56 protein-coding genes, 2 tRNA genes and 1 riboswitch (1 of these 59 cut by a window edge) are annotated in these 57,671 nt (G+C 41.6%); of the genes, 30 read left to right on the top strand and 28 right to left on the bottom strand.

Going from position 1 to position 57,671, the window contains the following annotated elements; genetic code table 11:
* Positions 1-122: 122 nt before the first annotated feature.
* Complete coding sequence (locus tag MKS91_RS00810) at positions 123-1,649, top strand: hypothetical protein (RefSeq protein WP_258568946.1); 1,527 nt, start codon at positions 123-125, stop codon at positions 1,647-1,649.
* Between the two features lie 69 nt (positions 1,650-1,718).
* Here the strand turns inward: MKS91_RS00810 and MKS91_RS00815 are convergent, their stop codons facing one another.
* Positions 1,719-2,921 (bottom strand): GTP-binding protein, encoded by a 1,203-nt coding sequence (locus tag MKS91_RS00815; RefSeq protein WP_258568947.1) that lies wholly within the window; start codon positions 2,919-2,921, stop codon positions 1,719-1,721.
* Between the two features lie 161 nt (positions 2,922-3,082).
* On the opposite strand from MKS91_RS00815, the gene MKS91_RS00820 reads away from it, so the two are divergent.
* The 3 genes from MKS91_RS00820 to MKS91_RS00830 all read left to right on the top strand — a co-directional run bounded on the left by MKS91_RS00820 (position 3,083) and on the right by MKS91_RS00830 (position 6,418).
* Positions 3,083-4,447: a glycine--tRNA ligase gene (locus MKS91_RS00820; protein ID WP_258568948.1), complete on the top strand. Its 1,365-nt coding sequence runs from the start codon at positions 3,083-3,085 to the stop codon at positions 4,445-4,447.
* 12 nt (positions 4,448-4,459) lie between these two features.
* Positions 4,460-5,335, top strand: a complete 876-nt coding sequence (locus MKS91_RS00825) for a hypothetical protein (protein ID WP_258568949.1) — start codon at positions 4,460-4,462, stop codon at positions 5,333-5,335.
* Between the two features lie 81 nt (positions 5,336-5,416).
* The gene (locus tag MKS91_RS00830) at positions 5,417-6,418 is read left to right on the top strand and encodes a hypothetical protein (RefSeq protein ID WP_258568950.1); all 1,002 of its coding nucleotides are present in this window, start codon (positions 5,417-5,419) and stop codon (positions 6,416-6,418) included.
* Here the strand turns inward: MKS91_RS00830 and MKS91_RS00835 are convergent.
* The gene (locus MKS91_RS00835; RefSeq protein ID WP_258568951.1) at positions 6,408-7,127 is read right to left on the bottom strand and encodes an SDR family NAD(P)-dependent oxidoreductase; all 720 of its coding nucleotides are present in this window, start codon (positions 7,125-7,127) and stop codon (positions 6,408-6,410) included. The two genes, MKS91_RS00830 and MKS91_RS00835, sit on opposite strands and share 11 nt — an antisense overlap.
* Before the next feature lie 103 nt (positions 7,128-7,230).
* The gene (locus tag MKS91_RS00840; RefSeq protein WP_258568952.1) at positions 7,231-8,274 is read right to left on the bottom strand and encodes a hypothetical protein; all 1,044 of its coding nucleotides are present in this window, start codon (positions 8,272-8,274) and stop codon (positions 7,231-7,233) included.
* A 215-nt stretch (positions 8,275-8,489) separates the two neighbouring features.
* On the opposite strand from MKS91_RS00840, the gene MKS91_RS00845 reads away from it, so the two are divergent.
* The 3 genes from MKS91_RS00845 (at position 8,490) to MKS91_RS00855 (ending at position 12,169) form a co-directional block, all read left to right on the top strand.
* Entirely contained in the window at positions 8,490-9,875 is a 1,386-nt protein-coding gene (locus tag MKS91_RS00845) for a cryptochrome/photolyase family protein (RefSeq protein ID WP_258568953.1), read from the top strand.
* Complete coding sequence (locus MKS91_RS00850) at positions 9,872-10,759, top strand: TIGR01777 family oxidoreductase (protein WP_258568954.1); 888 nt, start codon at positions 9,872-9,874, stop codon at positions 10,757-10,759. The genes MKS91_RS00845 and MKS91_RS00850 overlap by 4 nt, the downstream gene beginning before the upstream one ends.
* Before the next feature lie 165 nt (positions 10,760-10,924).
* Entirely contained in the window at positions 10,925-12,169 is a 1,245-nt protein-coding gene (locus MKS91_RS00855) for a dicarboxylate/amino acid:cation symporter (protein WP_258568955.1), read from the top strand.
* Here the strand turns inward: MKS91_RS00855 and MKS91_RS00860 are convergent.
* Together MKS91_RS00860 and MKS91_RS00865 are read right to left on the bottom strand one after the other, a co-directional pair.
* Positions 12,166-13,464 carry an amino acid carrier protein gene (locus MKS91_RS00860; RefSeq protein ID WP_258568956.1) on the bottom strand — a complete coding sequence of 433 codons (1,299 nt, stop codon included), beginning with the start codon at positions 13,462-13,464 and terminating at the stop codon, positions 12,166-12,168. The two genes, MKS91_RS00855 and MKS91_RS00860, sit on opposite strands and share 4 nt — an antisense overlap.
* 24 nt (positions 13,465-13,488) lie before the next feature.
* Positions 13,489-13,654, bottom strand: a riboswitch (Lysine riboswitch).
* A gap of 43 nt (positions 13,655-13,697) precedes the next feature.
* A complete protein-coding gene (locus tag MKS91_RS00865) occupies positions 13,698-14,048 on the bottom strand; it encodes a hypothetical protein (RefSeq protein ID WP_258568957.1) in 351 nt (116 codons plus the stop codon).
* A gap of 162 nt (positions 14,049-14,210) precedes the next feature.
* On the opposite strand from MKS91_RS00865, the gene MKS91_RS00870 reads away from it, so the two are divergent.
* The 3 genes from MKS91_RS00870 to MKS91_RS00880 all read left to right on the top strand — a co-directional run bounded on the left by MKS91_RS00870 (position 14,211) and on the right by MKS91_RS00880 (position 16,332).
* Complete coding sequence (locus MKS91_RS00870) at positions 14,211-14,375, top strand: hypothetical protein (RefSeq protein ID WP_258568958.1); 165 nt, start codon at positions 14,211-14,213, stop codon at positions 14,373-14,375.
* A 122-nt stretch (positions 14,376-14,497) separates the two neighbouring features.
* Positions 14,498-16,063, top strand: coding sequence for a DEAD/DEAH box helicase (locus MKS91_RS00875; protein WP_258568959.1), 1,566 nt, complete (start codon positions 14,498-14,500; stop codon positions 16,061-16,063).
* A 56-nt stretch (positions 16,064-16,119) separates the two neighbouring features.
* Complete coding sequence (locus MKS91_RS00880) at positions 16,120-16,332, top strand: hypothetical protein (protein ID WP_258568960.1); 213 nt, start codon at positions 16,120-16,122, stop codon at positions 16,330-16,332.
* On the opposite strand, the gene trmB is transcribed toward MKS91_RS00880, so the two are convergent.
* Positions 16,304-16,933, bottom strand: a complete 630-nt coding sequence (trmB, locus tag MKS91_RS00885; protein WP_258568961.1) for a tRNA (guanosine(46)-N7)-methyltransferase TrmB — start codon at positions 16,931-16,933, stop codon at positions 16,304-16,306. The two genes, MKS91_RS00880 and trmB, sit on opposite strands and share 29 nt — an antisense overlap.
* 123 nt (positions 16,934-17,056) lie before the next feature.
* Here trmB and MKS91_RS00890 point away from each other — a divergent pair, with 123 nt between their 5' ends.
* The 12 genes from MKS91_RS00890 (at position 17,057) to MKS91_RS00945 (ending at position 25,874) form a co-directional block, all read left to right on the top strand.
* A complete protein-coding gene (locus tag MKS91_RS00890; RefSeq protein ID WP_258568962.1) occupies positions 17,057-17,500 on the top strand; it encodes a hypothetical protein in 444 nt (147 codons plus the stop codon).
* A 130-nt stretch (positions 17,501-17,630) separates the two neighbouring features.
* Complete coding sequence (locus tag MKS91_RS00895; RefSeq protein WP_258568963.1) at positions 17,631-17,921, top strand: HU family DNA-binding protein; 291 nt, start codon at positions 17,631-17,633, stop codon at positions 17,919-17,921.
* A gap of 61 nt (positions 17,922-17,982) precedes the next feature.
* Positions 17,983-18,055: transfer RNA gene (locus tag MKS91_RS00900), tRNA-Val, on the top strand.
* Between the two features lie 12 nt (positions 18,056-18,067).
* Positions 18,068-18,144, top strand: a tRNA-Asp gene (locus tag MKS91_RS00905).
* 27 nt (positions 18,145-18,171) lie between these two features.
* Positions 18,172-19,839 (top strand): hypothetical protein, encoded by a 1,668-nt coding sequence (locus MKS91_RS00910; RefSeq protein WP_258568964.1) that lies wholly within the window; start codon positions 18,172-18,174, stop codon positions 19,837-19,839.
* The gene (locus MKS91_RS00915; protein WP_258569131.1) at positions 19,826-20,287 is read left to right on the top strand and encodes a L,D-transpeptidase; all 462 of its coding nucleotides are present in this window, start codon (positions 19,826-19,828) and stop codon (positions 20,285-20,287) included. The genes MKS91_RS00910 and MKS91_RS00915 overlap by 14 nt, the downstream gene beginning before the upstream one ends.
* A gap of 72 nt (positions 20,288-20,359) precedes the next feature.
* Entirely contained in the window at positions 20,360-21,052 is a 693-nt protein-coding gene (locus MKS91_RS00920; protein ID WP_258568965.1) for a hypothetical protein, read from the top strand.
* Between the two features lie 86 nt (positions 21,053-21,138).
* On the top strand, positions 21,139-21,567 hold the full coding sequence (locus MKS91_RS00925) for a helix-turn-helix domain-containing protein (RefSeq protein WP_258568966.1): 429 nt from the start codon (positions 21,139-21,141) through the stop codon (positions 21,565-21,567).
* Complete coding sequence (gene hisS, locus MKS91_RS00930) at positions 21,560-22,810, top strand: histidine--tRNA ligase (RefSeq protein WP_258568967.1); 1,251 nt, start codon at positions 21,560-21,562, stop codon at positions 22,808-22,810. The genes MKS91_RS00925 and hisS overlap by 8 nt, the downstream gene beginning before the upstream one ends.
* Positions 22,800-23,390, top strand: a complete 591-nt coding sequence (locus tag MKS91_RS00935; protein ID WP_258568968.1) for a tetratricopeptide repeat protein — start codon at positions 22,800-22,802, stop codon at positions 23,388-23,390. Before hisS ends, MKS91_RS00935 begins: the two co-directional genes overlap by 11 nt.
* Positions 23,387-24,703, top strand: a complete 1,317-nt coding sequence (gene der, locus MKS91_RS00940; protein ID WP_258568969.1) for a ribosome biogenesis GTPase Der — start codon at positions 23,387-23,389, stop codon at positions 24,701-24,703. The genes MKS91_RS00935 and der overlap by 4 nt, the downstream gene beginning before the upstream one ends.
* A 61-nt stretch (positions 24,704-24,764) precedes the next feature.
* Positions 24,765-25,874 (top strand): hypothetical protein, encoded by a 1,110-nt coding sequence (locus MKS91_RS00945; RefSeq protein ID WP_258568970.1) that lies wholly within the window; start codon positions 24,765-24,767, stop codon positions 25,872-25,874.
* Here the strand turns inward: MKS91_RS00945 and MKS91_RS00950 are convergent.
* The 19 genes from MKS91_RS00950 to ndk form a co-directional block, all read right to left on the bottom strand.
* On the bottom strand, positions 25,860-27,050 hold the full coding sequence (locus MKS91_RS00950) for a hypothetical protein (protein WP_258568971.1): 1,191 nt from the start codon (positions 27,048-27,050) through the stop codon (positions 25,860-25,862). The two genes, MKS91_RS00945 and MKS91_RS00950, sit on opposite strands and share 15 nt — an antisense overlap.
* A complete protein-coding gene (gene sucD / locus MKS91_RS00955) occupies positions 27,047-27,913 on the bottom strand; it encodes a succinate--CoA ligase subunit alpha (RefSeq protein ID WP_258568972.1) in 867 nt (288 codons plus the stop codon). The genes MKS91_RS00950 and sucD overlap by 4 nt, the downstream gene beginning before the upstream one ends.
* Position 27,914: 1 nt before the next feature.
* Positions 27,915-29,078, bottom strand: coding sequence for an ADP-forming succinate--CoA ligase subunit beta (sucC, locus tag MKS91_RS00960; RefSeq protein ID WP_258568973.1), 1,164 nt, complete (start codon positions 29,076-29,078; stop codon positions 27,915-27,917).
* A gap of 9 nt (positions 29,079-29,087) precedes the next feature.
* Entirely contained in the window at positions 29,088-30,227 is a 1,140-nt protein-coding gene (gene sucB, locus MKS91_RS00965; RefSeq protein WP_258568974.1) for a dihydrolipoyllysine-residue succinyltransferase, read from the bottom strand.
* Positions 30,227-32,908 carry a 2-oxoglutarate dehydrogenase E1 component gene (locus tag MKS91_RS00970; protein WP_258568975.1) on the bottom strand — a complete coding sequence of 894 codons (2,682 nt, stop codon included), beginning with the start codon at positions 32,906-32,908 and terminating at the stop codon, positions 30,227-30,229. Before MKS91_RS00970 ends, sucB begins: the two co-directional genes overlap by 1 nt.
* The gene (locus MKS91_RS00975) at positions 32,898-33,605 is read right to left on the bottom strand and encodes a succinate dehydrogenase iron-sulfur subunit (protein WP_258568976.1); all 708 of its coding nucleotides are present in this window, start codon (positions 33,603-33,605) and stop codon (positions 32,898-32,900) included. The genes MKS91_RS00970 and MKS91_RS00975 overlap by 11 nt, the downstream gene beginning before the upstream one ends.
* Positions 33,605-35,356: a succinate dehydrogenase flavoprotein subunit gene (sdhA, locus tag MKS91_RS00980; protein WP_258568977.1), complete on the bottom strand. Its 1,752-nt coding sequence runs from the start codon at positions 35,354-35,356 to the stop codon at positions 33,605-33,607. Before sdhA ends, MKS91_RS00975 begins: the two co-directional genes overlap by 1 nt.
* Complete coding sequence (gene sdhD / locus MKS91_RS00985) at positions 35,357-35,686, bottom strand: succinate dehydrogenase, hydrophobic membrane anchor protein (RefSeq protein WP_258568978.1); 330 nt, start codon at positions 35,684-35,686, stop codon at positions 35,357-35,359. It abuts the gene before it with no gap.
* On the bottom strand, positions 35,680-36,039 hold the full coding sequence (gene sdhC / locus MKS91_RS00990) for a succinate dehydrogenase, cytochrome b556 subunit (protein WP_258568979.1): 360 nt from the start codon (positions 36,037-36,039) through the stop codon (positions 35,680-35,682). Before sdhC ends, sdhD begins: the two co-directional genes overlap by 7 nt.
* A gap of 71 nt (positions 36,040-36,110) precedes the next feature.
* Positions 36,111-36,524 carry a fused MFS/spermidine synthase gene (locus MKS91_RS00995; RefSeq protein WP_258568980.1) on the bottom strand — a complete coding sequence of 138 codons (414 nt, stop codon included), beginning with the start codon at positions 36,522-36,524 and terminating at the stop codon, positions 36,111-36,113.
* A 5-nt stretch (positions 36,525-36,529) separates the two neighbouring features.
* Positions 36,530-36,940, bottom strand: a complete 411-nt coding sequence (locus MKS91_RS01000; RefSeq protein WP_258568981.1) for a hypothetical protein — start codon at positions 36,938-36,940, stop codon at positions 36,530-36,532.
* A gap of 54 nt (positions 36,941-36,994) precedes the next feature.
* Complete coding sequence (locus tag MKS91_RS01005) at positions 36,995-37,456, bottom strand: hypothetical protein (RefSeq protein WP_258568982.1); 462 nt, start codon at positions 37,454-37,456, stop codon at positions 36,995-36,997.
* Between the two features lie 25 nt (positions 37,457-37,481).
* Positions 37,482-38,387: an oxygen-dependent tRNA uridine(34) hydroxylase TrhO gene (gene trhO / locus MKS91_RS01010; protein WP_272880530.1), complete on the bottom strand. Its 906-nt coding sequence runs from the start codon at positions 38,385-38,387 to the stop codon at positions 37,482-37,484.
* A 68-nt stretch (positions 38,388-38,455) separates the two neighbouring features.
* Complete coding sequence (locus MKS91_RS01015) at positions 38,456-39,052, bottom strand: glutathione S-transferase N-terminal domain-containing protein (protein ID WP_258568983.1); 597 nt, start codon at positions 39,050-39,052, stop codon at positions 38,456-38,458.
* A gap of 52 nt (positions 39,053-39,104) precedes the next feature.
* Positions 39,105-40,400 (bottom strand): hypothetical protein, encoded by a 1,296-nt coding sequence (locus MKS91_RS01020; protein ID WP_258568984.1) that lies wholly within the window; start codon positions 40,398-40,400, stop codon positions 39,105-39,107.
* A 66-nt stretch (positions 40,401-40,466) separates the two neighbouring features.
* Positions 40,467-40,949, bottom strand: a complete 483-nt coding sequence (locus MKS91_RS01025) for a hypothetical protein (RefSeq protein WP_258568985.1) — start codon at positions 40,947-40,949, stop codon at positions 40,467-40,469.
* Positions 40,950-41,141: 192 nt separating this feature from the next.
* Positions 41,142-43,097 (bottom strand): hypothetical protein, encoded by a 1,956-nt coding sequence (locus MKS91_RS01030; protein ID WP_258568986.1) that lies wholly within the window; start codon positions 43,095-43,097, stop codon positions 41,142-41,144.
* A gap of 176 nt (positions 43,098-43,273) precedes the next feature.
* Positions 43,274-43,849: a hypothetical protein gene (locus MKS91_RS01035; RefSeq protein ID WP_258568987.1), complete on the bottom strand. Its 576-nt coding sequence runs from the start codon at positions 43,847-43,849 to the stop codon at positions 43,274-43,276.
* A gap of 155 nt (positions 43,850-44,004) precedes the next feature.
* Positions 44,005-44,412, bottom strand: coding sequence for a nucleoside-diphosphate kinase (ndk, locus tag MKS91_RS01040; RefSeq protein WP_258568988.1), 408 nt, complete (start codon positions 44,410-44,412; stop codon positions 44,005-44,007).
* 129 nt (positions 44,413-44,541) lie between these two features.
* On the opposite strand from ndk, the gene MKS91_RS01045 reads away from it, so the two are divergent.
* The 5 genes from MKS91_RS01045 (at position 44,542) to MKS91_RS01065 (ending at position 49,522) form a co-directional block, all read left to right on the top strand.
* The gene (locus MKS91_RS01045; RefSeq protein WP_258568989.1) at positions 44,542-45,204 is read left to right on the top strand and encodes an O-methyltransferase; all 663 of its coding nucleotides are present in this window, start codon (positions 44,542-44,544) and stop codon (positions 45,202-45,204) included.
* A 69-nt stretch (positions 45,205-45,273) separates the two neighbouring features.
* Positions 45,274-46,041: a hypothetical protein gene (locus tag MKS91_RS01050; protein ID WP_258568990.1), complete on the top strand. Its 768-nt coding sequence runs from the start codon at positions 45,274-45,276 to the stop codon at positions 46,039-46,041.
* A 33-nt stretch (positions 46,042-46,074) separates the two neighbouring features.
* On the top strand, positions 46,075-47,454 hold the full coding sequence (locus MKS91_RS01055; protein ID WP_258568991.1) for a hypothetical protein: 1,380 nt from the start codon (positions 46,075-46,077) through the stop codon (positions 47,452-47,454).
* Positions 47,454-48,257, top strand: coding sequence for a thymidylate synthase (locus MKS91_RS01060; RefSeq protein ID WP_258568992.1), 804 nt, complete (start codon positions 47,454-47,456; stop codon positions 48,255-48,257). The genes MKS91_RS01055 and MKS91_RS01060 overlap by 1 nt, the downstream gene beginning before the upstream one ends.
* An 80-nt stretch (positions 48,258-48,337) precedes the next feature.
* On the top strand, positions 48,338-49,522 hold the full coding sequence (locus MKS91_RS01065) for a hypothetical protein (protein WP_258568993.1): 1,185 nt from the start codon (positions 48,338-48,340) through the stop codon (positions 49,520-49,522).
* A gap of 1 nt (position 49,523) precedes the next feature.
* Here the strand turns inward: MKS91_RS01065 and MKS91_RS01070 are convergent, their stop codons facing one another.
* On the bottom strand, positions 49,524-50,387 hold the full coding sequence (locus tag MKS91_RS01070) for a DMT family transporter (protein WP_258568994.1): 864 nt from the start codon (positions 50,385-50,387) through the stop codon (positions 49,524-49,526).
* A gap of 55 nt (positions 50,388-50,442) precedes the next feature.
* Positions 50,443-52,356, bottom strand: coding sequence for a DNA internalization-related competence protein ComEC/Rec2 (locus MKS91_RS01075; protein WP_258568995.1), 1,914 nt, complete (start codon positions 52,354-52,356; stop codon positions 50,443-50,445).
* A gap of 173 nt (positions 52,357-52,529) precedes the next feature.
* Between MKS91_RS01075 and MKS91_RS01080 the strand changes: the two genes are divergently transcribed.
* On the top strand, positions 52,530-53,411 hold the full coding sequence (locus tag MKS91_RS01080) for a hypothetical protein (RefSeq protein WP_258568996.1): 882 nt from the start codon (positions 52,530-52,532) through the stop codon (positions 53,409-53,411).
* A gap of 346 nt (positions 53,412-53,757) precedes the next feature.
* Here the strand turns inward: MKS91_RS01080 and tgt are convergent, their stop codons facing one another.
* The gene (gene tgt / locus MKS91_RS01085; protein ID WP_258568997.1) at positions 53,758-54,882 is read right to left on the bottom strand and encodes a tRNA guanosine(34) transglycosylase Tgt; all 1,125 of its coding nucleotides are present in this window, start codon (positions 54,880-54,882) and stop codon (positions 53,758-53,760) included.
* 191 nt (positions 54,883-55,073) lie between these two features.
* Here tgt and MKS91_RS01090 point away from each other — a divergent pair, with 191 nt between their 5' ends.
* Positions 55,074-56,378, top strand: a complete 1,305-nt coding sequence (locus tag MKS91_RS01090; RefSeq protein ID WP_258568998.1) for a hypothetical protein — start codon at positions 55,074-55,076, stop codon at positions 56,376-56,378.
* A gap of 167 nt (positions 56,379-56,545) precedes the next feature.
* On the top strand, positions 56,546-57,671 hold the 5' portion of the coding sequence (locus MKS91_RS01095; protein WP_258568999.1) for a hypothetical protein. The gene runs 575 nt beyond the window's last position; 1,126 of the gene's 1,701 nt are visible here — the first part of the coding sequence; the start codon lies at positions 56,546-56,548; the stop codon falls past the right edge of the window.

A 57,671-nucleotide genomic window follows, 5' to 3' on the forward strand; every position in this document is an offset into this window, starting at 1 on the left:
GATCATAATGCCAAAATTCCAACGATCACACTATTGATTAGCGTCCCTAGTAATGATACAATACATGGTATTAATAAATAATAAAAAAACACGAATATTAATATAACAATAAGAGAAAAAGTATGCGCAGGAATTCAATCATTAGAAAGATCATCGAACAGCCGACCCATAATGAAGATGAGCTAAAAATTTTAACCATTGCGCTTAATGCCAGTGACGCAGAGGATCTTCAGCTTAAAATAACCTCCTATCGTCAAGAAGACCAGTCTCCCTTAAGCCGATTTAGAGACATTGCGTATGATGCTTTATATACCTCTTGTAAGCTTGAACTATCCTTTTCAAGCTGCCTACAGCAATGGGGTTTAACATCAACTGAATTTAAACGTCTGCAAGAATATATTCGCGGTCACGATATCGCATTAACCCCCAAAGAGCAGGACATTTATGCCAAATACTGTTCTTTAAAAGATGATTTTACAGCCAAAACTGGTTCTCAGTTATTTGTTAGTTGTGATCCTACCGTACAACGAATACATGAATTTGATTTATTTCATCATCTAGAACTGGAAAGAAAGAAGTCGACTCATTTTTTACACTTGTTCCAGCCCGTTTCTTACAATAAACGTGGGTATGTTGTTAATATTGCCTCACGAATCAAAGATCATAATGTTGGCGAGGATCTGCTTACCAATAGAATGAGTATTGATAGCATGGAAGCTTTTCCTTACCAAGGAAAGCTTTATCGGCTAGCGCCAGACAACAGCCAGATGATACCACTCAGCACCCTTGATTACCAATTTAAGCATATGAGCAATGAAGCTGGACTGGTCATCACCAAATCCAATCAATTTTATGTTTTTAACCATATCGATGAAAACATAGCGCCAAGTTTTGGTAAAATTCTGCTTCACAGCATCTTTCAGCCCGGACGGGTTATTTTTGCCGGTAGTATTGTCGTTGAAAAGGGTGTCATGACACAATTAACCAATTATTCTGGGCATTATGAGCCTAAAATCAGTTTCCACACATTAGAAACTCTAGACAAATGTGGCGTATTACACCCAGGTATTGAATTCCATGACTTTGATGGAAAAGATATTCTAGAGTCCATCTGTGTTCAAGTTGCTGAAGATGAATGCCTACGTACGGCACTTGCAAAGAATCCAAGTTTTAAAGCACATATTAACCAACTTTTGGTAAAAGTAACGGGGCATGGTCTTGAACGAAGTAGTCATCTTATGCAAAAGTTCTTTGAGCTTGTAGCAATGGATCTCCCATTTCCAACGCTATACGCTTTTGCGCAATGGGTGGATGAATGGTATCCTTCTCCAGATCTCTGCACTACGTATTGCGATTATCTCAATAAAGCCTTTTCCACAGTACTTCAAAAACTGCAAAGTCAATATGAACATTTAACATTTCATATTCCAACACTGCGCTTATTCAATTCAGAATCCATTTATAAGACCGATGACTTCAAACTCGGCATTCCTCAATTAATAGACACCCTATCTCATGACCCGTCTGTTGATATGGCACTTGTGAAATCATTAGGTCAATTTGCTAAAGAAGCGTTTTCTTTACCTGTTGCCAACGACAGCGATCTTGTTAGAAACCGTGCCATAGAACTACAAAATATCAAACCATAAGACCATCAGCAAGTAGCACAACTAATAGCATATTGGGGGAAAAGCCACTCCCCCAAATGACAAAATTCGTTATTCTTCCATCTCAAACCAAGCCGGGAAAGGATCCTCAAGTGTGACTGGTGATGTTAATGAATAACCTATCAGCAAACATTCATCTAATTGCTGACGAATATCGGCTTCATCCATCTCTGCTTTTAAACCGATAAACACAATCTCTTGCCTACGATCACCATAGTTTTCATCCCAAAATTGTCCCAAGGTTTCATCACTGGCTTCTTCTGGCCATTCGTCTTTAGGCACTGCTGCAAGCCAACGCCCCATACCTTGATAACGCACAAAAGCACCTGCTTGAGAGAGCTCACCCACAAAATCTGGTCGACTGGCAACCCAGAAAAAACCTTTAGAACGAACAACCCCTTGCCACTCTCGATAAAAGAATGCATGTATCTTTGCCGGATCAAAAGGGGCTCTGGCACGGTAGACAAAACTTGTAATACCATATTCTTCTGTTTCAGGGACATGGTCTTGGAAATTGTTGAGTTCTTGAGCCCATAATGGATGCTGCTGTGCTTCTTCAAGATTAAACAATCCGGTATTCATCACGTCACTTAAATCAACCTGTGACTCAGTCGTCTCTATCACCTTTGCCTTAGCATTTAGCCCTCGAATGACCGCCCTTACTGTCTCTAAATCTTCTGGTGACACCAAATCCAGTTTATTTAGAATAATCACATTAGCGCATTCTATTTGTTCTACCAATAGATCCACCAATGCACGATCATCTTCTTCACCCAAACTTTCACCTTGATCTTTTAAAAAGTCAGTAGAACAATAATTTTGAATAAGATTGGCACTGTCCACCACCGTGACCAACGTATCAAGTCTGGCAACATCTGATAGACTGTGCCCATCTTCATCTCTAAAATCAAACGTGGTCGCAACTGGTAATGGTTCAGAGATCCCGGTACTTTCAATCAGCAAATAATCAAAACGTCCTTCTGCGGCCAGTTCTTGTACCTGTAACAAGAGATCCTCTCTTAATGTACAACAAATACACCCGTTACTCATTTCAACCAACTTTTCTTCCGAACGTGACAAGTTAGCCCCACCTTGTGCTACCAAGCCTGCATCAATATTGACTTCACTCATATCATTCACAATCACTGCCACCTTATGGCCTTCCCGATTGTGTAAAATATGGTTCAATAGCGTTGTTTTCCCTGCGCCTAAAAAGCCTGATAGTACCGTCACTGGCAATCTATTGTCTGTCATCTCTATTCACCAAAAATTACTTAAGTGGCTGATTATAATATATCAATTCACAAATGTACAGGCCTTGATTTGCGCCCTACTGGATCTCAGAAAGCGCAATATACTTGCAATGTCAGTGCGTTAAGTCTACACTGAGGCATTAACAGTTATAAGGGGCACCAATGTCTAATCAGTCCATCACGATGGAAGAAATCGTTAGCTTATGTAAAAGAAGAGGATTTATCTTCCAAAGCTATGACTTGTATGGTGGATTACAAGGTCTATATGATTATGGGCCATTAGGATGTGAACTGAAAAAAAACCTAAAAGAGGCCTGGTGGCAGGACATGGTCTATTCTAGGCATGATGTCGAAGGTATTGATGGGAGTATCCTTACCCATAAACAAGCCCTCAAGTATTCCGGACATGAAGATACCTTTACCGATCCGATGGTTGATTGTAAAGATTGTAAATTTAGAATGCGTGCAGATCACATTGATGGCAAATGCACCAACTGCGGCTCAACCAACTTAACAGAAGCCCGTGATTTCAATCTTATGTTCAAAACCCATTATGGACCTGTGGAATCTACTGACAGTACGGCTTATTTAAGACCTGAAACAGCACAAAGCATCTTTACCAACTTTAAAAACGTCCTGGATGCAACCTCTAGAAAGATCCCCTTTGGTATTGCCCAAATCGGTAAAGCCTTCAGAAATGAAATCACGCCTAGAAACTTCATCTTTAGAGTCCGTGAGTTTGAACAGATGGAACTTGAGTTCTTTGTCAAACCTGGTGAAGATGACACTTGGCATGAATACTGGATAAAAGAGCGCCTTAACTGGTGGCAACAACAAGGTATTAATCCTGAGAACCTGGTATTAGAACCTCAGAAAAAAGACGATCTCTCACATTATGCTAAAGCCACAACCGATATCCTCTACCGCTTCCCACATGGATTGGAAGAGCTTGAAGGCGTTGCCAACCGAACGGACTATGATCTAGGCTCCCATACCAAAAATCAAGCTGAGTTAAATATCCAAGCATCTGTTAAGGACAACCCTGACAGTATTAGCAAACTACAAATCCAAACCCCTGGAGAAAAACCTTATATCCCCTTCGTGATTGAGCCCTCAGCTGGTTTGGATCGTGGTGTCCTAGCCCTATTGGTTGATGCTTACTGTAAAGAAACATTGGCCGATGGCAAACAGAGGACTGTCCTTAAACTGAAGCCTTCCTTAGCCCCCATCAAAGTGGCGGTGATCCCCCTTGCCAAAAATAATCCTGAGATTGTGGCCATTGCCAAAGAGATCACAGAATCCCTACAAGCTTTAAAAATAGGCCGTATTCGTTATGAAGATACAGGCAATATTGGTAAAGCCTATCGCCGAAATGATGAAGTCGGTACGCCTTTATGTATCACCGTTGATTTCGAAACCCTTGAGCAAGAACCCAAGACCGTCACTATCCGCCACAGAGATAGCACTGAACAAATCAGAATCGACTACCTAGAGATCACAAGCTACATCCAATCACAGCTAAATTAACCAAGGATCACTATGCCAACTCACCCCACATACGTCCTAAAAGAAGACTATCAGTATAACCCTATTCCACTTGGGGCAATATACTATATTAACATAAACGTTCCAGGGCAAGACAATCAGATTTGTCACCGGATTATCGCCACGCAATCCTCACCAACAGCCATGCTTCACAAGCTTACCGAAGCAGTAGAGGATCAAAACACACAACCGATTTACACCACATCAAGCTACTGGAGGTTGCATTTACAGTATCTCTGGATTTGTATTACATCAGCGCTTGCCTGCATCGTCTCTCGATCATCATATAGCGAACTTCGAGATAATGCCCTTGATGCCAATATCGAATTGGGTCTTGTAATGAAACACAAAGGTCCTCACCATGCACTGTTTCGTGGCTTAACCAGTTTTGCGCACTATGTCTTTAAAAACATCTCTTATGATACGTTAGACTCCTACCGCCATCTTCTCTTGCTCCCAAGCATCATCCTTGCCCCCTTTGTCTATCTGATGAGCACCCTATTTTTAAAAACGCCTGAAGCATATACCCTCAGCCAAGAAGGTTACAAAGGTTTGGTCGAAGCCTCCATCACACGCAGAGCAGTAACCCAAGATCAACATAGAGAACATCTAAGCAACTTAGAAAAACTTCACAATAGACGAAATCACTCCCCTTATCAGATTATGCCAAAGCAACAAATCATTGCTGAAAAAATTGCCTCAACAACCCAGGGCAGTATATTCCTTGTACCTACTGACTATCTTGATGATGGCTATAAAAATGGCCTACTTCGTAGCATCATAAAAGAATCACAAAACAAAGTACAAATTACATACCAAGATAAAAGTAAATATAACCTGTTAACCGAAGTACAATTCGGTAGCTTGTAGCATACAGAAATCCTAACAATATTTCTGTCAAATAAAAAAAGCGCGCTAGAATACCGTCACTTTAAACAAAAAGGTGATGATATGCCATCAAAAAACAATAACAATATATATGACCTCGCTTCGTCTAAAATGACTAAGGAAGAGCAATTGAACAACGAATTCAAAGAATTTCTTTTTGATAATCATAATGACTTTAATAGCTTTGAACTAGATCAGATTACTGAAAGTTATTCGGATATTGATTTTGAGCTGACCTCATTTTCGAAGGGAAGTAACGAGCTAACACTTAAAGTAGACGGCTTAGCGCCCCAAACCTTTGCTCTTGACAAAATTGATGGTAATCACAATGCCGTGCTAGAAAGACTAAAACAAGATTGCATCAAGCATAGTAGGGTATATGATATTGCTGATGCTCCTGCAAATAGTCCACCCCCACTCCCCACGACCCCAAAACCCATAACCACCCTCGATCTGTTAGAATCGAATTATCGACAGAATATGAATTTGAGCACTTTAAACACTAAGCAGAAGGTATTCTGCATAAAGATGAACCAACTGGTTTCAACGATGAGTGTTGATCAGGTAAAAGGAATTCTCTCACAAATTTCCAATGGGGGTGATGAAGTTAGGTATCAAGACAAGATTAAAAAAGCTTTGACGGGGCATTCTCACAACAAACCTCCTCTCCCTGCCAAGGTGCACGGGAAAGCCCTATCGGAGGTTAATAAGGTGAGAAATTCACATAATAATCCTGTTTATGATCAAGATTCTCCAGCCTTGACCGAAAAGGAAGCCTTTGAAGCCATAACAAAATCTTACGTTGAGTTCAAGCAAAGAAATGATTCCACATACAACTTATCAAAATCAAAGGTAGGCATTAGAGCCTGCAAAGACTTAAGTAGTAAATACAAGGACATAACCAGAACAGACTTAATGACCATACTCAAGAAGACAACAGCAGATTTGAAGGACAACGGACAAATAAACTACCTACCAACCGTGGCAAAGCTTCTGAAAGAAAGGGGGGAAATCCTCCGCCCTCCTAAAGTGGATCGGACAACAAAACCTAACCTTAAAAGGTAATATCTTTTCCTTGGTAGTCCATCAACTTCCCTGAGTGATCTTGAGAAAGGTTCATCATATGTTGCCAGAGCTCTGAGGCTGCAGTCTCTGGTGACTTAATATGCGAAGGGTCAGTATGGGTCTGGTACGGTGCAAAGCCTGGACTTGAGACTGTACCTGGATGGTACAATGAGACGCAGCATTCTGTTGTCCGTTTTAACTCTATGGCCAAACTTCTAAATAACATATTTAAACCAGCTTTACTGGCTCGGTAAGCATACCAACCGCCTAGGTGATTGTCTGAGATACTCCCCACTCTAGCAGAGATCGCCAAACACACACTTGGGGTGTGTTTCGGGAATAAAGGTGCCAGTGCTCTGGCCAGCATAATCGGTCCCATAGCATTCACCTGGTATAACCCGGATAACTCTGGTATTGAAACATCACTGATTCTTTTCTCAGGACCTGATTCTCTATGGGTTAAGGCGCCTGTTGCAATGATTAGGATATCTAACTCTGGGATTGATTTGGCTATATCATCTAAGCGATCTGGATTGTCATAATCCAATGGTAGATGAATCACCTTATCACCTGAAACCACTTGGCGAGACAAAGCATATATTTGTGCGACATCTGAGCGTTGTTGACAATATTTAACCAAGGCACCACCAATACCACCATTGGCACCTGCAATTACAATATGTAAGGGCTTTGATCCATCCTTTAACATAACCATTCCTTTTGATCCTAGCCCCATCTTAACTACTTATGATTCAACCCACAAGCTGCTCGTCAAATATCGGGCATAAAGCATGTTACACCCGATATCCTATTTATAGTCCTAATGTCAAAGTAGCATCAGCCTTGACTGGAGATACCGGCGCTGAAGGCTGTGCTGCCGAAGCCCCGCCTTCGAGACTTGCTGCTGCAACAGGTACTACGACCATCTCACTTGTAACACCTTGGTAAACGAATGGACACAACCATGGATATACAATCGTTACGCTGCCCATCATAGGCAACATTGGCTTCAAATATAAATCCCACATTTTCGTCCACTCAGATTCAGCCTTATTTGGCTTTGCAAAAGTTTTATCCATATCTTTTTCTTGTGTAGGGACAATGGATTCAGGGATCAACACCATTGTGTATCCGTTACCACTTTTTTCTTCACAATAGTGTACTGACGCTACACGCCCTTGATAGGATGATGCACATGCTTTAAAACCCGTAATAAGATCCTTCCTGTCATCTATAAATATCACCATACTATCTGGCTTAGACCAAGCACCATGCATGGCAAATAATGCTGATTTGTCCATTGAGCTAACAGTCTTATAGTCCTGTGGTAGATTGGCAAATAGCGCTACCTTTAGGTCTTTTAACGCCACATTTTCACCACACAGTCTTTTCATTTCATTGCTAAAAATTGAGAGCATCACAGGTGCAGAAAACAGTTGCAGAAACTGCAACTTCATGGCCCAACTTGCAAATCCCTTATGGTGTATTGTTTTATCATGTGACTGGCCTGCTTGAAGCTTTTTGCTATTTAAGAAAGCATTACTTTGGTCTATCTTAGCATCTCTTGCGGAGCCTGAATAAATCTCTACTGCAGCCTCTGGAAGCAATGCTCCCTCTGCTCTAGTAGCAGCAATGATTGTCATCATATGGTCAAACAACGGTTTTGCAGCTTCTACTACTGACTGTGTCCACAAACTGGCTATTTGCGTAAAAACAGCGTCATCATCTAAGTTTAGCTGATCAATAGGACCTTTGAAATGCTCATGTACTTTATGTATCATGATATCTTGAACTTTATTGGTGATTAACACCCCGTCAATATCTACCAACATGCGGATTGTATTTATTATTTTCATGCTTATACTCTTTATAACGACACCTTAAAATAAAGCAAAGATGATGATTATGCAACAAAAAAAACGATTATACGCTCATCACAATGACACAGACACAAAATTTATATACCAGGAACCTCAATACATCTGATGAACGCACCCACCTCATTCCGCTCATTAGCACCTTTATTTCTATATTAGGATAGATTAGAATAGCACCATCTTGGAGTATACCTATGAACCGATCCATTGTTTTATTTCGTTTAGACTTGAGAATACAGGACAACCCTGCATTCAATGCTGCTGTAAATGACCAGATATTACCTATTTATATCCATGATACAAAAAGTCTTGGTGATTGGCCCTTGGGGCATAATAGCCAACAGTGGTTAGACAATGCATTATCGTCTTTGAATGAAACACTCAATAACCAACTGGTTATATTAGAAGGTGATACGCTATCTATTGTGAAAACACTGTGTGAAGAACACCAAATACAAAACGTGTACTGGAACAGGTGTTATGAGCCCAGCCGAATTGCTGCTGACAAAACCCTAAAAGCCTCCTTAAAAGATCTTGGGATTCATGCTGAGTCATTTAATGCTAGCTTATTATGGGAGCCTTGGACCATTCTCAATCAACAGCAAGAACCTTACAAAGTCTATACCCCTTACTACCGCAAAGGGTGCTTAAACAGCACACCACCAAGAGCGGTTGAAGCAATACAAGTTGAGCAGCTTGAGTGGATTGATTTCCCTCAAGAGAAATCCTCTCCCAAACCTATTGCACAATGGGACGTCAGTGAACAAGGTGCCATGAATGTCTTTTTAAACTTTGTTGCTGAAGGGCTCAGTGGCTACAAGAAACAACGTGACTTTCCAGCAAGACCGCATACCTCTCGATTATCACCTTACCTACACTGGGGGATGATCTCGCCCAATCAAATTTGGCATCATGTTAAAGGCCTGACAGGTATGGTTCCAGATGAAGATATTGATCATTTCTTAAGTGAATTGGGTTGGCGAGAATTTTCTTATTACCAACTGTATCACTATCCATCACTACCCACTGACAACTGGCAAAAGACATTTGATCGGTTTGAGTGGGAGGAAAGCCCGGAACAACTAGAAGCCTGGCAGATGGGCAAAACGGGTATCCCGATTATTGATGCCGCGATGCGTGAGCTTTTGAACACTGGGTATATGCATAACCGAATGCGAATGGTGGTTGCCTCTTTTCTAACCAAAAATCTATTGATCCATTGGCATGAAGGCGAGCACTGGTTTTGGGAGCATCTTTATGATGCAGACCTTGCCTCAAATAGTGCCAGCTGGCAATGGGTTGCTGGATCAGGCTTTGATGCAGCTCCTTATTTCAGAATCTTTAACTCTTTGCTACAAAGTCAAAAGTTTGATCCTGAGGGTGACTATATTCGACAGCATGTTCCAGAACTGGCTCAATTACCCACTAAGCACTTACATGCACCGTGGGAAGCGCCTGAGGCCATCTTAAAAGAAGCTGGAATTCATTTGGGATCAACCTACCCCTATCCTATTGTGGATCTTAAAACCTCCAGGAAAGAAGCACTTGAACGTTATAGTCAAATGAAGGATGCGTCATGAACATTCTAATATTTGGTGCCAGTGGCTTTATTGGTCAACACCTGGCCATGGCGCTATCTGAGCATCAGCTCACGTTGGTTTCCAGAAAGTCTGCTCGGATACAAGCATTGGCCAACCAACTGCCTCATGCCACCATTCAAACCTGGGATACCTTAGCAGATATCCCACTAGATCACATAGATATTGTCATTAACCTTTGTGGAAAATCACTATTGGGCATTTGGACCGACGCATTTAAAGATGAATTACTAAACAGTAGAGTCACCCCCTTAAACACCATTGCAACACTGTTTGGTCAGCACAATAAACCGCCACATATCATTTGTGCCAGTGGGGTGGGAATTTATGGACATCAACCTGACAATGACCATCTATTTAAAGAAAGTGACCATGCTGTCCACCCTTCCTTTCTCTCATCACTAGCCAACACCTGTGAATCGACTTTACCAGATAATCATCAAAAGCATACCTGCTACCTCCGTTTGGGTGCGGTATTAGATCTCAGTGGTGGAAGCCTCCCATTAATGTGTTTCCCACATTATTTTGGTTTGGGCGCCATTTTGGGTAAAGGCACCCAACCTTTTTCTTGGGTCTCACTTTCAGATGTGATCCAAGCATTCTTATTTGCCATCGACCAACGACTCACAGGGGCTTATAACATTGTAACACCCATAAAAACCACCCAACAGGACTTTCAAAAAGGCCTTGCCAAAGCCATGCGAAGGCCTTGCTTTATTAAGATTCCAGAGGGTATTGCCAAACACTTTGGGCAAATGTATCAAGAGCTTGTTCTCAGTGGACAACAAGTCTCTTCTGAAAAAATCCAACAACTTGGATTTCAGTTTAAAATGACCGAGATCAAGGGCCTAATCAGAAAAACTTAAATGACCGAATGTGAGCAAGGAACGTCTCTTATTTGTTTAGATGTGGGCATAACAAGCCTCTAGATCCTGAGAATAAATAGCCTTATGGACCCAAAGTCATTCGCTAGACTTATCACAGAAAATACGATAGAATATTGCTCAAATTATTGTTAATAGAGAATATTCATGTGCATATTAAAAAAAGTTAAGCCTTACACCATGGCACTTGCCATTACCGGAGGCCTCATTGCTGGTAGTGGAATATTACCAGGGCACAATATTATTTTAGGAACAGCTGACTTTATTGCAGAGCTCTTTATGAGGCTTTTAAAGCTCGTAAGCTTGCCGATTATTTTCTTATCCATTGCAACGACCATTTCGGGATTAGAGAAATACGATGATTTGAAAAAAACAGGCAGTCAGGTATTGGGTTATACCATCTCAACGACAGTCTGCGCTGCAACGATCGCTTTGCTATTGTTCTTAATCATCGACCCTGCAAATCCAAATTTGGTGAATCTAGCAACGGAAACAGCGCCCTCAGAACAAGGCATGCGTTATATTGATTATCTACTCAATGTTGTCCCATCTAATGTGATTCAAGCATTTGCTGATAATAATGTCATTGGCACCCTACTCATTGCAGTGGGGATTGGGGTCTCATCACTCTCTCTACCAGGCGATAAAAGACAAACACTTCATCAGTTATTTTCCAGTCTTTATGCCGCAGTCTTTCAAGTGACCGAATGGATACTGAAACTGGTTCCTGTGGCTATTTGGGGGTTTACTGCACAGTTTGTGCAAAGTGTTATGTCTCAATCCTTACAATTGGATACGCTTTCTTTATATTTATTCTGTGTTGTTGGGGCCAATATTCTACAAGCCATTGTTGTTTTACCACTGCTACTAAAAAGAAAGGGTCTTGACCCTATGGTTATCTTTAAGAAGATGCTTCCAGCATTACAGGTTGCCTTTTGGTCAAAGTCTTCAAGTGCCGCCCTACCCGTTGCGCTAAAGCATTTAAAGTGCAATACCGATATCGATCATAAAGTTGCTAGTATCTCCATGCCTTTGTGCATTAGTATTAATATGAATGGGTGTGCTGCATTTATTCTAACAACCGTTTTCTTTGTCTCAAAATGTCATGGGATTTTCTTCTCAGCACCAGAGATGCTGATCTGGATCTTAATTTCTACATTAACCGCTGTGGGTAATGCTGGCGTGCCAATGGGCTGTTATTTCTTGTCCTGTGCTCTTTTAAGCTCTATGGGCGTTTCATTGCAGATCATGGGGTTCATCCTACCCTTTTATGTCATGATTGATATGCTTGAAAGTGCCATTAATGTCTGGTCTGATATTTGTGTCACCCTGGCTGTGAATGCTGATAATGAAATGGCACACGATCTAGAAGCTAGCGAGATCACGGCTTAGTCTATCTGTATCTCACCGTGAAGCCGGACGATTGCATATAGATTCAATAGCAACATAATGGCCCCACAAAACTGCATGAGCAGTATTGCATGTGACTGCTCAACAAAAGAAAAGACCACAAAAGCTGCCATGGCATAAACATAATATAATTTACCACCTATATTGGGCAATAAATATACCAGACACTTTCTACCAACATGGAAGTAACTGATGATGGTTGAGTAACCGAGCAAAAAGATAAAGATCGGCATAAAGATATTCATATAAGGGAAGTATAACCCCAATGCCGTTAGTACCCACTCAGATTCTGGCAGCCCTTGGGTCCAGACCCCAGTGACCAACACCAACAACACACTCATGGTGCACACCACAAAAGTATCCAAAAAGACCCCTAGAATGGATAAATCAGCCTGCTTTGTAGGATCGCTATCCTGTGTTTCAGCACAAACCACTCCAGCATAACCAACCCCAATATCAGCGGTATAACAAGCACGTTTCATGCCCTGCGACATGGCAACCATCATGCTACTACCGGCAAAACCACCCACGGCTGCATGTCCTGTAAAAGCTGACTTAACCACCATGAATAACATACTGGGTAACATGGTGATATGATTCCCCAACACCCACAATCCCATAAAGCAATACACACCAATAAATGCCGGCATCATCACCCCACAAATTTTCCCCACTCGGCTACCGCCTCCTGTAACGGCCAAAAGAACCAGCCCTAGAAGTGTCGGTATCACAACATAATTAGGGAGATGCCAATTAATGATAAAACTATCTGAAACCACTTTAAACATATAGACCTCAGTACCATATATCGCAAGCATCATTGCAAACAACACAGAGGGGAATGGTGAGGAAAAGACTTTCTTAAAGTAATAAATAGGACCGCCATCATAACTTCCTTCTTGGTTGGCGATTCTAAATTTGACACCTAAATATATCTCTGCATATTTGACCAACATCCCAAAAAATGCGGCCACCCACATCCAAAACAGAGCGCCAGGCCCTCCCAGACGAACGGCAGTACAAACGGCTACAATGTTGGCAACCCCGATACAACCACCAATGGTCATATAAAATGCGTATAAAGGGCTAATGCCTCTAGTACCCGAATCAGGGCATGTATAGCATTCCATCAATAGAGGTGATATCCGCTTAGACCTGCGCAACTGAGCTGCTTTATAGCGGTAGGTTAATGCAACCCCCAACATAATAATTAGTGGTGATGCCAGATAGGTCCATATCTGATCATCCAGCCAGTCAAATAATGCGATAATTTCCAAAAAAGATTCCCCCTTAAATATGTCGGGGCACGTAGCACCCCACGATGTGTGAGAGCCTTATGGCTATCAACCATAAAGCCAATCAATCATACAGTAAGCCATGATTCACTTCGGCAAAAAACCCGTGACACCCACTATACTGCTTACTCAAACATGTGTGCTATCTGATTTTTGCGCCTCTATTCACTCAAGACTACCTTCAATAAATAATAAAGTCAATGAGATAGGTCCGCTTAAAGGACAATATTGGCATCAGCAATATTGTCATTTAAATCAGGATTTAGTAAATCAACATCTACGTATAATGGCCCAAAAGAAAAACTCAATACCTGTAAACATAGCCCTGCTCTACCAGGCAATATCTCTTTAGACCTACAAACATTCATAAAAGATTGTGGATCAATAGCCACAAATACCATCATCGAAACCATGGTATGCAGACGATATGGAATAACCAATCGTCCCAGTAACACCAGATAACAACAACAACATATATAAGCTGCCAATAAAGTCTCTTGCACAATGGTCTGCCGCTCAGAGGGCGATGCTACCAAGAACATCACGCTCTCTAAAAAACTACTCATTATTATTTTAAAGCGCATATTGTACTCCGGTTTTAAAGAACCATAACCTATTTTTCACCAAACTCCTACTTAAACCATACGCCCCAACCATCAACCACCTAGCAATCACTTGACAAAGACAAAAAAGATGATAAAATCAACACATTAATAATGAGAAACTCCATGGACAATGAAAACTTAAAACCCATAACCTACTTATCAAGCCCTAGGTCTGCAATATACTTTTCTTCTGTACAAACTGCTGCTCAAAAAACTGCTTTGGACACTTTGGTTCAAGTAGCAGCGCAAGAACGTGCAGCCCTCCAAGCTACAAATGGAAATAATTAGAACAATAGGTTGATTAATTTATAAAAATAATATACAATCGATCAAATAAGGGTGTCGTATATCTAAATATTTTACTATCACGATAGCCTTTTATCGGTTATACAACTAGAGTGAGACAAACAATGAGTAATTTTTTAGATTTTAATATGGCACCGTTTCTAACGGACAAACTAAGTCAACAGGACATCACAACACCAACGGAGATTCAACAACAATCTATCCCTCTAGTGTTGTCAGGTAAAGATATCTTAGGAAGTGCTGAAACAGGCAGTGGTAAAACCCTGGCTTTTGCCGCACCTATCATTCATAAACTTTATGAAAATCCTCGTGAAAAAGCTGTAATTATAGCCCCAACACGAGAGCTTGCTGAACAGATTGCACAAAACATTAAACGCCTGCTACCCCAAAAGATGTCTTTGGCACTATTGATTGGTGGCGCGCCAATGTTTAAGCAGCTACAACAATTAAAACGCCTGCCACAAATTATTATTGGGACACCTGGTCGTATGATTGATCATTTAGAGCGTGGAAAATTAGATGTACGTGATACGTCAGTACTGGTTCTTGATGAAACAGATAGAATGCTCGACATGGGCTTCTCCGAACAGATTAATCGTCTGGTTGAAGACACACCAGAAAATAGACAAACACTGCTATTCTCTGCCACCATGCCAAGATCTATTATCAAAGTTGCGAACAACTATTTATCAGAGCCTGTGCGCATTAAAGTTGGCGATACCACAAAGCCCTCTGATAATATCACCCAAAAGTTTATTAATGTTGAAAACAAAGCAAAAGCAAACACACTCTTTAAAGAATGCGAGGAAAGAGAAGGATCCATCATTGTCTTTGTACGGACCAAAATGGGTGCCGACAACTTATGCCATCAATTACAAAAGAAAGGGCTTACTGCTGATACCATTCATGGCGATCTAAGACATGGTAAGCGACAGAAAGTCATTCGTGCTTTCCACCAAAAACGTTTTAGTATATTAGTAGCAACTGATGTTGCCGCTAGAGGACTTGACATTCCTCACGTTGAACACGTCATTAACTATGATCTGCCACAGCAGCCAGAGGATTATGTTCACCGCGTAGGTAGAACTGGTCGAGGCGGAAGAACTGGTGAGTCGCTATGCATTGTCTCTCCAAGTGATCAGCATAAATTACGAGCCGTTAAGCGATTCATTGGTGGCGATGACAATACCGAAGATAGCTACAAGCGCCGTAAGCCAAGCAAATTCAAAAAAGGTAAATTTGAGCATAGAGGCCAATCATCTAGCACAAAACGTTGGGGTAGCTCAGATGAGCGCTCAAGAGACAGTAAGAAACGTTGGGGTAACTCATCAGAAGATAGCTCAAGAGACAGCAACAAACGTTGGGGTAACTCATCAGATGATCGCTCAAGAGACAGCAAGAAACGTTGGGGTAACAACTCATCAGAAGATAGCTCAAGAGACAGCAACAAACGTTGGGGGAACTCATCAGATGATCGCTCAAGAGACAGCAAGAAACGTTGGGGTAACTCATCAGACGATCGCTCAAGAGACAGTAACAAACGCTGGGGCAGATCTGAAGAAAGCCAGGGTGGACGAAAAAGTGGAAAACCTTCTATGAACAAAAAAGGCTTTGGACCATCAAAGCCCAGAAAGGTCATTAAGAAAAAAGAACCCGCTTTTGCAGAATAATTCTGTCAAAATAATTTTTTGCATTAAGACTCTAATAGAGCAATATTGGAGTCTTTATGAACTTACAGCAACTGTTATTGGCAGACATAGGGGTCATTATGGCCATACCAGGTTCTATCCTTGCGTTTAATAGCTTACTTTCTATTGGGCTGGCATGTCTTTTTACAGCGTTCCTGATCTATCTGGAGAACAAAACCTATCAAGCACTCAAGTGCCACCGTATTCAAACGCTTCCAGGCGTTAAGATGTCCGGGCAACAATATCTGTAATCGTTGACCCTGCAGCAATGGCTTTAACTGCAAACTTTGTTAACGGACGGTAAAGCGTTTCTAAACATAACGTAAAACTATCATGTGATGCCAATAATCTATTGACATCTTCTGCATATAACTCATGGTCAGTCGCAACATGCAATAGCCCACCTAAAGTCATATGCTTTGCCAAAAGAGATAAAGTCTCTGCTGATAGCAAACGGCGTTTATGATGACGTTTCTTGGGCCAAGGGTCAGGAAAGAACACCCGCACATGATCGAGACGGAGATCAGAGGTTTTATTTGACAACATCTCAATAGCATCGCCACGAAGTAATAAAATATTGTCCATATTCTCTTCTTTTGCTTGTCGGATCACACTGGCAATACCCACCTCATAGACCTCAATACCGATCCATAGCTGGTTGGGATTTTTACGTGCCACATCCAATAATGAATCCCCCATACCAAAGCCAATTTCTAATCCAATAGACTGAAAATGGGATGGCAATACTTCTGGGAGCTGCTCTCTCAGCATCCCAGAGTGTGCCGATAGATGCGTCTTCTGGCTATTTGTTAAACGGCTGTTTCTACGTACAAAACTTCGCACTTCTTTCATTATAAACCCATAAAAATAAAATATATTATACAAAAAATCATTCTTTAGCAAGCACATAACCGATTTCTACGTGACAAGATAAAATGGCATCGATATAATTGACCTGTATAAAGGAGTATACCCATGTGTTTTTTAAGATGTATGTCATTTTTTTGCTGTTGTTATTCTCGTCCTAAACCCGTATTTACCAGCCTGCCTCTCATTGATGACAGTGATAGCGAAGAGGATGTCCTTAAAGACACACCTCTAGAGTGCCAAAACCGTATCAAACCTATCGTCAAAGGTTTAATTGCTGAGGCTACCCAACAGGGGCGAAGCTCCAAAAGCCATGCAGACCTTACCTTAGGCACTTTGTTCCTCCAGCTCAATCAGAGCAATATCTCTGATTCGGAAACGTCATACCGCATTCAAATTACCTGTTTGAACAAAACGTACACAGGCACATCAAAAGTGAATTTTATCGCCGCTTACAATGCCCTGTTTTCTGCAAAAAATACATACAATATCCTTGAAGTATGGGAGGATAAAGATCCATATTCCCTACACACGACCGCTTCCAGAATGTAAATACAGTCATTTTATTTTATTGAATAAGCACAAGCTGTCTCAATAAATAATTTTATGTTCACATAATGCTTGCAGTAAACAAGCGCTCCTGGTATAAAAACAATCAGTTTAACTTAATAAAGGAAGGAATATGGAACAGTTTATAGGAAAAAGTCAGTTTTTAAAAAAGGTCAGCCAAGATTTGGGATGTTCTTTAAAGGAAGCTGAATCATTTTACGAAGCTTTCAAAAGCAACTTTTTAACTTACATTCAAGCTGGTGAAGACATTCGTCTACCTGGTTTTATCACTGCCCATGTTGGTGAGCGTGCTGCAAGAACAGGTCGTAACCCAAGAACAGGTGAAACCCTTCATATCCCAGCTAAAAAAGTTGTAAAACTTAAAGCGGGTAAAGAGCTTAAAGATTCAGCTGAAGCATCTTAATTTTAATTTAGCGTAGAAAACGCTAGACTTAGCCGTAGTTAGTGCTATAATTGCGGCAACTGGGTGCTTAGCTCAGCTGGTAGAGCGTCGCCCTTACAAGGCGAATGTCGGGGGTTCAAGTCCCTCAGCACCCATTGTTTGTATTAGGAGTGGTAGTTCAGTTGGTTAGAATACCGGCCTGTCACGCCGGGGGTCGCGGGTTCGAGTCCCGTCCACTCCGCCAACGCTAACACCTAACAGGCAGAAAACCGTGGTTACTTTTTTTAGAGAATCCAAAGCTACCAGAAAAGCCATTCTCATCTTTGTTGTGTTTTTATTTTGTGCAGGCGCTGTACTTAACGGCCAATCTACACCTACAAATAATCTTAGTGTCGGAAAAAGACACGTTAACATACAAAAGTTAAAAGCGATGAGCGAGAACATTCTGGCCCAAAACCCAGGAACGCCACCATCTATGGTCTACTCTTACTTGGTCAATATGGAGAAAAAACAGCTGCAGCGTATGGCGCATCTTGACGCTATCGGGTTAAAACCCACCTCATCAGCTATTCGCCAAAACATCAAAGAGCACCTCCCTGAGAACCTATCTATCAATGATTATTCAAAACAACAGCAGATCTCACCGGATGAGCTGGTACAACAAACATCAGACAGTCTTGTTCAACAGCAACTGACTCAAGCAATAGAAAGCTCTCACTTCATCACCCCAGATGATGCAGAAACACATCAGCAAGTTCATAATCAAGTGAGACATTATCTTGAAATTGATTTAACCCAGGCACTGATCCCTGATAATCATGCGGAATTTCAGCGCATCTATGAACAGCATGGGCAAAACCTGACGAGCCCCCCAACATATACTTACAGATATATTGACATCACCCCCGAAACATTGGCTATTGGCCTTACTTCAGAGGAAGACGTTGCAGCCTATTTCGAAACCCACAAACATCTTTATGCAGATCAAGAATTGGCCTATCAAGTCACGGAATTTTCTCCTGGAAAAGGTGACAGCGCAACGCAACAATGGCCAAAGCACATTCATGACGCGCTGCAACGATACACCATGCTATATCCTAACAATCATAGCACCCAGACACAGTATCGTATGCGACTTTCCTCTTTAACCCCGGAGGACACCCAGTTGCTTGAAACGCTTTCTGAGGGCGAAAGCAACTTCACCATAAAAGACAACACGCTCTTTATCTATACCCTCACATCCCGGTCTTTGTTAGACTCAGTATCCCCTAAGCAAAAAGAACAACTGCTACAAGACACCAAAAAATGGCAACAGCAAATAGCATTCAAGCAAACGGTAACGTCTATTGGCGAATTTGCATACACGCATCCTGAATCCATCTCAGCATTGGCAAAAAGCTTTAACCTAACCGTATACCAAACAAGCGCCAATCAGTTACATGAGAATATTGCACCGGTGATGCTAGACCCTGACATTCATCAACACCACTATCTCAGCAGTCCAATCACGCTGAGCCCTCTACACGCACAAGTGATTCAATTGGTTTCAAAAGCGCCCGAAGCGCCATTATCCTATGAAGCAGCTCTATCTGAGATACAGCGCTTATACGCACTGAATATTCTTTACCCTAGCATTATTAGCGAACTCAATGCTGCCCAGACATTAGAAGAACTCACCCAAGTGTGCCAGCAGCACCAGCTGACCATCACCCATCAATCTGCCAGCATTCATGATAGCGGTCGCTTTAGCCAAATTGAGCACTTGGTGCCCACATTGCTATCACCAAGACCCAGTACGGTTACTGAGCTAGACACCCATCCAACATGGGTTCAGCTTCAACGTATTGAATACAACCAAAAGCTTCAGCCTCAAGCTTTAAGCAACGTTGGAAGTATTGATTCAGAAACCTTCTTAACCAGTCTTGATGCACTCACTTAAGAAAAATGAGTCTTGTATTTTTATCTTAGGGCGTATTCAAGAGCTACGGCTTTGCCACCAAGGACAGATATTAAAATACCCCATATCCACAGCAAAGAGAGGCTATGGAGAACAACATAATAGCTTCAAAACCCCAAGAGGATGGCACTATGTTCGTGCAATCATTGGAAAAGAGCAGCCCATAAACACTTTTTTTAAAGCGCGAAGGCCCAGTAATCTCTCACAAGACATTTCAGGCCGCATTCTTTGGCTATGTGGCCTAGAGTCCCATAACCATACCCCCCAGCAGCACTCTATGCTGAGATATATTTACATTCACGGAACACCCAGAAAATTTTTAAAAACGCCCTCTTCCATTGGATGTATCAATATGTACAACCAAGATATTGCTGCCCTTTGCCAAAAGATCCCTCGTTACTGCAAAGTCTTCATTGATGGTGAAGAATAGTGTATCAAGTCCTTGCGTTTTGAAGCGCTTTTGATTACGATATAGTCATGTATGTTATGGAGAGCAAACATCATGTTGACGAGAATTCTATCAGCCCTATTGATTTTTTCAGCAAGCTTATGTGCCGCTGATACTCCTCGGCTCTTTTTTGGTGTGAATGTTGGTGCATCAATGATGTCAGTATCACCACCAAGAGCTTCTGATCACACAACCGTAACAGCACTTTCAGAACTACTGGGCAGTACTGACGATAACCAAGAAGGTGCTTTGCTTGAGTTTAGCTCCACATTTGATAACTTTTTAGTCATTTCGCCATCTCTTGGCATGACCTTTCCGGTTAGCAACATGCTGTTACTAGAAGGCTACGCTCGACTAGACATCAATGAAAAAGACTTTACCGTTCAAAACTCCGGTAACCCCAGCGACAAAATCGTTTCACGTATCAGCAAAGAAATTGGAATTGGTGGGTCATTAATGGTTCGAGTATCTAAACAATATGCAATTGGACCTACCGTTGAAGCCGTGATACTTTCTAATGAATCTCTGATTTTAACCAGCTCTGAGAAAAAAGATTACACCATGGTTGAAATTGGCATTCAATCAACCTATAGAATGCATGACTATCTTACTTTGGGCATATCATGCAACACAGCACTTGATCAGAATTTTACTGTCAAGTCAACCGCCTCTAGCAACGATAAAAACCTAAATCTCTCTTACAAAGTTGCTAAAGCCGCAATTTCTTTACGTATAACGCCTATTTAATCTAGATCACCATGGAATATCGGCGGGGTTCTTGAATAGTCGGCAAAAAAAATATATTATAGAATACCGTTAAAATGTAGTTATTTATGGCTAAGAACAATACCCCAGTGGGGCAAGAGCTCGCACACACACGTGATCTTCTCTCACTATCCGTGCAGGAAGTGATGAGTATTCTAAAAATGAAGGAATCAACCATTCAGATGTTGGAAAAAGATTTGTATCCTAGTCAGAATATAGATGTATTTACCAAAGCACACTTGGTATCCTACTGCAAAGTATTAAATATTAATGCCCAGACCATGATCAATAAGCTTGAAGCCAAGGGGTATAACTTCCCATCTGCCAAAACCGTTAAGGAACAGCCCGAGCTCTCTAAAAGTTATGGCCGTAAAAAGCAGACTATTGCGCTTGGAATCTTCATCATCTACATGGGGATGTACTTGATGTCTAAGCCTGCTGAAACCGTGGAGCATACCATAGCAAGCCCCCTAACCAGTGAGGTTCTTTATGAGTAATAAATATCAATGTTTACGAGGCATGCGAGACTTGTCTTTAGAGCAATCAGGGAGAATATCATATATTGAGCGAACCTTAGAACGTATTGCGCAACAGTACGGCTACGCCAATATCCAGTTCCCTATTCTGGAAGAAGCTACGTTGTTTCAAAAAAGTATTGGTATTGAAACGGATATTGTCGGCCAAGAAATGTATACCTTTCAAGACAAAAATGATCAACTTATTTCACTGAGGCCCGAAGGAACAGCAGGGTGCCTCAGAGCTTGCCTGGCCAATGGCATGATCCAACGTCAAAAGCAAAAGGTCTATTACCAAGGCCCTATGTTTCGTAGAGAAAGGCCGCAGCGTGGACGCTTTCGTCAATTTCAGCACTTTGGCATAGAGGTATATGGTTATCCTTCTGGAGGGATTGATGCTGAGCTGATACTAATGTCACATCAAATGTGGCAGTCCTTGGGACTGAATCATATCCAATTACATGTCAACTACCTGGGCTCCCCTGCATCTAGAGTCGCGTATCGAGATACCCTACAAGCCTACTGGAAAGAACATACTTCTGAGCTAACTGAAGATGAACGCCAACGTGCTGAGAACAACCCTTTAAGACTCCTGGATAGTAAAAACCCCAGTATACAATCATTGATTGACCATGCCCCGTCTATTACCGAAAGTTTGAGTGATGATGAGAAACAATGCTATCAAAAAATATTGGATATGCTCTCACGTCATCACATTTCTTATATTGAATCCAAAAAGCTTGTTAGAGGCTTGGATTATTATAGTGACTTTATCTTTGAATGGATCAGTGATGATCTTGGATCACAAAGTACCATTTGTGGTGGCGGACGTTATGACCCACTGGTTGCCGCTATGGGACATGATATCCCCGCCATAGGCTTTGCTGCTGGTGTTGATCGCATCGAAGAAATCATGCCTAAAATCTTCTCTGACATGCCAAAAATTCTTTTTTGTGCTGCAGATGAATCACTCCTTACCCGTCTTGAAAGACTCCAACAAGCCAGATCAAACAACATCATTTTGGATATCGACTATAGCGCTGGAAAACTCAAAAACAAAATGAAAACAGCTCAGCATAAAGCATTTGACTATATTGCCTATCTTCAAGAAGATGACCAAATCAAGGTTATCCACTTTACCAAAGATGAATCACACCACTTTAATATCAGTGAATTTAATCAGTGGTGTCAATCACTGGCCACAGGAGACCATTATGCAAGTTGACCAAACAGCTGAACTGTATTATCAATCACTACTAAAGCGATATGGTAAATCTATTTTAAGTGTTGCAGCCGCCATTGTTTTATTTGGTTGTATCTGGGAGCTAAAAGCTGGCTATGATGATAGACAGCAAAAAGCCGTTCAAGCTGATTTTGAGCAATATTTGGCTCAAGCTGATACCGCGATAGTATTACGCCAGCAAGAACAAAACCCTCAGCTAATACAAACCCAACTCATGAGCCTTTTGGAAGCCAAAAGATCCTTTGACCAAGAAAACTACTCTACAACAGAGGAACATCTCACTTATGTGATCAATCATGCGACTCAACCAGCAATGATGACAATTGCCGCGCAAAGGCTGTCATCATTATATCGTCATTTAGGGGATCCTAGCAAAGCAACCCAAGTATTAAAAACCCAACCGCATGAATCCGCTTACTCCAAGTTTTTAGAAGCCATGGCTGCAGATAAACACTCTGTTGAACGAATGAATCTTCTCAATGAAGCACTGGCACTAGCGCCCAGCCCTTACACCAAGCAACTGATTTCAGTGGCACACTATAATAATATCGAGACATCATGAACACACCAATTGTGGCACTCATTGGCCAACCCAACGTCGGAAAATCTAGTTTTTTCAACCTTCTCGCAGGAAAACGCTCTGCTATTGTTAGTGCAAAAGCTGGCGTGACTCGAGACCGTCAGTTTTCAAAGATCCAACTGGATAACGTCCCTTTATGGTTGGTTGATACTGCCGGCCTGTCACGCCACCAAGACAAGCTCTCAAGTGCCATGTACGAACAGAGTAGAATGGCTGCAGCACAAGCTGACTTGGTTATATTAATGACTGATGGCTCTACCATGTGCCAAAGTGAAGATATTGAGCTGGCACGTTTTATCCAAAAAAGCAAAACGAAGGTCCTTTTGGCTGTTAACAAACATGACCTTGCAGACCCTAATGACCTGGAAACTTACCGAAAAATTGGCATGAAAGAAATATTTTCTATTTCGTGTATGAACAAACACGGCATTGATGCGCTTAAATCTGCCATATTGGAAAACATTACCCATGTAGAAGAAGAGATTCAAACCGACACCCCCATTGTTTCAATAGTTGGGAAACCCAATGCAGGGAAATCCACGTTAAGCAACCACTACGCAAAAGAAGACCGGTGTATTGTGTCCAAAATTCCTGGAACAACTCGAGATGCGATTGCTATTGACCTTGAGCATAATAAAACACCTTACCGATTGATTGATACTGCAGGAATGCGAAAAAAAGCACGTATTCATGAAGAAATTGAGCAATACGCAACATCAACTACCCTTCGAGCCATTGATGAAGCACATACTGTCATTCACCTCATTGATGCGACAGAACATATTGCTCGACAAGACTTCCGTATTATTCATCTATGTTTAGATATGGGGAAGGCTGTTGTCATTGGCGTTAATAAAATTGATTGTTTAAGTAAAAGTGCGAAAGCATTATTCAAAAAAGACTTATCCATTGCTCTAAAACATTTGAAACAAGTCCCGATTGTAGAGTTATCTGCCACTCAAGGAAAAAACACCTATCAGCTAATGACGCAAGCGATTACCCTTGCCAAAGGCATGAATAGAACCTTTAACACCTCGATGTTAACACGTGTTTTAGAAAAACTTGTGAAAAGAACCCCTCCTCCAACAAGACTAGGACGCCCTATTCAGTTGCGTATGGCGCATACGTCAAAGCAGTACCCTTTGCAAATTACCATTAGAGGAAAACGAACGTCCTATTTACCCAAATCTTATATCCGTTATCTAACCAATGGTTTCTTGCAAGAGCTGCAACTAACTGGCCGCCACATCCATTTGGTTCTTGAATCGGATCATAACCCCTTTGCCCCGGAATAAATTATGGTGCATTGAAAATTTAAATACTGTAATATAAGGCTTGGTGATAAAGGAGTCTATCATGAAAGAATTAAACGATGCATTTATTGAAATTTTAAAGAAATTAGAAACAGTTGACAGCCCTAAAGTGGATAAATTCTTCGAACAGAACAAGGATAAGATGGCTGATTTTTGGCACCTTACTTACCACTGTATCCGAGGAAACAAACAACATGTGGACGATATTATTACAAAACATGGCCCCTGCATGTTGCTAGAAAAGCAACAAAGCTTTTGTCCACTATTTATGTTAATCCAATTTAATACACCCGGATCTGATCATTTTGAAATCTTCGAAAAGTACATTGATGAGATATTCAAGCGTAAACCAGAAGCCATTTATGATCGCTACTTATGGTTATATCGTGCATGCATTTTCTGTAATCAGCTAGAGATCTTTAAAATTTTACTAAATCATGATGAAGAAGGCACACTGTTGGCTATTCACATGCAAGACCTATTCATTAGAACCCGAGAAAGACGTGAGGTTCAAGATACATTTACCGACCGCTCTCCAGAAATATTCTCATTCATGCTTCAGAATGAACTCGTTCAAGAACGAATCCACCGTATACATCGCTTTAAAGCCATGGCCAATGCCACCATACGTGACTATGTCAAGAAATACCTCGCGCAAAACCTTGATGTGGTTTACACAAAATTAAGTAGCATTCGTTATACGGAATGTAATATGGATAGCATATTCCATGAAAAAGACACCCTTATTACAGCATTTGCCAACTGGAATCCTCAGTCTTTAACCCCAAATTATCTTGCAACGGCATTAAAAAAGATCCCTTGCCATATTCATTTATTGGCCAAAATGAAAACCTCAATTTTCCCTTATATCGAATCCCAACTGATCCTATGCTATGTCTCTCGTGCCATGGCAACAACCCAAAAACCTTGCCTCACCGTCAATAAAGAATTTCACCTTGTCACTAAAAAAGTCAGGTCTGGTGATCTCGTCTTTACACCAAAAGTACTCATTTGGTTCCCAAAAACATCAAAAGTACAGATAAAAGAACCCAGTCAAAACCTGACCGACAAATACGTCAATGCCTTGAGAACCACCTGGGGAGGACCTTCTCTTGTCCCTGGCTACTTAAGAGTGCTATTAGAGTGCTATTAAACTAGGTATTCTTTCATGCTCATCCTTAAAACCATCCTGGGCACAATAGAGATATAGTTGATGTGGCAAATACAGTACTGTCGAACATAGCTTCCTTGAGGATAATACAATCTTATGAGTTGGTAATGTTAGCCTATGACACGCCAAATCAAAACCATGTTTTAGCACCCCCAAATCTAAACCATACAAGAATGCTAACAGACCATAAGCCAACAACGGAATCGCTTGATGCGTGAGCTCATAAAGAAAGAAAATAGCCCAAACCCCCAAAAGTATGTTGACATTATAAAATAAGTTAATAAAACCTTCTGCGTCACAAGTCAGAGCATTAGCATGATCCAACAGCCACTGAACGCCTAGAATCCGTACCATATTCCCTAATAAGATAAGTTGGTAAATACCAACTGCGACCAAAAAATAATTGCTCATGAACGGATACAGCAACCTCAATAAATTTAAGGATACCATGCCTATCAATAAAGCCAGTGTATCCTTCCGGTAATGATAGCCGCCATTAAAGAATTGCATATAATCATATAACTTTAAAATCACTTGTGTGATCATAGATGTCAGTGGATAAACACATAGTGGTAACCCGAAACACAGCATAACAAACTGGTAATAAGGCAACGCAAAGCAGGCAAAAATATTTAAAACCGCCATGATCACTAACTTCATTTGCACAACATTAATCTGTCCCCACTTTCGCAAAATACCTTGAGATGACACATGTGCTTGGCTTCTAAAGCGTATATCTAATACAAAACCCAAACTATAACTACATAACATCAATAAATATAATGCCAGATACTGCGTATAATGAAGCAATGGCGCAGGAAAAAGGATCACGGAAAATAAGAAATAAAATTTGAAATTATAGGGTAAATGGCTATCGACCCAGCACTTGACATTTTGGAGAAATTTTTGAAAGGTCACCAACACTTCAAATAAGTATTTGCCAAGCTTTTCTATGGTATCAGATACAGCAGAGACCTTTTCTGGTAGTTTCTTTTTGATCTGAGAAATCACTGTAAAACCCAGAACTTCTTGTAACGACACAAGTGCTATCACACGAAACAGTAAATACTGCCATACCAAAACAGACTGAGGCAACAGCGCATAAAATACTAAAAAAGCACTGGCATTAGTAAGATACTTCAGTGCAAATTTATTCATAAGACCTCTTCTATCCCAAACCCTAATAAATCCGGGGATGGAACCACATTAACCCCCGCTGCTAATAACGCTTTAGACTTACCCTCAGCAGTTCCTTTATTTCCTGAGATAATGGCGCCTGCATGCCCCATCCTCTTACCTTTAGGTGCCGTAATCCCAGCAATATAGGCAACAACAGGTTTGGTGACGTTGGATTGAATATACTCAGCAGCCAACTCTTCTGCATCGCCTCCAATCTCACCAACCAAAATAATCGCTTCTGTTTCAGGATCTGCTTCGAAGCGTCCCAAGATATCAATAAAGCTTGACCCTGGTATCGGATCGCCACCAATCCCGACACAGGTACTTTGTCCAAAGCCCAGTTGTGTTGTTTGATGCACCGCCTCATACGTTAATGTGCCAGAACGGGATACAATACCCACCCGACCACGCTGATGAATCTCACCCGGCATAATCCCCATCTTACACTCATCAGGGGTGATAATCCCTGGGCAATTTGGACCAATAAGACACAACCCCTTATCATCAACCAACTTTTTGACCTTTATCATATCATGAACTGGAAGACCTTCGGTAATGCAAACAATTAATGGAATATTGGCATCCACCGCTTCTAATATTGAGTCCTGACAAAATGGTGCTGGGACATAAATAATGGTTGCATCTGCGCCTGTTTCAGAAACCGCTTCTTTCACCGTATTATAAACAGGTAACCCCAAATGCGTCATACCACCTTTCCCCGGTGTCACACCACCGACCATATTGGTTCCATAAGCAATTGATTGTTCACAGTGTGCTGTTGCCTGCCCTCCGGTAAATCCTTGGCAAATGACCTTTGTCTCCTTATTAACCAATATACTCATGTTATTTTCTCCTCATTAGTTTAACGGCTTTTTCTGCTGCTTGTTTGAAGTCAGAGATGGCAACAATATCAAACTCACTGTTACTAAGTAACGTATTACCCGCTTCCGCTTTATTCCCCACTAGTCGCACCACCAAAGGCTTGTCTAAACCCAATAGATCAATGGCATTGAGTATCCCCTCAGCAATCAGATCACAACGAACAATCCCTCCGAATATATTCACAAAAATCACTTTGACGTTGTCATCACTACCAATCAACTTAAATGCTTCAGTGACACGCTCTTCTGTCGCCGTCCCACCCACATCCAAAAAATTCGCTGGTGAGGCGCCACAGACCTTAATCATATCCATTGTTGCCATGGCAAGACCGGCACCATTGACCATACAACCGATCTCCCCCTCAAGTGCAATATAACTGAGATCAAACTTCGCAGCGGTGACTTCTTTTTCATCCTCTTGACTATAGTCTCTAAGTTCAGCAAGTTCTTTATGACGAAATAATGCATTGTCATCCAAATTTACTTTCGCATCCAAACAAATAAAATGACCCTCTCGATCAATCACCAAAGGATTGATTTCTAACATCGTCATATCAGAGGAGATAAAGGCTTGAAACAATTTGTTCAACAATGTGCAAAACGGCCGTATCATTGCTGGCGCAAATCCCATTGCAAAACCAAGTTCTCTTGCCTGAAAGCCCTCTAATGTGCCATGGGTAATGGTAATATAATGAATTCTCTCTGGGGTTTTCTCTGCAACAGACTCAATATCTACCCCTCCTTCAGTTGATGCCATTAATTTAATTGATTTAGACCCCCTATCAACCAAAAAGGCCAAATACAACTCTTGATCAATATCTGTCAGTGACTCAATCAACAGTTGATTGACAGGCAAACCTTCAGAGGTTGTCTGATAGGTAACCAACCGAGTTCCTAATAACGCTTTGATCGCAGACTCAAAAGAAGCTTGGTTATCAACCAACTTGACACCACCAGCCTTTCCTCGCCCTCCAGTCAATACTTGGGCCTTTACCACTACGCCCTGCCCCCCTAACGCTTTGTAAGCTGGAATGGCTTCATCAATTCTACTGATCGCAATGCCTTCTGGAACCGCAACACCATATTGTTTTAATAACCCCTTTGATTGGTACTCATGTAAATCCATACTTACTTCCTATATATCTAATAATAACTTATTAGGATTCTCTAATAAGTCTTTCACTGTGACTAAAAACTGTACAGACTGTTGCCCATCAATCAATCGATGATCATATGACAGTGCCAAATACATCATCGGACGGATGACCACTGCATCATTTTCTACCACGGCACGCTTTTGAATCGCATGCATCCCCAATATCGCACTTTGAGGCATATTTAAAATAGGGGTTGATAGCATCGACCCAAAAACACCACCATTGGTAATGGTAAAGTTTCCACCACTCATATCATCTAAAGTAATCTTACCTTCCCGAGCTTTACCCGCATAGGCTTTGATCATCCCTTCTATATCCGCATACGACATATGTTGTGCTTGCTTTAATACTGGAACCACCAAACCTCTGTCCGTAGAGACAGCAATACCAATGTTGGCATCCTCTGGATATAAGATATCTTCACCATCGACAAACGCACCCACTTCAGGGAAATCATTCAACGCATGGGTCACTGCTTGCACAAAGAAAGACATGAACCCAAGTTTAACCCCATACTTCTCCATAAACTTTTCTTGGTTTTCAGATCTTAACTGCATAATCGGTGCCATATTAACCTCATTAAAAGTGGTTAACATCGCTGCAGTTTGTTGGGCTTCAACCAAGCGCTCCGCAATTTTTGCCCGCATCCGAGACATCTTAACCCGGCGTAGGCTATCATTTGGCGCATGAAGATCCTCTGCCCTAACACGACCTCCACGACCTGATGCTTTCACCTGATCTAACGTGATATTCTTATCATGAATCTCTCGTCTAACACTGGGGGAAGCATTCACAAAGCCCTCAGGTGATGATGCAACCTGAGTGGGCTCAGCAACTGTTGCTACTGCAGGGGGTTCAGAAGCGGCTTCATCCACGACACCATCGGTATCAATCTCTGCTAAGATATGGTCAGCAGTCACCGCATCACCCTCAGCAGCTAACTGCTGTGTTAAAACCCCTGAGCTGGTTGCCACCACTTCTAACATCACCTTATCGGTTTCTAACTCCGCAATCACATCACCTTCTTGACACATATCTCCTGGTGCCTTATGCCATACGGCAACGACTGCCTCAGCAACCGACTCTGGGAGCATGGGTACCTTAATCTTTACACTCATTATTTATCTCCTTGAAATACTTCCTTCAGCAACTGTTCTTGCTCAACCTTATGTTGACTCAGGTAACCAACGGCAGACGCTGCAGCAGCACGACGTGCCACAACAGTCAGTGTGACCCCCTTCGGCAAGCTTTGCTCCAACCAGTCTCTAATATACGTCCACGCCCCTTGGTTTTTAGGCTCTTCCTGACACCAAATAACCTGCTTTAATGACTTCAGTGGTTTCAACACTGCTGATAATGCTTTTTCAGGAAAAGGATGTAACTGCTCCATTCTTACCAAACTCACATCATTGATGTTTTGATCGTTCTGGTATTGATACAAATCGTAATAGATTTTCCCACTGCATAAGACCATCTTACTGGCTGATGCCAGCCCATCTGCGATCACACTCTCAAAACCTGATGTATCCAACGATGCCATTTCTGATACCGCCAATGGATGCCTGAGTAAGCTTTTAGGTGAACATATAACCAACGGTGTTCGCGAAGATCGGAATATTTGCCGGAGCAGTAAATGATAAATTTGCTTCGGAGTTGTGGGAACACATACTTGCATGTTTTCCTCAGCACATAACTGTAGAAATCGTTCCATTCTTGCTGATGAGTGCTCAGGCCCTTGGCCTTCATAACCATGTGGTAGCAACAGTACCACCCCACAGTGCCGTTGCCACTTTTGATAACCTGAACTGATGAACTGATCAATAATGATTTGGGCCCCATTGATAAAATCACCAAACTGGGCTTCAAACACCACCAAGGTGTTGGGACTGGTTTCTGCATAGCCATACTCAAAACCCAGTGCAGCATACTCAGACAATACCGAGTTATAATTCTCAAACACTCCCTGTTTGGACGGCTTTAATAAGGAATAGCGCTCACCACTGTCTTGATCAAAGACACTGGCTTGTCGGTGTGAAAATGTCCCCCTAATGGCATCTTGTCCAACCAACCGTACTGAATGCCCAGCATTCAATAACACCTGATATGCCATGAGTTCAGCCATACCCCAGTTCAAGGGTTCTTCCGACTGGGCCATCTTTTGCCGTTGGGTCATCAACATCCCAACTTGTCGTTGCAACTGAATGTCTTTTGGGATATCGGTCATTGTCTTGGCTAACGCTGTTAATCCAGCATGATCAATCGGAATCTGATACGCCGCATCCCAAGCAGACTGACTCAATGCTTGCCAATCTTTATGTCGGGTTGAGACGGCCTCACCAGAACAAGGAATCAAGCGCTCTCCCTGCTTAATCAGTGTTTGAACATCATTTTGTATCTCATCCAGTTGGGATTGCTCAATACCCAAGGATCGTAAGAATTCACCATAATCTTTAGATACGACAGATCTTTTTGCAATTGCTTGATACATCAATGGCTGGGTTGCTCTTGGTTCATCTGCTTCATTATGACCATACTTTCGATGGCCGATAATATCAATGAACACATCCTTTTTAAACCGATCTTTATACAAAGCGGCTATCTTTGCGGCACGAATCACCGCAGGAATATCCCCCGCATTCACATGCATCACAGGCGCTGAGATCATTTTTGCAATGTCGGTACAATACTGGGTACTTCTCGCATCACTGGGATTGGTGGTAAAACCAATTTGGTTATTGATCACAAAGTGGACCACACCCCCAATATGATAAGCAGGAACCTGTGACATGGTTAAGCCTTCCATCACCACCCCTTGACCTGCAATTGAGGCATCACCATGGACAATAATCCCCGTTGCTTTGGTGGAACCCCGGTCAATTCTAGCTCTAACATTCCCCATAACCACAGCATTGATTGCTTCAAGGTGTGATGGGTTGTATGCCAATGCAATATGATAATCCCGTCCTTGATCGCTACGATCAATCGAGTGTCCTAAATGATACTTAACGTCGCCTGAGGTATTTCCCATCCGTTGAGACCCTTCAAACTCAGCCATCAACTGTGCCACCGATACCCCCAATACATTCACCAAGGTATTCAAACGTCCGCGGTGGGCCATACCAATGACCATATCATCATACCCTAGAGACACCTGGGTGTTAATCACTTGCTCAAGCGCAGGGATAAACGCCTCACAGCCTTCTAATGAAAAACGTTTTTGGCCGACAAATTGGATCCCTAAATGCCGCTCTAAACCCTCTGCACGAATTAAATCCGCATAAGCTTTTAGGTAGGCTTCTTGACTGATCTCAACCCCTTGCTCAATCATATTAGCAAACCAAGACTGTTCTTCTTCTATTAAATGCATGAACTCATAACCAATATCTTGGCAATAAGTTTGTTGTAAAGTTTGTTGCCAAGCCTGTGCATCCTGGGTGATTTCCTTACCCGCAAACATGGCACTGAAGGTACCTGAAGGCATGGCAATTGGTGAAGCCACCCGATTGTCTGTAAACAAACCCAAATCTACAGATAAATGACCCTTGGTACGGTATGCATCGATAAAATCTACTGACACTGATGTCTGCGTACTTTGAGGACGGTGACTCATCCCTCTTAACTGATCACATAATTGACGGTGTTTGGTGGCAACAGTCAAATAAGGCACCAACTCTTGTGAGATTCCTAAGCCTTGCACCCCATCGATGGCATCTTCATAGACTTGCTCAACATATGCCATACTATTGGGTGACAGTAACTCACTGTCTTTGAAATACTGATAATTCTTTTTAGAGCTCATTGTACCCCTCACTTTGTTGAACCCTGAGTTCTGCAATCGCAGCTGTTGGGTTCAAGCCTTTCGGGCACACATTGGTACAATTAAAAATGCCTCTACAACGATACAAACGGTACTTATCACTTAAGTTCTCCAAACGCTCATCACGTTTGTCATCACGACTGTCCAATACAAACCTAGCAGCCGTTAATAATCCTTGTGGTCCAACAAACTTATCCGGGTTCCACCAAGAAGACGGACAAGCACTGGTACAACAACCACACATAATACACTCATAGAGTCCATCCAGCTTGGCACGATCTTCTTCAGACTGTAATTGCTCGGCTTCTAAATCTGAAGTATCTGATTGTAAATACGGCTCTACCGAATCATAGTGCTGATAGAACTGTGACATATCAACCACCAGATCACGAATCACTGGCATACCCGGCATCGGATAAATGGTCACTTTTTCTGGTAACTCTTTTAACAATGTTTGACAGGCCAAACCATTTTTACCATTGACATTCATCCCATCAGAACCACAAACCCCACCACCACAGGAGCGTCGAATCGCCAATGAATCATCCAATGCTGTTTTTATGTATTCCAATGCATCCAATAACATCACACCATGAAACGCCGAGGTATCAACCGTATAGGTTTTCATATAGGGATTTTCATCTTTATCTGGATCAAAACGCTGGATATTTATTTGCATTAGTGCCTCTCCTTCAATGCTACTGGCTCGACTTCTTTAGGACTATTGTTCACCATACGTTTTTCAAACCCACCATCATAATGGACAATCGAATGACACAACCAATTTTGATCATCCCTTTTTGGATAATCTACCCGTGAATGCGCCCCCCGAGATTCTTTTCGGGTCAATGCAGATTGTGCGGTTGATACCGCAACATCAAGTAAGTTCCGCATCTCAAACGCCTCGATCCTTGATGTATTAAAAACACTCGACTTATCTTTATAATACGCTGACTTATGGAAATTTTGTCTTAATTCTTGTAAAGACCCTAACCCTTTTTGCATTTTTTCTTCTTCTCGGTACACCCCGAAATCATCTTGCATCAATCGTTGCATGGGTTCTCTAAAGCTGACAAAAGCATCCCCTTCTGTCCGCTCTTCCATCTCATAATACGCTGAAAACGCTGCTTCTATATCTGTTCTAGAAGCCTCTTGTACTTGAGAGGCATTGTCTACCTCTTGAATCCTTTGCCCTACTGCCCGACCAAAGACCACAATGTCTAATAATGAATTGGCCCCCAAACGGTTCGCTCCATGTACGGATACACAGGCACATTCTCCTGCAGCAAACAACCCTGGTACGATCTCATCTTTACCATTCTTATGGTTAATCACCTCACCATACGGTGTTGTGGGAATCCCACCCATCAAATAATGCACCGTGGGTACCACAGGAATGGGATCCTGCTTAGGATCAATACCTGCATAAATTTTTGAAATCTCTGTAATACCGGGTAGTTTCTGCGCAATGGTCTCTTCACTGAGCTCCCTAATATCCAATAATACATGGTCTTTTTTAGGGCCACATCCCCGACCATGAATGATCTCTTCCATCGATGATCTGGCCACAATATCCCGACATGCCAAATCTGCCATTGATGAATACTTGGTCATATAATAGTCACCTTGACTGTTTAACAACCTGCCCCCTTCACCTCGTGTTCCTTCACTGATCAAGATACCACTGCCATATAATCCAGTAGGATGAAACTGCCACATTTCCATATCTTGTAAACAAATACCTGCTCGCCAGGCCATTGCCAAGCCATCTCCTGTACAAATATAGGCATTGGTTGATGAATGATAAATCCGCCCAGCCCCACCAGTGGCCAATACGGTTTGGCGTGCCATAAAGTAACAGAGCTCACCACTCACAATATCAATGGCACTGACGCCAACCACGGCACCATGCTGGTTTTTCACCAAGTCTAATACAAACCATTCATTAAAAAACTGTGTGCGCTTTGCCACATTTTGTTGATACAACGTATGGAGTAATGCATGCCCTGTTCGATCTGCTGCAGCACAGGTTCTCTTAACAGGCTCTTTCCCAAAGAACCGTGACTGACCGCCAAAGGCCCGTTGATAAATCTTACCATTTTCATCCCGACTAAACGGCAATCCCATATGCTCAAGCTCAATAATGGTTCTAGGCGCTTCTTTACACATATACTCAATGGCATCTTGATCTCCTAAGAAATCAGACCCTAAGACCGTATCATAAAAGTGATACCGCCAATCATCATCATGCTGGACATTCCCTAACGCTGCATTGATACCCCCTTGTGCTGCCACCGTATGTGACCTGGTGGGGAATACCTTTGAGATCACTGCGATCTTCTTCCCAGCATCGCCCAATGCCAATGCGGCTCTTAAACCAGCACCACCACCACCGATAACAATCGCATCAAATGCTTTCACAGCAATCATTTAAAACACCCAAATTAAATACAAACCCCAGATGAGATAGCCCAGTACCAAACCATTCACCACCACCCCAAAAAACCGTTGCATGCGTCTGGGGATATAATCCGTAACCACAACCCATAATCCCAATCGGGTATGTAACACAAACCCCAACAACCCAATCACAGTCAATGCTTTCATATAGGGATTAAGCAACAACTCGTACCATTGAACATCCGTCTCCAAATATCCGCCAAACCACAATGTTAGAATAGGTATGGCAAACACACTAACCAATAACGAAGACACCCGTTGCATCCACCAATCCCACAACCCTGGGTTCATTCTTACCATAACAATACCCCTGCCCAAAGACTCATCAACACTGAGAGTATCAATACCAATATTCCTGAGTGATTGGCTCTAGAGAGTTCATGATTGTGTCCAAAGTCTGCGACCATATGCCGAACACCAGCCAGAAAGTGATACACAAATGCAGAAACCATTCCCCAAAGAACAAACTTCACTGCAGAGACTGCAAGCAACTCATTCAATTCATTGGATAATGGCAATAATCCATACATATACAACAATAATGGAAAACCAAAGAAAAAGACAATCCCTGAGATCCGATGAAGAATTGATATCAAACCAGCCAATGGCAGCCTAATCTTCAAAAGATTTAAAAATACTGGCCTGTTGCGCACAAAAAATCCTTATTTAGCACGATGACTTAGTATAGCGTAATTGGGGTGCAAACTCAAACCCCTATCCCTGATTACTGGTCCATCTCAGGACGAGAAGATTCTCTTGAATAAATCTCTCTATGATCCTTAGCTGTATATACATAGATAATATTTTCTAACGCTTCATACCCCAAGGGATACCGCTCCACAAACGGAAAAGCATATTTGATGGTATTATCCATTTTTGATGCGTAGCGGCTATCCCCCACAATAGGACTTGCAATCACATTCAAAATACACTGCCCACCGTCTTTAACATGAGCCTTGACCAATTGATAAAAGTCATAGGTCACCAAATGCCCTGGAATCATGGAACGCCCTTTATACATGTCCAATACCACCAAATCATACTGTTGCGTTTGACGTCTTAAAAACACAACCGCAGGTTCTGCATAAAACCTCACATTATCTGGCAACGGCCGACCATATAAATACCCTTCTGCCACCGGCTTCAACTGCTTTTCAATATCAACAAAATCATACTCAACCCATCATTTTGCCCTAAAGAAAAACCACCTGCCCCCAACACCAGTATCTTCATCTTCTGATCCTTCGGCTTAATAAAGTGCTGTTCAATAAACTGAATATACCAATAACCCCCATCACCAGACACTTTACTACTAAAGGATTCGTTGATACTTAAATGACGCTCTTGCCCATCAGGAGATGTTAAAATCTTAATATTGCTATAAGGCGTTTGCATCAACATCCCTGTCGCACTTTGCATAAAACCAACACGCGCCATCAATAACGCTGCCACACTCAAGATCATACTACCCCAATATAATGGCTGCTTGAAACCACCCACCATATACACCATCCCTGACAACACCCAGATAATCACAGCACAGATCCAACTCACCCCAAAGAGCCCCACCAATACCAAGGTGGTTAATATGGCGCCAAAAAATGATCCTTACGTTGAGAAAAATAATAGCTGACCAGTTAATTGCCTTGCACCCACCTCTTTAAAATACGCAGTGACCAGCGGCAAGGTTTGTGCCAATAAAAACACTGGATACACCACAAACAACACAGCATAAATAGCCGTCAGAATCCAATGGTTCACCAAACCAATGACGCCACAAAGATGAAAGAACAGATCAACCTTCAAATACGACAACCCGACCAATAAAATAGCCTGAGCCATAAAAAAGTTATAACACAACCTTCGAGCAACCACCTGTTCATTTGAGGCATGCCCCAATGTTCCTGCATAGGCATAACCATATGCCATCGGCAAAAGAATCGCAGTAATCAATATCGCTGTGACATCAATCCCTGAACCAACATACGGCATCAATAAACGCATCAATGTCACTTCAGAGGCCAAGACCACAAAGCCCTCTGCCAATACCAATGGTAATACAATACCCATCCCACACTCCTTGTGGATTGAAACACTATTCGATACGCTGACCGATATGTTCCTTACCCTGACTTACCGCCATCTCAACTTGCCGCTGACGCTCAACAAAAGACGCTTGCCTTGCCTCCGAGGTCATATGAATACAATAACGACAAGACACCCCTTTCTGATAATCTGGATGCATAGCATCCTCAGGCGTTAATGCCCGCCGACACGCATAACACTGAATATGGTCCGTTATCTTCAAGCCATGCCCCAGTGCAACCCGACGGTCAAACACAAAACATGCCCCTTCCCAAAGACTCTCTTCCTCTTGAATCTCTTCTAAATACTTCAAGACCCCACCTTTCAAGTGATAAACCTTTTTAAACCCTTGTGCCAACATATAGGATGAGGCTTTCTCACACCGAATCCCTCCAGTACAAAACATCGCCACCGATTGATACTTCTCCCGATCAATATTGGCCACATACCGAGGAAACTCCCTAAAACACTCTGTATCAGGATTATCAGCCCCTTTGAATGTCCCCAGCTCATACTCATAGTTATTCCTGGTATCAATCAACAGTACATCATCTCTTACAATCAAATCATTCCAATCATTTACAGTCACATAATCCCCAACAATCTCACAAGGATCTACATCACAACCAATGGTCACAATCTCTTCTTTCCAGATCACCTTCAATCGTAAAAATGGCTTCTCAACCGCATGAGACAACTTCCACTCTAAGCTTTGAAAACCACACTCCCGAATAAACACCAACACAGCATCCACCCCAGCTTGACTCCCCGCAATCGTCCCATTAATCCCTTCATCAGCCAACAATAATGTCCCTAAAACATCATACTTCTGACAACATTCCATAATGGCGACTCTCAACGCCTCGTTCATCTTATGCTTCTTAAACTCATAGAGTGCTGCAACTGTTAACATCATTTTACCAAAATTTAATATAACAAATAATAACAGTTTAATTATCAGATGTATAGACCATCCAAGATCTTTTACACCCCCTTTTGCATCACAGCGATAAAACAGGGATCCTCTAACCATGTCTCCAACCACGCCCCAACCAAAGGACTCTCAGCCAATAACCCACTATCCGTAATACCCACCTGCCGAACAAATGGTAACACGGCCACATCCAACCAAGAATACCCTGTACCAACCAATCCACCATGGTTTATTAACTGTTGTTCTAATACCTTCAGATACCCTCGTATATGCTCCCCCTCTACCACCAAATCCACATCTTCATACCGACTGGCATATTTATACCGATTCAATGCCGGAATCATCACTTGATGTAACCTATCCAATAAGCTAGCTGCCATCTGTTCTTCTTCTTGACTCAACACAACCCACTGATCTGGCATCTGCTGCCCAAACACCCAATAGACAATATCCATACTCTCATCAATCACCGAACCATCATCCAACACCAATACTGGCACCGTTCCCTTCGGTGACACCAACAACATCGACTCAGGCTTATCCTTCAAATCTACCTGAACCTGTTCCACTTCCATCCACACCAATGCCAAAGCCAACCTAGCCCGAATCGCATAAGGACACCGCCTAAACGTATATAATAAAGCCATAAACACCCCCTACCACATCCTACCAAATACCCCCTAAAAAGGCATTATTAATTTACGAAGCATTGCTACTTGCTCTTCCAGGCGACTTAGGAACTGGCGAGGAGGATGTTTGAGGTGACACTCTTCTTTTTTTCGCTCTATTTGTCTCCTGTACTTTCACTGCTGCTTGGGCTGTTCTTTCCAAGCTACCCGCCGTAGGGGTGGTACGAAGCAATCGCCCTGAACTATGAGGGCCTGGAGCCGCGTCAGTTGCCAAGTCTCTAAGCTTAGAACGTAGATCGAGAGAACTTAGTTCTGTACCCTCTAAAAATGCTTGCACAGCACCCATTGCCTGAGAATGATTTAACTCGCTCTGATCCTTAAGTTCGCCGAGACGTTCAACCACCCTGTATAAGTTTTGAATCATCTCTTCTCGATGGACAAAACCATTATTATTATTGTTTATACGCTCAATACATGCATCTCGCTGATCCTCTTTAATCGTTTCTTGTTCACGATGTTGATTGACAAGCCCCGCAAGTTTATTTACTACAACACTAGCCCCCGCCTGATGCTTTTTAATAACGTCATCACCAGTGCTGCCTTTATACAAATCCATTAGCAAACTCTGAGGGCCATACGTTTCTGCTGTTACTTCTAGTTGTCCTGATACCTTACCAAAAGACCCTCTCTCCTCTACAAGCATTCCAGACAATGTGTTCGCCAATTGACTCGCAAGATCATTGTTTTGATCATTGATGTCAGCAATCTTATCAAAAAGTTTGTGCATTACCGTCATTCTTGCCTTAATGTTACCTGAAGCAAATGTCCCCCTCACAGCTTTCTGGGCTTGATCTGAATTACCGGTCAACTCATTAAAGACCTTAAGAGAGTCTAATAACCGAACATCAGACATAAAAGTTAGTGCACCAGCTGCGATATCCGTTGACTTACCTTTACCCATGATGTCATTAGCGTTCACGCTCACAATCCCATTCATCCTCTTATTAAAACTTGCTACCACCTGAGGCGTCATCGCTTTGTATAGCTTCTTACTATTCTTCAGTGTTGCTGTTGATAAGCTTTTTGCTAGAGCCTCCCTATCATCACCAGTAACACAGCCCATAGCATTTCTTTCTAACTTTAAATTAGCATTAAATTTCATTTGGTCCTGATGAGCCGTGGCTTTACCCCCTTTCGACTTAAAAACAGTAGCCGCTTGATTAATACGTTTTGTTATCAACTTAGCACATTCGGGCCCAACTTTATCCTTAGATGATGTCTGACATATTTCGGCAGCCTTAACCAGACCGGTAGCACCTGCTTTCTCAAAGGCACCAATGATAGCATTTTGGGTAGCATTTTGCAATTTCTTTGTGCTTTTTTAACCACCGCTAACGCCATCAAACCCTTGTTTTATAGGGTTAAAATTATTTTATTCTATAACACTAGCTATCGACTTGACCATAGCCTTAGCTATTGGCACTCCCACAGCCTGAGCCGCCGGCAATGCCCCTGCTGGAGGAAAAAAAACTGACGCTACAAACGCATATCCCTCAAGATTATTGAAAACTTTGGCGCTTGTTTTTACAACATCTTGTAGTTTACCTAGGATCTCTTCAGGCGCTGGAGCCTTTGGTCCAAAATTGACCGTAATAGCGTTTGCAATTTCCCCTTTTAAACCTTCATCCTTGTACACATTAGCTAACTCATATGCTCTTGCCAATTGTTGGCAAACGATGACCTTTTCATTAAAATTAATATCTGATTTTAAAGGTATAAGGAAAGCATCTATCTTATTAGCCCTATTCGATGATTCACCTAATCTAAATGCCTCCTTCAATCTTTTAGCTGTCACCGCGCCTGCAAGATCATATAGTCCTTTTTCAATAAATGTTTCCACTTTAGGATCTTTCATTACATCACCTTAATATTTTTAATTACTTAATGTTATAGCCCGTTATTTTTATTTGTCAGAGAAAAGAACCCATATGTTATCCCATTGAATAAAAGCAGCGTAATACTGTGATGACTCTCTGGACTAAGAATCACACCACTAAAGCACCTATAGAATAAAACCGCACTGCTGTTGCGCAATCAAGCTAACAAATCATGCCCCCCCACACGCTCTTCTCGGGTCATCAGTTTTAGGTGCAGGCCCTTCCTTTCTTCTACGCTCTTTTTCTTCATTTGCTTTGAGCGACGACATATCCCTCATAGACTCCATGCGTATATAATAAACCACGTTACCCGCTTGCTGAAGTATCCCCTTTTTAGCTATTTCCTTCTCTATATTCATAAAGCTCGCACCTTGTTTAAAAAATCCACGCGCCAATTCTTTTGTTTTCTCAATATTAGGGGAATTCTCCCCCTTTATCAACGCTGTAGTACCCTTTATAATATTTAGCCTAACATTAGATTTAGATGGGTGTGATAGCGCCTTAACAATCTCTTGGCAACTTCCTTCATAACCAACCAGGTTAGCAAACTCCTTTGCAACGACAAGGTTACTCAGATTAGAGTTAATGTCACCACTAGATGCTTCCAAAAAGTGCTCTACATCATCTAGAAAAACCTTTTTTTGATCAGCTCTAGCACTCTTCATCAAATCCTTTAGCGATGTTAAGCTTGAAATTAAATCTTTTATATTCGTTATATTATCAACAAAACCTTGTGCATACTTTGAGCTTTTTTCCTTGGCAACACCCATTTCCATAATCAGCTTCCTGCTCTCTTCTAGAGGTGGCATAGATGTAGGGCGTGGAGGAGCTTGGCGAGGCTTAGCAGCGGTAGGGCGTGGAGGAGCAGATTGATCATCGAAAGTGCCTCCTTCCTCACCGAGGCTAGCATGTGTTTGCGCAGCAGGCTTATAATCAGTTATAAATTTTTCTACCTGCTTGAGCTTCCCCCTATCATTATTAAAGTCATTATTAGCATTATCATCCACAAACACCATATTCCCACCCTGCAAAAGGTCTTTAGCCCAAGCCTTTGCTTCTTCCAGACCCATACCATCACCAACCTTATCGTCCATAAACTGACCTAAAACGGTTTGTAAATGATGTACTTTTGAATGATCCTTACGACCTTCTGGAGAAGCAATGACCTTAAGATGCTTAGAATGATCATTCCACCACGCTTCTCCACCCCCCAACTCTTTTAGTTTGGCCTCCATAGCCACTGCAATTGGCTTTGGAAACGAACCGTGAGATAAAATTGCGCAAGGTTTACCTTCTCTCACCCTATCATATATAGTCTTCATCATTTCCTTATTAAGCCCATCTTTCCACTCAGGATTTTCCTTTAAAAAATCTTCACTTTCGAAATTTAACCCTTGTAGGTATTTGAAGTTGAGGAGTTTACTAATATTTCCCATGCCCCCTAGCATTGCCATAGTCCCACCTTCAGCAAATAGCGCCTGTCTTAATACATCTAACTGCGGTGAATTACTATCATACTCTTTTTTAAAGCTTTGAAGTTTATTGATATGCGGCATTTGCTCATCCAATATTTTATTATCTAAATCAGCAGTTTGCATAGTTTTCAGCCGTAATGTCAGCTGTCTTATCTTATCACAATTTTCGGCTTGAGCTTGGGGAATATCGGCATCCACTAACTCTTCAATATCATCATCATCATCATCACACACAAATGTTTTTAATAGTTTTGTTCGCACCGCTTCATCTTTAACAGCTAACTTAAAGCTTTTCTGCAATTCCTTAAAATTTCCAACAACATCATTATCATCAGAAATTTTATAAACACAGTCTACCATGGACTTAAATTTATCATGATCCTTTAAGGCTCTTAGCGCTTGCGCCACACTCTTATCATATCCCCCTTCTTCTATCGAAGCTTGTAACATCTTGTAACATGGATTTACTACAAAACAAAGACGCGGAATACCCAATGTTTCATCAAAAGCTTTACCAACATGGTCATCATGCATATGATATGAATTGAGTGTTTGATCAAAATCAAGAGCCAGAATTTTTGCATCCTGAGCTTTCGTCTGATCAAAACCTTGACCACGTTCAAAGAGCATAAATGTCGTTTCATATTTCATCGCTTAACCTATTGTTTTTAAATTGATAGGGTTATAGCGCGTTATTTTTATTTGTCAGAAAAAAGGAACAAATGCCCACATTTTATCAAGACTACCACTGGCATCCGGTATTGGTGATTATTTAAGGTCAATAAAAAAAGCGCCACTGTCGGTTACAGCAGCGCTTTATTAATTTATCAGAGACGAGTTCCTCCTTCACCATCCGGACCCCTGCCAACATTAGGGGCTTGAAGGGGCTTAGGTTCTTTATTATTTCTGTTTTGTCTAGCATTCTCAGCACCCTCATTTGCTCTATCTGCAGCGCTCCCCACTGGTTCAGTGAGCGAAGATTGGGGTTTTTTATCAATATAAATTTCTATAATAGGTCCTAATTTTTCGTTGTTGACGTGATGTAAAGCTTGAGTCTGAATAGTCTTTTTATAATCAGCGTCTTCTATTGTGTCCATGAAAGTAAGGAAGCCTTGCATAACCTCCTTGCGTACCGTAAGCGGCCACCTACCGATCTTTTTAGCTATGCCAGCAATATTGTGATCATCCTGTCTAATACCAAGACAATTAGACATAAACAAATCCCTCTGCATAGCCTCCTTTATACTGCCATGAAACCTGCTAAGCGACAATCCATCATAATCTTTAAGTGCCTTTTTCAGACAAAAACTCACATCTTGATTACTATTATCATCAATCTCCTGCGTAATAGACCTTATTTCATCAATCTCCTGCATAATAGACCATACCTGTGGCTTCAACACAGCTTTCTCCACTTTCTCCACAACACTCTTCGTTTCCTCTTGGGTAAGGCCAACATTTTATCAAGACTGGCACTGGCATCCGGTATTGGTGATTATTTAAGATCAATAAAAAAAGCGCCACTGTTGGTTACAGCAGCGCTTTTTTTAAAGCATGGTTACTCAGCAAAAAAGAAATCGCATTCTATTTTTGCATTCTCTAAACTATCAGAACCATGGACCGCATTGTTATCAATGTTAGCACCATATAACTGACGGATTGTTCCTTCAGCAGCATCTTCAGGATTGGTGGCACCCATGACATCACGGTGATGCAATACCGCATTCTCACCTTCTAAGATCGATACAACAACTGGACCTGAGATCATAAACGCAACAAGACTGTTGTAGAAAGGTCTTTCCTGATGCACTGCATAGAATTCTTGTGCTTGCTCTTGAGTCAGTTGTAGCATTTTCATGCCTTTAACGACTAGACCTGACTTCTCAAAGATTGCCAAGATATTACCGATGTTATTATCTCTAACCGCATCAGGCTTAATAATTGATAATGTTTGCTCAATTGCCATGTTTTTTCTCCAATGTATCTTGCCACATCATAGCAATCCACCTGATTGAAGTAAAGATACAAATACGATTAAATAACGATGTATAATCATAAAAAATCATGATAATATCATGGTATTACGATAACAGGAATGATGATGGACTCAGATGAGCTATTGCCCAATAACTTACAAACCTACTTACGATCCATTCTACCGGTAGAAAGTGATGTGCAAATGGCACTAAGAGAACATACCGTAGAACACCCCTATTCCAGTATGCAAATTAGCCCTGAACAAGGGGCTTTCTTAGCCTGGATTGTTAGGGCTTTTGAGGTTCAATCGATTATTGAAGTGGGGGTATTTACTGGTTACAGTACCTTATGCATGGCCCAAGCACTGCCTGAGTCAGGAAGGGTTATCGCTTGTGATAAAAATGCTGATTGGGTTGCTCACGGTATCCCTTTTTGGGAACAAGCTGGTATTCGTCATAAAATTGATTTAAGGATTGGAGAAGGGAAAGATACGTTAAATGAACTTCAACAATCTGGCATAGCATTGGTGGACTTAGTTTTCATTGATGCTGACAAACCCAACTACCCAATATATTATGAGCAAGCCTTAACATTACTCCGACCTGGGGGGATACTCATCCTAGACAATATCTTTTTAATGGGACGGGTTGTCACCGATGCTCCTGAGAAGAAAACTGCTAAAGCTATTCGGGCTTTAAATAAGAAAATACAAGATGATCCCCGGGTAGACCCTGTCATACTACCCTTCCATGACGGTTTGACCCTCATCAGAAAATTATAAAAATAGTTTGACAGCCGTCTTGCACTCAAGTATACATAGCGCTACAATTTATTAAATGGAGATAATATTATGTTAAATGGAATGGCCGCCAAGGCCGCCCAGGCCGAATCAAGGCCAAGCGCAGAAAGAGCTGGGGCTGAAAGTATCGATGGTTTACTCGCAGAATTCTGCCAATCAATTAAAGCTGACTTTGATTCACATCATTTCTTAAAGCAAATAACACCAACAGATGCCAAACTCAATACGACAGCCTTTATTGACCCACTAGGTCTCTTGGTTAATGAAATTTACGACTTAGAAGCGAGTTATCGAAAATCTGTAATGAGCAATCTAGGAAAACATCTCGATCGAAAACTAACTTCAAAGGTTATTAAATCTGCCTCTTCAGCCGAAACGGTAGAAATGAAAGAAACTAGATCAAGAATGCGAGAAGCATTAAATGATACAATACAAACCTACCTTGGCCTTTTAATTCCTGCAATCAACCATAGAATTTTCGAGTTAACGGTAGAAATACGCAAAGTTACCACAAAAATGAATGACTTTAGGGATACATTAAAGATACTTAACGACCAAGCTATGCGTACTAAGAAGTCAGGCAAAACTATTCAAAAACTGAAACAATCTGATGAAGCTTTTATGAGCATATTGAAAACAACCGATACAGACAGATTATCTGCCTCGGATCTTAAAGCCATGCTATTAGAAGCTAGAAAGACAGCTGCAACTGATAAGCATTGGGCGAGTATTATCAAGGACGTATCGGCTTCAGAAGATGCACTCAAGGAACTTGCTGATTATGCTAGCGATGGTCTAAGCATAAAATCAGCCATATAGTACATCAAACCAGTAACAACCAGGACGTTTTTTATGAACACAACCCTTATTTGGAATCAAACCCAACAATTTTTTTACCATGCGATACGTGCCTTACAAGTGTATGCATTTCAATTAACACAAATCTTGGTAGCAACCCCCTGGCCTACCTACGCCCTAGCAAGTGCAGGACTTCTAGTAGCTTTTGCAATCTACCGTTATGGATTTGCTAGCAACACAAAAACGGTAGAGAAAACTGTTAAAAGTCAATCAGGCTGGTTTGGCAACCTATTTACTTCGACTCAAACCATGATTCAAAATGCTTTGGGTCCGATGCGTACAACGTTGACATCTAACAGCACGGTTTTAAATGCGTTAGCTGTCCGTGCAGATAGCGCAGAAACCGAAAGAAATACGTTAAATGACAAAATGACAGCATTAACAGAAAGCGCTGAATCGTTTGAGGATCGCATAGCTCGATTGGAGACAATCATAGAGCAGCAGAAAACTGAGAGATACATGATTCAATCAGAGTTCATTCTAAACAATCCTGGGCCGTTCACATGGAGTAAGGGCTTTGAGAAAATTGAGTTAGCACCTTCTTCTCAACCTCAAATTACAGAACAAATGATGACTCAGTACTTCACAACCCTGAATTCTTCTCAAACTGTTGTAGGACCTGAATATATTTTTGCGAACGAAGCCGCTTTTCCATCTCTTAACACCAGTGCTAACCAGCGTAGTCAAATTGATGCCTCAACACTTGAGGATTTTTACCGACACCTCGAGGACTGTCAAGAATTGGTTGAAAATAAATTAAGCGACCTTGGATCATTAGACGCAGCAAGCGTGAAAACAGGCATTAGAAGTATTAATTACGCTACTACGAATGCTACAGACTATGCAATAAAATCCAGTGCAGAATATTCGTCAATTGACCAGGATGGCATAGCTTATACCAATGAACAGTCATTAAAGAGCCTGATAACATGGTTCCATCGTGATGCAGGAGACAAAGCCAGTGCCCAAGCGTTTCTTAATTACACAGACCGCTTAGTCAATGCTCCCTTAGCCTCCCTTGATATTATTCCAGGAAAAGAAAACATTGCAAGATTGTTGACCTGTGCTATGCAGGCCGCAACTACGACAGAGACCGTAGAACTGCTCCATGAATTAGCCGGCTACATTCTCTGCTTAGGCAAAGCTTGCCTTGTTGAGCTAAATCAACAAACTGAAGAATATAGGACATTCGGGAGTATTGCTGAGTATGTGACCAATGAAGATGCTCCAATCCAAAAGGATGGCGATAATAATGAATTTTATCCCCTTCAAAAAGCATATTCAGAAAATGCCACCAATGATTTTGCCTCAATGCTGGAGAGACTGAGTCAAGGTGATAATGCATACATACCAACCCCTCCAAGAGGTCTTTAGTGAACTCATTTGATCAAACATATCATGCGTTCCTTTCAAAGATCCTAAGGGATGGAGAGGAGCGCCCTGATCGGACAGGTACTGGAGTTAAAAGTCTTTTTAGCCATGAAATGACGTTTGATCTCACCCAAGGTTTTCCATTGATCACAACCAAGAGGGTTCATACTCCTTCAGTGATTCATGAACTGCTATGGTTTATTTCAGGCTCAACCAATATTGCATATTTGAAAGACAATAATGTTAGAATTTGGAATGAGTGGGCCGATAATCATGGGAATCTTGGACCTGTTTATGGGAAGCAATGGCGCCATTGGGAAACCGATCAAGGTACCGTTGACCAACTACAAACTGTCATCGAGCAAATTCGATCGAATCCTTACTCAAGACGGCATATTGTCTCAGCATGGAATGTCTCGGATATCCCGAACATGGCCTTACCTCCCTGCCACCTTCTCTTTCAGTTTTATGTCTCAGCAACGGGGTATTTACATTGTAAATTATTCCAACGTTCTGCTGATGCTTTCTTAGGGGTGCCATTTAATATTGCATCTTATAGTCTGCTGACGCATATGGTTGCTCAGCAGTGTCAACTTAAGCCTGGAAGTTTTGTGTGGAGTGGCACCGACTGTCATATTTACTCAAATCATGTTGATGCCGTAAAAACCCAGTTGTCTCGGTCATCATTCTCTCCACCAACACTTGAGTTGCTGAAAGCAGAATCAATGGATGCCTATACCGCAGAACACATTCGTATATGTGATTACCAACATCATCCCACAATCAAAGCACCCATTGCGGTATAATAAAGCTTATTTGTTAACCACAGTACTTGACCCTACGCTTATTAGATGTTGTAATACCATAGTGAAACAAGGAGTGTGCCATGAATGCAACAACCAATAATGCTGATATTGCAAAATTAAAAGAACTGAGCTTATTTACAACCAACCATATCACAAAACTGCTACAACTCAATAGCTCTCTTACACCCAACAGTTTTTCACACAGCAGTCGGGTTGATCTACCATCCGCTGCAGCCTGTGAACAAACAGCTATGCTGGCAGAAATGAACTTAATGAACCTTCCCGCCTTGTTAAACCTTGCCAATACCACGTCATGGCAAGAGCCCTCTCGCTTTGGTGGCGGGATATTGGCCCATAGTGGCGAAGCCCCTATTAACTGTAATGACAGCATTAACGATGATGCTCAAAATGGTAGAACTAAGAAGGTATTTGAGAGCGCCTTTGCTCTTGCCAGAATTCATGGGGTGTATGCACAAGCATTAAATGTTGCACCGGTACGCAACTCTAAACACGCTCGTCCAAACCATTATGTGACATTGGTTATTGAAGCCAAGGAGATTGATGGTGAACAACACGTGCAATGCCACTATTTTAATAGTATTGCTGGCTATTCCTGGGTTCCAGAGACCGCCGAACGCCTGATTAATGACCTAGAGCCTCATGCGACCTTTCATAACCATCAGAAGCAATCTCAAGTATTACAAAAAAACACCTATGATTGTGGTTCATTTTGTGCCCTTTTCATCTATTTATCTCAACTAAAAACGGTTGCGTTCAATGCATCAGTTAAGCCGCATTCACTGTTTTCTCAGCTTGTTGGTGCTACAAAAGCAGCCCAGATAGCCGATGATATCAAAAGCAACACATTAAGCCCTCTTGATGCCATGGTCTCATTGATTGAAAATAATGCTGAAATCGTTCAGCACTTACGGCTACTTGAATTCAAAGAATACTTAGAGGACGTCTCTACTGATACGTTAAAAAAAGAAATGCTGCAACTTCTGGATAAAATTCACACCAAACTGCAGGATCTTGATTTAACCAGTGCTGAAAACTTGAATCGTGCTATTCTGCTCGCGTCTCTAATCTCACTGGGAACAGGTGTTGTCGCACATATCATATTAGCAACTGCCATTGGGTCTGGGGGAGCATTATATAGCACCTATGAAATACTTAATGAAGTTAACCAAGAGCAGACTCAGAAGCTGATTGCTGACGTTCAAAATGCCCTTGTTAACACACCTGCCTTTACTCTTGCCCCTTAATCTATGAGTCAGCTAGATGTTGCTGCAACCACATGGCATAGGTTAGTGCGCAAAGAGACAATAACAATTGTAGACTAGCGTTGGTATGCCCTAAGATTACCAGCCAAACAATTGATAGCGCTGGGCTTAGGTAGGCACACATTGCCAAAAAGGTGACTTGACCATATTTAATTGCAAAATCCCAACAGATATAAGCCAAGCATTGGCTAAAACACCCCATGATAAATAAACTAACCATATCCAATGCGGTTGGGGTGACATAAGTACTGTCATAATAATATAGGAGGGAGAATAATATTGTGCCAATGAAGGTGTATATTGTAAATAATTCTCGAGCATCTTTACCGTAAGACTTTGCTGATATTAAATAGACAACCCAGAGAATGGCGCCTAGAAAAGCCAACCCATAGCCTTTAAGAAATTCATATTGCCATAGAGTCCAAGAATCACTGAACATTAAGCCCATCACTGCTAGAAAAGCAACCCCTACGGCAACCATCTCATCACGAGCCAATGGTTGACGAAACCAGATACTAGAGCCTAATAGTAGTAATAATGGCCAAAGATAACTGACCATGTCGATGTGAGAAGGTGGTGCATAGTGGAAGGCTAATATATAACAGTAATCATTACCTAAGATACCCAATGTACCCAAGACAATCACCCAAGTGGGATGCTGGAGGATCTTCCCCCATAACCGATAATAACTATTAACGACACAACAGCCGAGAAAACCAAACAGGTTTATAGCGGCTAAAACCTCAAAAGCTGGTAAATGGGATAGCCTGACTGCCATTGTGGCAGTGATTGACCACAATACCAAGCTATAGATACCATAATAATTTGCGTAGCGTTTATGTAACATATTCTCCTCCTCAGACGGCTATAAGCCTAACAAAATTTATGTGAATATACAAGGACTAAAGGTAATGGTAAAAATAAGGATAAACCACCCCATTGACCCCTGACCATTGAGGCAGTTTTTTATTGGGCTTTTCACTGATTAGGTAATAATCTGCGTTGACTGCCTGTAAAAAGTCTTGAGTGGAAGAGCTAGAACTACCGTGATGTGCTACCTGGAGAATGGTTGATTGCAGCTGATGGGGATACAGAGCCGCCAAAGATTTCTCAGCACGTGACTCAATATCTCCAGTTAGTAACACCGAACCTTTGGTGCCTGAAATATGTAAGACACAAGACTGATTGTTGCCCTCCCACACTTGAGACTGGTTTGGATGGAGCACCCTGAATACCACTCCATCCCACTCCCAAGTCGTACCAGATTGGCATAACTGTTGCTTTTGATGAATCAATAATGGAATACTGGTGATCATGTCACCAACGGGCATGGCTTTTAATAACGAAGATAAACCACTCATGTGATCCTTATCGGGATGGCTGATGACCACCCTATCTAGTGCCATGATTCCTTGATGGTAGAGATACGGCAGAACGGCTTGATGGGCAATATCAGCTTGGTACTGACTACCAATGTCATATAATAACGTATGTGACTGGGTTTGAATTAGAATGGCCAAGCCATGACCAACATTCAGAGCATGAATCGCAAAATGTCCTTGGCTGATGGCAGTGATTGGCCAATTTATCCATAACAATATCCCCCAGATGAATCGGACTTGAAATAGATAATATAGTATTAAGAAAACCAATACTGAGAATACTCTTGCTTTGGATAACAACAATGAAAGATTGTTGCATGGTTCCAATATGGCCATGGCAGATGCAATGCAAGAAAAGACACCGTCTAACTGTAATAGTGCCCAAGCGGCTAAGTCAAGAGAACAGACATGGCCTACCATCAATATACCCACCAACGGTAGGATCCAACCGATGATAATGGGTTGCACCAGAATATTGGCTAAAAGTGATACCGGGTACGTGGGTTGATGATACATACTTGAAATCGCTGCAATAGAAAAAAACAACGGGGCTGTGATGGACTGATTAAAGTAACGGGATAACAAGATAACACCCGAGGCTATAAATGACATCCAAGTCCCCATATCATAAATGGTGTGAGGATCCAAACTTAAGATAATACCCAAACTTAATACAAAACGTTCTATGTCATTTAAACGTCTAAACCCTGAATAGTGATGCTGATAGGACAACAGCAAAAACAACCAGGCCCTTAGAGAAGGCACACTATAACCTAACAGCGCAACATACATAAAGGTTAAGCATAATGCCAACCATTGCGTATTATCATGTAATATACACAATGTCTTTCTAAGTCCCTGATACCATAACTGGATATGGACACCTGAAATGGTTAATAAGTGGATGATCCCCAACTGATACCAATATGTCGGTTTAGAGGATGAACGCCCTGATAACAATGCTTCAATTTCAGGTCGGTGTTGTAGGGAGTATTGCCCTAACCATGTATCTATATAGTAGGTAAAACGTTGGTGGATGGTCTTATGACACGATATCACATCCACCTCATTGGCATGCCACACTTGATTGATGCCACGATTCAAAAGCCAGTTTTTTTGATCAAAGCCTCCAGGGTTTTTGGGGCGATACGGCATCCGAGCAACCCCCTTAGTTGCAACACGGCAGCCCCAATACTGTAGTGATCTTGGCCAATAATATCGGTTATAGGGTGTCACAAGGACTGTGGATTGGTAGCCGATACGCTCAGATACCTCACCAACCAAGCTTGTTTCATTTGAAGAAGTACCATGGTATGTTTGCAAATAACCCAGCAATACACCTAATATACAGCCAAAGACATACTGTTTGTGCTTGGTATAATACCCACCTAAAACCACCATCAGGCAACCAATACCTATTTTGCCAGCCATCATCGGTATCAGTAGGCCTGAAATATAGCATAATATCCCGATTAACACCGCTTATCTCAAAGCTGTATTCATAAAACATCTATGGTAAAAGCACAATCCCGTTCACTACAAACAGTTTGACATCCTGGTTTCCTTACCAAATAATATGCTAATAACCTAAAGGCAAGAAAATGGCTATGAATGAAGAACAGCGATTAAAAAATCGGGCTGAAATTGATCAAAAAATTACAGAACTGCCCCTACCCTCCCCACTAACACCTCTTCCCCATACCACTAAGGATGTTGATGCAATATTAGCACTCATCCCTCATGTGGAATTATTTTCAGGGCCATATAGAGGTTATCTTATTGATCATGTATGCATCATGGACTTTTCAGAGAGTATTGGTCTTAATATGCCTTTTTATCAGCCGTATATTTTTGAGAACTTCCCTAACGTTCTCACGGCAAATGCTACTGGAAAAGAACTCTTAAGTTGTACCCCTCTTGAGCAACAGTCATACGGATCAATTCACGAAACACTGATGAATTATCAAAAAACAGGTACCTTAGTGCACCAACACCTCCAGGTAAAAACGCCTAAGGAATCTTCATGCTGTAGCACAATACTGCAAGCACTGTGCCGGTTCTTTGATGATAAACATGAGATTAAAGAACAACTGATGGCCGCATCATCAGCGCTGTTTAAAGGCCATGCAAAAGATGCATTAAAACTAGCAGCTAACATTAATATGGCTTGGTTGTATTTGTCTCCTAATAGTCATATATACCGAGCTTATTACTACAACATTTTAGGTCTTGCACATTTAATGCAAGTTGACCATAGTATTCACACGCTAAAGCTTGTCCTAAGATATTTCAAAACGGCAGTAGACGCAGATGTTCTACCGATCTTTGCTTTAAACTATTACCAACTATTAACCACTTGTGGCCTAGAACATACCTGTGATGCCATATCATTAAAAGCCTATTTCAAATCACATCATGAGACCACTTGGTATATCGCAGGTTTGGATGCAAAAGGTGAAGAACTCAAGGGCCTCAGATTTGACAGATAACCCCAAAAAAGGTTATGCATGACGCGCCTGTTCCATCTTCTGGTCAATCTCTTCCATCATAACATGGAGTGTATCCTCAAGCCTTTTACCGTAAGCCGTGAGTGCAAAAGCATTCACGGTACAATTTGGCAATGGCTGTTTTAACTGAGTAATGACGGATTTACAATCACTGTCATAATCTATTTGATGCTGTAGTAATACGACATCATTGGTCTAATGGTATCATTGACACAATACCTTCCACGCTTTTTCTACTGGAACATCATGCCAAATGGGACACCCCGACGGTCTTGTTCTAAAAACATTTTCATTATTATCTCGTCTTGTAAAATGCACACCCAATAGGTCACATCTGATCACTCAAAATCAATGATTGGTAGTGAGTCATTAACCGTGTCATGTATGACAAATTATGAATGGTTGTTAATGAATGCGCCGTTGCTTCATGCGCTTTAAACAAATGATGCAACCAAGCTTTGGTATAATGCTTACAGGTGAAACAGGGACACCCTTGCTCAATCGGCTCAAAAGACTCACGGTGTTTTGTTGATTTTAAACGAACAGGTTCGTCGGGATGAAATGCCACCGCATGCCGAGCTGCTTTGGTCGGGTACGAGCTATCAAAGGTATCAATTCCTGCAGGAACACTGTCTGTTATCGATGGGATATCACCGATGCCCAATAAGTGCCTCGGTGCTTCAGGTCGTAGATGCCCAATGGTATTTTCTAATACAAATGCCAACTCCTGTCTATTTTTACCCAGGCTTCCCCCAATCCCAAATCCATCAAAGGGCAATGATGATAAATATCGAGCACTTTCTTTACGATAGTCTGGATTCACACCACCATGGCACACTGCATAGATGGCTTGATGTTTTGGGTTGGCCAAATGCGCATCTAGTGAACGCTTTTCCCAGCGATGGGTCCTATTTAAAGAGCGCTGTAGTGCTGGCTCATCCATATGATACGGTGGCAACTCATCAAAAGGAATGATAATATCTGCCCCGATTTTCTTCTGTGCTTCAATAGAGCTTTCAGGGGTTAAGGTAATTTTAGCCCCATCCCGATAAGAACGAAAAACCACACCCTCCTCGGTAATACTTAAGACACTGTTACCGTGCTTCTTCTTGCCCTTGCTTTTCAATTCATTGGCAACAGAGCCATAGGCCAATGAGAATACCTGAAACCCACCTGAATCCGTGATAATCGGACCAGTCCTACCAGAAAACTGATGAATCCCTCCGGCTTTTTCAATGGTATCTGCGCCTGGATGAAGCATTAAGTGATAGGTATTGGCAAAGACTAAAGGCAATGCAAGCTCTGCAATGGAGACATGATCTACTGCTTTTAAGACCCCATTGGTGCCCACTGCAACAAATGCTGGTGTTAAAAAGCTACCATGTTTTGTGGTGACTCGACCCACTCTGGCTTCTGATTTTTTTGATTGATGTAAGATTTCAAACTTAAACACACTTCACCTTATTGTTTTTCCATTATGATGATTATAACACAACCTGAAGAAAAATAACATCACCTATATTTTCAACCCACTCCGCCCAAATAAAAACATAAGTCATTGAAAATAAATCTTAAAAAGCAAGCGCGTTGCATTTTGGCCTTAAATAGGATAAAATAACAATATAGATAAAAATAAACATATAAATGAGAAATAAAGCAAACTACTTTAACGAAATAATCCACCTACAACCGCAAGAAACATCTAGCGACAGAGATAACTGCTCTTACCATGCCAGCATATTAGGGATCATCAACCATGTGATAGGATCTAGCCCATCTGCGCAAGAAAAAGTTTTAAATGGCGAATATAGCTTCATTGATGCATTCAATCGTTATAACAACACCAGTATTGATACTCAAACATTTGTTCAGTGGTTAAAAGACAACGGTGATGGCCAAAAAGCCTCGCAGGAACACATACAAGCAACACTGTCTCCCATACTACGCCGATATGTACACGAGCTTAATAACCAACAAAACTTCCCGCTACTTGGAGAAGGTTGCAAAACCTATCAAATACAATCCTCTAAATCAATAAGCCCCATCACAGGGTTACCCAGATTTGATCAAAACAATCCAATATATGGTGCTCAATTCGGAAAATATGTCTTTTCATTTGGCGCAACTGTCTTTAGTACACCTTTTGTTTCCAAAGTACGCGAACACGCCCATGCATCTGAATACGATTTACACGTATTTCATGGCAAAGAAAACAATAGTCCTTTTTATACCGTAAGAATGAATAACTATCACTCGATGATCAGGCCTAGTAACACTGTTAAAATTCAACATTCGTGGGAGGGTGTTGGTCATTATGAAGCACTTGGCCCCCTTGACCATTTGTGTCATACCGATATCGGTGAACTCAAAACCATCAGTGACCAAGTGCCCTCTGCTTTTGGGAAAGACCCTATCTATAGATATAACAAACATAGCATCGATGCCTTTCAACAACGCATGCGTGCCATGCCAGCAACAAAAGTTATCCCTGATGAATCAATAGCAGCCGCTAGGCCTGCTCAAGGTGCGTTATGTGATGTATCACTATTTCAGCCTAACCAAGACAATCAATTACAGCTACTCACTGCTCTAATTGCGAGTCTTTTAGAGCGATTCCCTATATCCACTACTCCTGCTGAAATATTGGCCAAAAGACTCCTAAAAGAGCACCCTGACTTTTTAAAACAAAACCGTGGTGACTTAACAGATTCTATTCTACAGTTAGACGCTGAGGACCTAAGTGCAAACAATCACGTTATTAAAAGAATCAATTTCACAAAAATCATTCAGCATATCAGCCCCCTATGTATAGGTGTCATTGCACCAGTCAGTATCATACCACTCATTTTATGTACAGCAGTATGGCTCGGTATCTCAATTTATAAAGATAAAAACCATTTCTATATCGCTGAGCCTCAAGAGCCATCATTATCGTATGACCAACTCTAGCCTTACAGCATGATCAAAATCAAGGCAAAAATGCTTAATATGCCATTGAATAATAATATCAAACCTTGAGAAAAACAAACGATCCTTAAGGCTACAAGGGGCTAAAGGATTGACTTTCAGCAGTAAAATGTGTTATGATATTCTATAATCAAAATATAGAAAACATAATGCATATATCCTTTGGAAATTACATTAGCCTGACGCAAGGAAACATAGGAACATTAACCTCTGGACAGGCCCAAACGTGCCTTGATTACTATCGCCCGTTAAGCGTTTCTCCAGAAAGTGCAAGCAGATGTTTTCAGAACCTCCGCAACAAAGATGAACAGGACGAAGTCTTAACAGACATTAATATCCTAGCAAAAGATATATACCAATCTCGGGAAAATTGCATATCATTTCCAGTCTCTAGAGCATACTTAGATAGTGTTACCTATCAAAAAACACCTGGCCTCTATGCCTCAAATGATGCTCAAAGCCTGATTACAGCATTAAGGGAACAAGATCTCATCTCTGATGACGAAATGGCAGGATATTTAGCCAGCATAGACGAAACCTCAAGCCCCAACACACAGTTAGCTCAGCTTAGCTATGTGCTTCATTCTCAAAAAGATGACGACTTATCACTGATCGCTGACATCATGGCGAAAAAAAACCGGACTCCAGATACCAGCATAAATGATCTTGCTGTGATATGCCGAGAAGAGAAACTACATCAAACATTTACTGATGCTACCGTCATCAATCATCCTCTAGTTAATCCGCCCGCCAACTTACCGCGACAAAGAACCAGCGGATCTAATGACAGTTGTAGCTATCACGCCTTTATCAAAGGCCTGATGAATTATGTCATCGCCCATCCTGGTGAAGCCGATCGCATACTCAATAGTGGTTTTCTTGCAGCATACAACCATCAAACAACTAATGATTACAATACCCCAGATTTTATACAGATGCTTAGAGCCCATGGCACTGACGGCACGATCTCAGCAACCTTTATTGAAAGACATTTATCTCCGATCATTCGCCGGTATGTTCATGAACTGAATAGCCAACTAGCAGATCCTCTACCCATCACCGCAAATGGTACCAATAACCCCATTTCTGGCATGGAGTCAGATACTATCTTCACGATACTTGCCAATATATTTGGTGTAACCATTCAACTGCAATGTAGTGCCAATGCCTATCCTGTTCAAAATTTTCAACCACATCAATTACCCCAACAACTAAAAGCAAATATCCCTGGGTGGATTAATATACATTACCAGCACTATACTCAAACAGAGCCTG

The organism is Candidatus Synchoanobacter obligatus, from assembly GCF_024259865.1.
Lineage (GTDB): Bacteria > Pseudomonadota > Gammaproteobacteria > Comchoanobacterales > Comchoanobacteraceae > Synchoanobacter > Synchoanobacter obligatus.

What these genes read in the sequence shown, in the direction of transcription:
- MKS91_RS00945 (WP_258568970.1), top strand. Translation starts at nt 24,765, where the DNA reads ATGAAAGAATTAAACGATGCATTTATTGAAATTTTAAAGAAATTAGAA.
- MKS91_RS01015 (WP_258568983.1), bottom strand. Translation starts at nt 39,052, where the DNA reads ATGGCTTTATTATATACGTTTAGGCGGTGTCCTTATGCGATTCGGGCT.
- MKS91_RS00895 (WP_258568963.1), top strand. Translation starts at nt 17,631, where the DNA reads ATGGAACAGTTTATAGGAAAAAGTCAGTTTTTAAAAAAGGTCAGCCAA.
- MKS91_RS00920 (WP_258568965.1), top strand. Translation starts at nt 20,360, where the DNA reads ATGTTGACGAGAATTCTATCAGCCCTATTGATTTTTTCAGCAAGCTTA.
- MKS91_RS00890 (WP_258568962.1), top strand. Translation starts at nt 17,057, where the DNA reads ATGTGTTTTTTAAGATGTATGTCATTTTTTTGCTGTTGTTATTCTCGT.
- sdhD (WP_258568978.1), bottom strand. Translation starts at nt 35,686, where the DNA reads ATGGTAAGAATGAACCCAGGGTTGTGGGATTGGTGGATGCAACGGGTG.
- MKS91_RS01030 (WP_258568986.1), bottom strand. Translation starts at nt 43,097, where the DNA reads ATGAAATATGAAACGACATTTATGCTCTTTGAACGTGGTCAAGGTTTT.
- MKS91_RS01070 (WP_258568994.1), bottom strand. Translation starts at nt 50,387, where the DNA reads ATGTTACATAAACGCTACGCAAATTATTATGGTATCTATAGCTTGGTA.
- MKS91_RS01005 (WP_258568982.1), bottom strand. Translation starts at nt 37,456, where the DNA reads ATGGGTATTGTATTACCATTGGTATTGGCAGAGGGCTTTGTGGTCTTG.
- MKS91_RS01090 (WP_258568998.1), top strand. Translation starts at nt 55,074, where the DNA reads ATGAGAAATAAAGCAAACTACTTTAACGAAATAATCCACCTACAACCG.
- MKS91_RS01065 (WP_258568993.1), top strand. Translation starts at nt 48,338, where the DNA reads ATGAATGCAACAACCAATAATGCTGATATTGCAAAATTAAAAGAACTG.
- MKS91_RS00970 (WP_258568975.1), bottom strand. Translation starts at nt 32,908, where the DNA reads ATGAGCTCTAAAAAGAATTATCAGTATTTCAAAGACAGTGAGTTACTG.
- MKS91_RS00915 (WP_258569131.1), top strand. Translation starts at nt 19,826, where the DNA reads ATGCACTCACTTAAGAAAAATGAGTCTTGTATTTTTATCTTAGGGCGT.
- sucB (WP_258568974.1), bottom strand. Translation starts at nt 30,227, where the DNA reads ATGAGTGTAAAGATTAAGGTACCCATGCTCCCAGAGTCGGTTGCTGAG.
- sucD (WP_258568972.1), bottom strand. Translation starts at nt 27,913, where the DNA reads ATGAGTATATTGGTTAATAAGGAGACAAAGGTCATTTGCCAAGGATTT.
- der (WP_258568969.1), top strand. Translation starts at nt 23,387, where the DNA reads ATGAACACACCAATTGTGGCACTCATTGGCCAACCCAACGTCGGAAAA.
- MKS91_RS00975 (WP_258568976.1), bottom strand. Translation starts at nt 33,605, where the DNA reads ATGCAAATAAATATCCAGCGTTTTGATCCAGATAAAGATGAAAATCCC.
- MKS91_RS01080 (WP_258568996.1), top strand. Translation starts at nt 52,530, where the DNA reads ATGAATGAAGAACAGCGATTAAAAAATCGGGCTGAAATTGATCAAAAA.
- trhO (WP_272880530.1), bottom strand. Translation starts at nt 38,387, where the DNA reads ATGATGTTAACAGTTGCAGCACTCTATGAGTTTAAGAAGCATAAGATG.
- MKS91_RS01025 (WP_258568985.1), bottom strand. Translation starts at nt 40,949, where the DNA reads ATGAAAGATCCTAAAGTGGAAACATTTATTGAAAAAGGACTATATGAT.
- MKS91_RS00925 (WP_258568966.1), top strand. Translation starts at nt 21,139, where the DNA reads ATGGCTAAGAACAATACCCCAGTGGGGCAAGAGCTCGCACACACACGT.
- MKS91_RS00880 (WP_258568960.1), top strand. Translation starts at nt 16,120, where the DNA reads ATGAACTTACAGCAACTGTTATTGGCAGACATAGGGGTCATTATGGCC.
- MKS91_RS01075 (WP_258568995.1), bottom strand. Translation starts at nt 52,356, where the DNA reads ATGATGGCTGGCAAAATAGGTATTGGTTGCCTGATGGTGGTTTTAGGT.
- sdhA (WP_258568977.1), bottom strand. Translation starts at nt 35,356, where the DNA reads ATGATTGCTGTGAAAGCATTTGATGCGATTGTTATCGGTGGTGGTGGT.
- MKS91_RS00875 (WP_258568959.1), top strand. Translation starts at nt 14,498, where the DNA reads ATGAGTAATTTTTTAGATTTTAATATGGCACCGTTTCTAACGGACAAA.
- sucC (WP_258568973.1), bottom strand. Translation starts at nt 29,078, where the DNA reads ATGGATTTACATGAGTACCAATCAAAGGGGTTATTAAAACAATATGGT.
- MKS91_RS00835 (WP_258568951.1), bottom strand. Translation starts at nt 7,127, where the DNA reads ATGTTAAAGGATGGATCAAAGCCCTTACATATTGTAATTGCAGGTGCC.
- MKS91_RS00865 (WP_258568957.1), bottom strand. Translation starts at nt 14,048, where the DNA reads ATGAGTAGTTTTTTAGAGAGCGTGATGTTCTTGGTAGCATCGCCCTCT.
- MKS91_RS00935 (WP_258568968.1), top strand. Translation starts at nt 22,800, where the DNA reads ATGCAAGTTGACCAAACAGCTGAACTGTATTATCAATCACTACTAAAG.
- MKS91_RS00840 (WP_258568952.1), bottom strand. Translation starts at nt 8,274, where the DNA reads ATGAAAATAATAAATACAATCCGCATGTTGGTAGATATTGACGGGGTG.
- MKS91_RS00845 (WP_258568953.1), top strand. Translation starts at nt 8,490, where the DNA reads ATGAACCGATCCATTGTTTTATTTCGTTTAGACTTGAGAATACAGGAC.
- trmB (WP_258568961.1), bottom strand. Translation starts at nt 16,933, where the DNA reads ATGAAAGAAGTGCGAAGTTTTGTACGTAGAAACAGCCGTTTAACAAAT.
- MKS91_RS00810 (WP_258568946.1), top strand. Translation starts at nt 123, where the DNA reads ATGCGCAGGAATTCAATCATTAGAAAGATCATCGAACAGCCGACCCAT.
- MKS91_RS01050 (WP_258568990.1), top strand. Translation starts at nt 45,274, where the DNA reads ATGTTAAATGGAATGGCCGCCAAGGCCGCCCAGGCCGAATCAAGGCCA.
- MKS91_RS00825 (WP_258568949.1), top strand. Translation starts at nt 4,460, where the DNA reads ATGCCAACTCACCCCACATACGTCCTAAAAGAAGACTATCAGTATAAC.
- MKS91_RS00850 (WP_258568954.1), top strand. Translation starts at nt 9,872, where the DNA reads ATGAACATTCTAATATTTGGTGCCAGTGGCTTTATTGGTCAACACCTG.
- MKS91_RS00820 (WP_258568948.1), top strand. Translation starts at nt 3,083, where the DNA reads ATGTCTAATCAGTCCATCACGATGGAAGAAATCGTTAGCTTATGTAAA.
- MKS91_RS00950 (WP_258568971.1), bottom strand. Translation starts at nt 27,050, where the DNA reads ATGAATAAATTTGCACTGAAGTATCTTACTAATGCCAGTGCTTTTTTA.
- ndk (WP_258568988.1), bottom strand. Translation starts at nt 44,412, where the DNA reads ATGGCAATTGAGCAAACATTATCAATTATTAAGCCTGATGCGGTTAGA.
- hisS (WP_258568967.1), top strand. Translation starts at nt 21,560, where the DNA reads ATGAGTAATAAATATCAATGTTTACGAGGCATGCGAGACTTGTCTTTA.
- MKS91_RS00855 (WP_258568955.1), top strand. Translation starts at nt 10,925, where the DNA reads ATGTGCATATTAAAAAAAGTTAAGCCTTACACCATGGCACTTGCCATT.
- MKS91_RS00870 (WP_258568958.1), top strand. Translation starts at nt 14,211, where the DNA reads ATGGACAATGAAAACTTAAAACCCATAACCTACTTATCAAGCCCTAGG.
- MKS91_RS00815 (WP_258568947.1), bottom strand. Translation starts at nt 2,921, where the DNA reads ATGACAGACAATAGATTGCCAGTGACGGTACTATCAGGCTTTTTAGGC.
- MKS91_RS01055 (WP_258568991.1), top strand. Translation starts at nt 46,075, where the DNA reads ATGAACACAACCCTTATTTGGAATCAAACCCAACAATTTTTTTACCAT.
- MKS91_RS00830 (WP_258568950.1), top strand. Translation starts at nt 5,417, where the DNA reads ATGCCATCAAAAAACAATAACAATATATATGACCTCGCTTCGTCTAAA.
- MKS91_RS01045 (WP_258568989.1), top strand. Translation starts at nt 44,542, where the DNA reads ATGATGATGGACTCAGATGAGCTATTGCCCAATAACTTACAAACCTAC.